The 55939-nt window shown below is 66.7% G+C and carries 50 protein-coding genes and 1 tRNA gene (1 of these 51 running past the window's edge); 23 read left to right on the top strand and 28 right to left on the bottom strand.

Annotated elements, in window-relative coordinates; translation table 11 throughout:
* The first annotated feature begins 502 nt into the window (after positions 1–502).
* The 4 genes from AC1DYU_RS19345 to AC1DYU_RS19330 are packed head-to-tail and all read left to right on the top strand — an operon-like array spanning position 503 to position 4472.
* On the top strand, positions 503–1738 hold the full coding sequence (locus AC1DYU_RS19345; RefSeq protein ID WP_158485884.1) for an aspartate aminotransferase family protein: 1236 nt from the start codon (positions 503–505) through the stop codon (positions 1736–1738).
* A 35-nt stretch (positions 1739–1773) separates the two neighbouring features.
* Positions 1774–2694 carry an ornithine carbamoyltransferase gene (gene argF / locus AC1DYU_RS19340; protein ID WP_476793038.1) on the top strand — a complete coding sequence of 307 codons (921 nt, stop codon included), beginning with the start codon at positions 1774–1776 and terminating at the stop codon, positions 2692–2694.
* Positions 2694–3722, top strand: a complete 1029-nt coding sequence (locus AC1DYU_RS19335; protein WP_476793037.1) for an Hsp33 family molecular chaperone — start codon at positions 2694–2696, stop codon at positions 3720–3722. Before argF ends, AC1DYU_RS19335 begins: the two co-directional genes overlap by 1 nt.
* A 30-nt stretch (positions 3723–3752) precedes the next feature.
* Positions 3753–4472 carry an HAD family hydrolase gene (locus AC1DYU_RS19330; protein ID WP_476793036.1) on the top strand — a complete coding sequence of 240 codons (720 nt, stop codon included), beginning with the start codon at positions 3753–3755 and terminating at the stop codon, positions 4470–4472.
* Positions 4473–4494: 22 nt separating this feature from the next.
* On the opposite strand, the gene argE is transcribed toward AC1DYU_RS19330, so the two are convergent.
* Positions 4495–5670 (bottom strand): acetylornithine deacetylase, encoded by a 1176-nt coding sequence (gene argE, locus AC1DYU_RS19325; RefSeq protein WP_476793035.1) that lies wholly within the window; start codon positions 5668–5670, stop codon positions 4495–4497.
* Positions 5667–6059 carry a Co2+/Mg2+ efflux protein ApaG gene (gene apaG / locus AC1DYU_RS19320; protein ID WP_158485880.1) on the bottom strand — a complete coding sequence of 131 codons (393 nt, stop codon included), beginning with the start codon at positions 6057–6059 and terminating at the stop codon, positions 5667–5669. Before apaG ends, argE begins: the two co-directional genes overlap by 4 nt.
* Before the next feature lie 206 nt (positions 6060–6265).
* Here apaG and AC1DYU_RS19315 point away from each other — a divergent pair, with 206 nt between their 5' ends.
* Complete coding sequence (locus tag AC1DYU_RS19315) at positions 6266–7426, top strand: 2'-deoxycytidine 5'-triphosphate deaminase (protein WP_476793073.1); 1161 nt, start codon at positions 6266–6268, stop codon at positions 7424–7426.
* Positions 7427–7545: 119 nt separating this feature from the next.
* Positions 7546–7620: transfer RNA gene (locus tag AC1DYU_RS19310), tRNA-Gly, on the top strand.
* A gap of 52 nt (positions 7621–7672) precedes the next feature.
* On the opposite strand, the gene AC1DYU_RS19305 is transcribed toward AC1DYU_RS19310, so the two are convergent.
* Both AC1DYU_RS19305 and AC1DYU_RS19300 read right to left on the bottom strand, forming a co-directional pair.
* Positions 7673–8881: a BaiN/RdsA family NAD(P)/FAD-dependent oxidoreductase gene (locus AC1DYU_RS19305; protein ID WP_476793034.1), complete on the bottom strand. Its 1209-nt coding sequence runs from the start codon at positions 8879–8881 to the stop codon at positions 7673–7675.
* A gap of 146 nt (positions 8882–9027) precedes the next feature.
* Complete coding sequence (locus tag AC1DYU_RS19300; protein WP_476793033.1) at positions 9028–9483, bottom strand: hypothetical protein; 456 nt, start codon at positions 9481–9483, stop codon at positions 9028–9030.
* 332 nt (positions 9484–9815) lie between these two features.
* Here AC1DYU_RS19300 and phnX point away from each other — a divergent pair, with 332 nt between their 5' ends.
* Positions 9816–10625, top strand: a complete 810-nt coding sequence (gene phnX, locus AC1DYU_RS19295; protein WP_476793032.1) for a phosphonoacetaldehyde hydrolase — start codon at positions 9816–9818, stop codon at positions 10623–10625.
* A gap of 15 nt (positions 10626–10640) precedes the next feature.
* Here the strand turns inward: phnX and AC1DYU_RS19290 are convergent, their stop codons facing one another.
* Positions 10641–12341 (bottom strand): AMP-binding protein, encoded by a 1701-nt coding sequence (locus AC1DYU_RS19290; RefSeq protein WP_476793031.1) that lies wholly within the window; start codon positions 12339–12341, stop codon positions 10641–10643.
* A 203-nt stretch (positions 12342–12544) separates the two neighbouring features.
* On the opposite strand from AC1DYU_RS19290, the gene AC1DYU_RS19285 reads away from it, so the two are divergent.
* The 3 genes from AC1DYU_RS19285 to AC1DYU_RS19275 all read left to right on the top strand — a co-directional run bounded on the left by AC1DYU_RS19285 (position 12545) and on the right by AC1DYU_RS19275 (position 14057).
* The gene (locus tag AC1DYU_RS19285; protein ID WP_476793030.1) at positions 12545–13048 is read left to right on the top strand and encodes a YciE/YciF ferroxidase family protein; all 504 of its coding nucleotides are present in this window, start codon (positions 12545–12547) and stop codon (positions 13046–13048) included.
* 194 nt (positions 13049–13242) lie between these two features.
* Positions 13243–13419 carry a hypothetical protein gene (locus tag AC1DYU_RS19280; RefSeq protein WP_476793029.1) on the top strand — a complete coding sequence of 59 codons (177 nt, stop codon included), beginning with the start codon at positions 13243–13245 and terminating at the stop codon, positions 13417–13419.
* A gap of 41 nt (positions 13420–13460) precedes the next feature.
* Positions 13461–14057 carry an SCO family protein gene (locus AC1DYU_RS19275; RefSeq protein ID WP_476793028.1) on the top strand — a complete coding sequence of 199 codons (597 nt, stop codon included), beginning with the start codon at positions 13461–13463 and terminating at the stop codon, positions 14055–14057.
* Here AC1DYU_RS19275 and AC1DYU_RS19270 read toward each other — a convergent pair.
* From AC1DYU_RS19270 to AC1DYU_RS19260, 3 genes are all read right to left on the bottom strand, one after another.
* A complete protein-coding gene (locus AC1DYU_RS19270; protein WP_476793027.1) occupies positions 14002–15927 on the bottom strand; it encodes a glycosyltransferase family 2 protein in 1926 nt (641 codons plus the stop codon). The genes AC1DYU_RS19275 and AC1DYU_RS19270 overlap by 56 nt on opposite strands.
* Positions 15928–16055: 128 nt before the next feature.
* Positions 16056–17273, bottom strand: a complete 1218-nt coding sequence (trpB, locus tag AC1DYU_RS19265) for a tryptophan synthase subunit beta (RefSeq protein ID WP_476793026.1) — start codon at positions 17271–17273, stop codon at positions 16056–16058.
* Complete coding sequence (locus tag AC1DYU_RS19260) at positions 17270–17959, bottom strand: phosphoribosylanthranilate isomerase (protein WP_476793025.1); 690 nt, start codon at positions 17957–17959, stop codon at positions 17270–17272. Before AC1DYU_RS19260 ends, trpB begins: the two co-directional genes overlap by 4 nt.
* A gap of 117 nt (positions 17960–18076) precedes the next feature.
* On the opposite strand from AC1DYU_RS19260, the gene AC1DYU_RS19255 reads away from it, so the two are divergent.
* From AC1DYU_RS19255 to AC1DYU_RS19235, 5 genes are all read left to right on the top strand, one after another.
* On the top strand, positions 18077–19378 hold the full coding sequence (locus tag AC1DYU_RS19255; RefSeq protein WP_476793024.1) for a TAXI family TRAP transporter solute-binding subunit: 1302 nt from the start codon (positions 18077–18079) through the stop codon (positions 19376–19378).
* A gap of 69 nt (positions 19379–19447) precedes the next feature.
* Positions 19448–20668 carry a glycosyltransferase 61 family protein gene (locus AC1DYU_RS19250; protein ID WP_476793023.1) on the top strand — a complete coding sequence of 407 codons (1221 nt, stop codon included), beginning with the start codon at positions 19448–19450 and terminating at the stop codon, positions 20666–20668.
* A 3-nt stretch (positions 20669–20671) separates the two neighbouring features.
* Complete coding sequence (locus tag AC1DYU_RS19245) at positions 20672–21865, top strand: O-antigen ligase family protein (RefSeq protein WP_476793022.1); 1194 nt, start codon at positions 20672–20674, stop codon at positions 21863–21865.
* A 167-nt stretch (positions 21866–22032) separates the two neighbouring features.
* Positions 22033–23856, top strand: coding sequence for a translational GTPase TypA (gene typA / locus AC1DYU_RS19240; RefSeq protein WP_476793021.1), 1824 nt, complete (start codon positions 22033–22035; stop codon positions 23854–23856).
* Positions 23857–24079: 223 nt separating this feature from the next.
* Positions 24080–25018 carry an aldo/keto reductase gene (locus AC1DYU_RS19235; protein ID WP_476793020.1) on the top strand — a complete coding sequence of 313 codons (939 nt, stop codon included), beginning with the start codon at positions 24080–24082 and terminating at the stop codon, positions 25016–25018.
* Positions 25019–25086: 68 nt separating this feature from the next.
* Here AC1DYU_RS19235 and AC1DYU_RS19230 read toward each other — a convergent pair whose 3' ends face one another.
* The 3 genes from AC1DYU_RS19230 to AC1DYU_RS19220 form a co-directional block, all read right to left on the bottom strand.
* On the bottom strand, positions 25087–25728 hold the full coding sequence (locus AC1DYU_RS19230) for a thioredoxin family protein (protein ID WP_476793019.1): 642 nt from the start codon (positions 25726–25728) through the stop codon (positions 25087–25089).
* 50 nt (positions 25729–25778) lie between these two features.
* The gene (locus AC1DYU_RS19225) at positions 25779–27959 is read right to left on the bottom strand and encodes a protein-disulfide reductase DsbD family protein (RefSeq protein ID WP_476793018.1); all 2181 of its coding nucleotides are present in this window, start codon (positions 27957–27959) and stop codon (positions 25779–25781) included.
* Positions 27960–28088: 129 nt separating this feature from the next.
* Positions 28089–28979: a hypothetical protein gene (locus tag AC1DYU_RS19220; RefSeq protein WP_476793017.1), complete on the bottom strand. Its 891-nt coding sequence runs from the start codon at positions 28977–28979 to the stop codon at positions 28089–28091.
* Positions 28980–29313: 334 nt separating this feature from the next.
* Between AC1DYU_RS19220 and dnaK the strand changes: the two genes are divergently transcribed.
* Together dnaK and dnaJ are read left to right on the top strand one after the other, a co-directional pair.
* Entirely contained in the window at positions 29314–31236 is a 1923-nt protein-coding gene (gene dnaK, locus AC1DYU_RS19215) for a molecular chaperone DnaK (RefSeq protein ID WP_476793016.1), read from the top strand.
* Positions 31237–31409: 173 nt separating this feature from the next.
* Entirely contained in the window at positions 31410–32540 is a 1131-nt protein-coding gene (dnaJ, locus tag AC1DYU_RS19210) for a molecular chaperone DnaJ (protein WP_476793015.1), read from the top strand.
* 154 nt (positions 32541–32694) lie between these two features.
* Here dnaJ and AC1DYU_RS19205 read toward each other — a convergent pair whose 3' ends face one another.
* Together AC1DYU_RS19205 and AC1DYU_RS19200 are read right to left on the bottom strand one after the other, a co-directional pair.
* Positions 32695–32886: a CsbD family protein gene (locus tag AC1DYU_RS19205; RefSeq protein ID WP_158485853.1), complete on the bottom strand. Its 192-nt coding sequence runs from the start codon at positions 32884–32886 to the stop codon at positions 32695–32697.
* A 95-nt stretch (positions 32887–32981) separates the two neighbouring features.
* Positions 32982–33821 (bottom strand): helix-turn-helix domain-containing protein, encoded by an 840-nt coding sequence (locus AC1DYU_RS19200; protein WP_476793014.1) that lies wholly within the window; start codon positions 33819–33821, stop codon positions 32982–32984.
* A gap of 134 nt (positions 33822–33955) precedes the next feature.
* Here AC1DYU_RS19200 and AC1DYU_RS19195 point away from each other — a divergent pair, with 134 nt between their 5' ends.
* Together AC1DYU_RS19195 and AC1DYU_RS19190 are read left to right on the top strand one after the other, a co-directional pair.
* Positions 33956–34375: a hypothetical protein gene (locus AC1DYU_RS19195; protein ID WP_476793013.1), complete on the top strand. Its 420-nt coding sequence runs from the start codon at positions 33956–33958 to the stop codon at positions 34373–34375.
* Positions 34376–34554: 179 nt separating this feature from the next.
* The gene (locus AC1DYU_RS19190) at positions 34555–36756 is read left to right on the top strand and encodes an esterase-like activity of phytase family protein (RefSeq protein WP_476793012.1); all 2202 of its coding nucleotides are present in this window, start codon (positions 34555–34557) and stop codon (positions 36754–36756) included.
* A 223-nt stretch (positions 36757–36979) separates the two neighbouring features.
* Here the strand turns inward: AC1DYU_RS19190 and AC1DYU_RS19185 are convergent, their stop codons facing one another.
* From AC1DYU_RS19185 to AC1DYU_RS19165, 5 genes are all read right to left on the bottom strand, one after another.
* Positions 36980–37780 carry a MetQ/NlpA family ABC transporter substrate-binding protein gene (locus AC1DYU_RS19185; RefSeq protein WP_476793011.1) on the bottom strand — a complete coding sequence of 267 codons (801 nt, stop codon included), beginning with the start codon at positions 37778–37780 and terminating at the stop codon, positions 36980–36982.
* Positions 37781–37957: 177 nt separating this feature from the next.
* On the bottom strand, positions 37958–38638 hold the full coding sequence (locus tag AC1DYU_RS19180; RefSeq protein WP_476793010.1) for a methionine ABC transporter permease: 681 nt from the start codon (positions 38636–38638) through the stop codon (positions 37958–37960).
* On the bottom strand, positions 38628–39737 hold the full coding sequence (locus AC1DYU_RS19175; RefSeq protein WP_476793009.1) for a methionine ABC transporter ATP-binding protein: 1110 nt from the start codon (positions 39735–39737) through the stop codon (positions 38628–38630). The genes AC1DYU_RS19180 and AC1DYU_RS19175 overlap by 11 nt, the downstream gene beginning before the upstream one ends.
* 7 nt (positions 39738–39744) lie before the next feature.
* Entirely contained in the window at positions 39745–39966 is a 222-nt protein-coding gene (locus AC1DYU_RS19170) for a hypothetical protein (protein ID WP_476793008.1), read from the bottom strand.
* Positions 39967–39976: 10 nt separating this feature from the next.
* Positions 39977–40240 (bottom strand): hypothetical protein, encoded by a 264-nt coding sequence (locus AC1DYU_RS19165; protein ID WP_476793007.1) that lies wholly within the window; start codon positions 40238–40240, stop codon positions 39977–39979.
* A gap of 457 nt (positions 40241–40697) precedes the next feature.
* On the opposite strand from AC1DYU_RS19165, the gene AC1DYU_RS19160 reads away from it, so the two are divergent.
* Positions 40698–41072, top strand: coding sequence for a hypothetical protein (locus tag AC1DYU_RS19160; RefSeq protein WP_476793006.1), 375 nt, complete (start codon positions 40698–40700; stop codon positions 41070–41072).
* A gap of 107 nt (positions 41073–41179) precedes the next feature.
* Positions 41180–41671, top strand: a complete 492-nt coding sequence (locus AC1DYU_RS19155) for a copper chaperone PCu(A)C (RefSeq protein ID WP_476793005.1) — start codon at positions 41180–41182, stop codon at positions 41669–41671.
* A 247-nt stretch (positions 41672–41918) separates the two neighbouring features.
* Here AC1DYU_RS19155 and AC1DYU_RS19150 read toward each other — a convergent pair whose 3' ends face one another.
* Together AC1DYU_RS19150 and AC1DYU_RS19145 are read right to left on the bottom strand one after the other, a co-directional pair.
* Entirely contained in the window at positions 41919–42848 is a 930-nt protein-coding gene (locus AC1DYU_RS19150; RefSeq protein WP_476793004.1) for a dihydrodipicolinate synthase family protein, read from the bottom strand.
* A gap of 38 nt (positions 42849–42886) precedes the next feature.
* Positions 42887–43573: a fumarylacetoacetate hydrolase family protein gene (locus AC1DYU_RS19145; protein ID WP_158485842.1), complete on the bottom strand. Its 687-nt coding sequence runs from the start codon at positions 43571–43573 to the stop codon at positions 42887–42889.
* Positions 43574–43793: 220 nt separating this feature from the next.
* Here AC1DYU_RS19145 and AC1DYU_RS19140 point away from each other — a divergent pair, with 220 nt between their 5' ends.
* Positions 43794–44003, top strand: coding sequence for a cold-shock protein (locus AC1DYU_RS19140; protein WP_054142513.1), 210 nt, complete (start codon positions 43794–43796; stop codon positions 44001–44003).
* A gap of 290 nt (positions 44004–44293) precedes the next feature.
* On the opposite strand, the gene fhuF is transcribed toward AC1DYU_RS19140, so the two are convergent.
* From fhuF to AC1DYU_RS19120, 4 genes are all read right to left on the bottom strand, one after another.
* Positions 44294–44875 (bottom strand): siderophore-iron reductase FhuF, encoded by a 582-nt coding sequence (gene fhuF, locus AC1DYU_RS19135; RefSeq protein WP_476793003.1) that lies wholly within the window; start codon positions 44873–44875, stop codon positions 44294–44296.
* A 167-nt stretch (positions 44876–45042) separates the two neighbouring features.
* Positions 45043–46287, bottom strand: coding sequence for an MFS transporter (locus AC1DYU_RS19130; protein WP_476793002.1), 1245 nt, complete (start codon positions 46285–46287; stop codon positions 45043–45045).
* 5 nt (positions 46288–46292) lie between these two features.
* A complete protein-coding gene (locus AC1DYU_RS19125) occupies positions 46293–48392 on the bottom strand; it encodes a TonB-dependent siderophore receptor (RefSeq protein ID WP_476793001.1) in 2100 nt (699 codons plus the stop codon).
* Between the two features lie 235 nt (positions 48393–48627).
* Complete coding sequence (locus AC1DYU_RS19120) at positions 48628–49866, bottom strand: multidrug effflux MFS transporter (protein WP_476793000.1); 1239 nt, start codon at positions 49864–49866, stop codon at positions 48628–48630.
* Between the two features lie 222 nt (positions 49867–50088).
* On the opposite strand from AC1DYU_RS19120, the gene AC1DYU_RS19115 reads away from it, so the two are divergent.
* On the top strand, positions 50089–50808 hold the full coding sequence (locus AC1DYU_RS19115) for a hypothetical protein (protein WP_476792999.1): 720 nt from the start codon (positions 50089–50091) through the stop codon (positions 50806–50808).
* A 9-nt stretch (positions 50809–50817) separates the two neighbouring features.
* On the opposite strand, the gene AC1DYU_RS19110 is transcribed toward AC1DYU_RS19115, so the two are convergent.
* From AC1DYU_RS19110 to AC1DYU_RS19095, 4 genes are all read right to left on the bottom strand, one after another.
* Positions 50818–51765 (bottom strand): lysylphosphatidylglycerol synthase domain-containing protein, encoded by a 948-nt coding sequence (locus AC1DYU_RS19110; RefSeq protein WP_476792998.1) that lies wholly within the window; start codon positions 51763–51765, stop codon positions 50818–50820.
* A 186-nt stretch (positions 51766–51951) separates the two neighbouring features.
* On the bottom strand, positions 51952–52527 hold the full coding sequence (locus AC1DYU_RS19105; protein ID WP_476792997.1) for a hypothetical protein: 576 nt from the start codon (positions 52525–52527) through the stop codon (positions 51952–51954).
* Positions 52528–52555: 28 nt separating this feature from the next.
* A complete protein-coding gene (locus AC1DYU_RS19100) occupies positions 52556–54370 on the bottom strand; it encodes an ABC transporter ATP-binding protein/permease (protein WP_476792996.1) in 1815 nt (604 codons plus the stop codon).
* Positions 54371–54482: 112 nt separating this feature from the next.
* Positions 54483–55939 carry the 3' portion of an NADP-dependent malic enzyme gene (locus AC1DYU_RS19095; protein ID WP_158484876.1) on the bottom strand. The gene runs 829 nt beyond the window's last position, so 1457 of the gene's 2286 nt are visible here — the last part of the coding sequence; its start codon lies beyond the right edge, outside the window — the gene reads right to left on this strand; it ends in the stop codon at positions 54483–54485.

Raw genomic sequence — 55939 nt, 5'->3', positions numbered from 1 at the left:
CCGTTACAGCCGAAACTGACGGTACAGGGGTCGCCGCACGAGATGTCGTATCTGACAAGGCCGACCATACAAGATGCCCGGACTCGGCGACAAGAGTCGGCGAATCGGAAATCGGTTTTTCCCCAGGCGATTCGTCGATCGCCCGTCAAGCGAATCTTTTCCGCAACACTGCCCCTGCGGCAGGGGGGCGGGCACAGAACGACCGCGCCGCGACACCGAATTGCAGGCGCCGCAGCCCGGAATTGACAGAGGCGGCGGCCTTTAGCATAGTCGTTCCGTTCTGCCGCCGCCCTCTTGGGCGGCGCTTATGTTTTACGGATCAGGGTCTTCCACGATGCGGATGACGGTGCGACGAGACGTCGGAAGCTGGCTGCGACGATAACGTCGTCGCCGGGTCGCGATCGGCTGTGCAGCTAAGAGCCTGCCATCGGCCTTCCCGGACCACCGTTTTCAGTCCAGCGCCAATCCGTAACTCACCGCCCGTCGCGAGGATCTCAATCCCATGGCCTCCGCCTCCAAGACCTCTGCCCCTGTTTCCGCTGCCCCGTCCGTCCTCCTGCCGACCTATGCCCGCGCCCCCGTGGCTTTCGAGCGCGGCGAAGGCCCCTGGGCGATCACGGCTGACGGCACCCGCTATCTCGATTTCGGCGCCGGCATCGCCGTCAATTCGCTGGGCCACGCCCATCCGCATCTGGTCGAGGCGCTGACCGCGCAGGCCGGCAAGATCTGGCACACCTCGAACCTCTACACGATGCCCGAGGGCGAGCGCCTGGCGCGCCGGCTTTGCGAGGCGACCTTCGCGGAGCGCGCCTTCTTCACCAATTCCGGCGCCGAGGCCAATGAGGCCGCCATCAAGATGGCGCGTAAATACCATGCGGCGAAGGGCCACCCAGAGCGCTTCCGCATCATCACCTTCGAGGGCGCCTTCCACGGCCGGACGCTGGCGACCATCGCCGCCGGCGGCCAGCAGAAATACATCGACGGCTTCGGCCCCAAGGTCGACGGCTTCGACCAGGTGCCCTTCGACGACGAGGCGGCGCTGAAGGCGGCGATCGGCCCCGAGACGGCAGCCCTGATGGTCGAGCCGATCCAGGGCGAGGGAGGCTTGCGCCTGGCCCCGCCGCGCTTCCTGCGGCTGCTGCGCGATCTCTGCGACGAGCACGGCCTGATGCTGATCTTCGACGAGATCCAGACCGGCGTCGGCCGCACCGGCAAGTTCTTCGCCTATGAGCTCTCGGGCGTGACGCCTGACATCATGTCGGTCGCCAAGGGGATCGGCGGCGGCTTCCCGATGGGCGTCTGCCTCGCCACCGAAGAAGCGGCTTCGGGCATGACGCTCGGCACGCATGGCACGACCTTCGGCGGCAACCCGCTCGCCATGGCGGTCGGCAATGCGGTGCTGGACGTCATCCTGGCGCCGGGCTTCATCGACCATGTCGCGCAGACCTCGCTGCGGCTGAAGCAGTCGCTGGCCGAGCTCAAGGACAAGCATCCCGAGGTGATCGCCGAGATTCGCGGCGAGGGGCTGATGCTCGGCCTCAAGCTGCACACGCTGAACACCGATTTCGTCGCCGAGGCCCGCGCTGCCGGCCTGCTCATCGTGGCTGCCGGCGACAATGTCGTGCGCCTGCTGCCGCCGCTGATCATCGGCGACGCCGAGGTGGCCGATGCCGTCTCGCGGCTCGACCGCGCCGCCGGCGCCATCGAGGCCACGCTGAAGCGGCCAGCCGCCGAATAACGCCCTTTCATTCCCGTGATACGAAGGACGCGCCCGTGACGCGCCATTTCCTCGATCTCTCCGATTTCTCCGCCACCGAGCTGCGCGCCATCCTGCGCGCCGGCGAGGAGATCAAGTCGCGCCGCCGCACCCCCGGCGCGACCGCCGACCGCCTGCTCGAAGGCAAGGTCGTCGCCATGGTTTTCGAGCAGCCCTCGCTGCGCACGCGCGTCTCCTTCGATGTCGGCATCCGCGAACTTGGCGGTTCGCCGATGATGGTCACCGGCCGCGAGATCGAGCTCGGCGAGCGCGAGACGATCGCCGACACCGCCCGCGTGCTCTCGCGCTACGTCGATGCGATCATGATCCGCATGCTCGACCATGATGCCGTGGTCGAGATGGCGAAATACGCCACCGTGCCGGTGATCAACGGCCTGACCAAGCGCCAGCATCCGTGCCAGGTCATGGCCGACGTCATGACCTTCGAGGAGCGCAAGGGCTCGATCCAGGGCAAGCGCATCGCCTGGACCGGCGACACCAACAACGTCCTGACCTCCTGGGTGCACGCCGCCGGCCGGCTCGATTTCGAATTGGCCATCGCGACGCCCGAGGAACTGGCGCCCCCGGCTGCCTTGCTCGACTGGGCCAGGAAGCAGGGCGCGAAGCTCTCCTTGACCACCCGGCCCGAAGCTGCGGTCGAAGGCGCCGATTGCGTCATCACCGATTGCTGGGTCTCGATGGGCGACGAGGAAGGCACGCGCCACAACCTGCTGCGGCCCTATCAGGTCGATGAGCGCCTGCTCGGCCGCGCCGAGAAGGACGCGATCTTCATGCACTGCCTGCCCGCGAGCCGTGGCGAGGAGGTCACCGACGCCGTCATGGACGGGCCGCAATCGGCCGTGTTCGACGAGGCCGAGAACCGCCTGCACGCGCAGAAGGGCATTTTGGCCTGGTGCTTCGGCGGGGTCGCCGCCTGATGGCCGATACCGACACCGGCGCAGGGCATGCCGCGCTTGAAGGACTCGCCGCGCTCGACGACCGCGTCGTGCCCTTCACGGTGCCCGATCTCGACGTTCGCGGCCGGGTCGTGCGGCTGGGCTCGTCGATCGACACCATCCTGGCCCGGCACAACTATCCCGAGCTCGTCTCGCGCGTGCTCGGCGAGGCGGCGGCGCTGACCGTGCTGCTCGGAACCGCGCTGAAATTCGAGGGCCGCTTCCAGCTCCAGACCAAGAGCGACGGGGCGATCTCGATGATGGTCGTCGACTTCAACGCGCCCGATAATTTTCGCGCCGTCGCGCATATCGACGAGGCGAAACTGGCGGAAGCGGTCGCTGCCGGGACTTTGAGCACCGGCGATCTGCTCGGCGAGGGCCATCTCGCCATGACCGTCGATCAGGGCTCGGCGACGACGCGCTATCAGGGCGTGGTGGCTCTGACCCGCCAGAGCCTCGAAGAGGCGGCGCACCAGTATTTCCGCCAGTCCGAGCAGATCCCGAGCCGCATCCGGCTCAGCGTCGGTTCGATCGTCGGTCCCGGCGACAGCCGGCACTGGCGCGCCGGTGGGCTTCTGGTCCAGTTCATGCCGCATTCGGTCGACCGGCTGCGCGCCGCCGACATCCATCCCGGCGACGCGCCCGAAGGCCATCAGATCCTGAGCAACGACGATCCTGACGGGATCAGCGACGATGCCTGGGCGGAAGCGCGCTCGCTGGTCGAGACGGTCGAAGATCACGAACTGCTCGACCCGCTGCTGGAAAGCGAGCGGCTGCTCTACCGCCTGTTCCACGAGCGCGGCGCGCGCGTCTTCGAGCCGACCCTGGTTCACGAAGCCTGCCGCTGCTCGCGCGAGCGCGTGCTCGGCATGCTGCGTGGCTTCTCAGGCGAGGACCGCAAGGCGATGGTCGCCGATGACGGCACGCTCGGCGTCACCTGCGAGTTCTGCTCGCGGCGCTATGTGTTTGAAGCGACCGAGGTCGAGGATGGGCCGTCGACCGGCGCGTGACCGGGGTCCGGCCCGACATCCGAGGGTCTGATGACGCGCAATCTCACCACCATCGGCTTCGATGCCGACGACACGCTCTGGCAGAACGAACAGTTCTTCCGTCTGACGGAGGAGCGTTTCGTCGCCCTGCTGGGTGCCCATGGCGAAGCGGCGGAGATTTCCGGCCGTTTGCTGGATGCCGAGCGCCGCAACCTCGCCTTCTACGGCTTCGGCATCAAGGGCTTCGTGCTCTCGATGATCGAGACCGCGATCGAGATCACCAAGGGTGAGGTCAAGGCCTCGGTGATCGGCGAGATCCTGACGGCCGGCCGCGAGATGGTCGCCCACCCGGTCGAGACCTTGCCGCATGCGCGCGAGACGCTTGCGCAGCTTGCCGGCGACTATCGGCTCGTCGTCATCACCAAGGGCGATCTCTTCGATCAGGAGCGCAAGCTGGCGCAGTCAGGCCTCGGCGACCTGTTCCACGGCGTCGAGATCGTCAGCGACAAGACGCCCGAGATGTATCGCCGCGTCTTTGCCCGCCATGGCGACGGGCCGGAACGCGCGATGATGGTCGGCAACTCGCTGAAATCGGACATCCTGCCGGCGCTGGAGGCCGGCGCCTGGGCCGTCCACATCCCGCACGAGCTGACCTGGGCGCTGGAGCACGCCGAGGAGCCGACCGGGCAGCCGCGCTACCGGCGCATTCCCTGCCTGTCGGCTCTCGACGAACTGGTCCGGCTGATCGAGGCGGAAGCGGCGGCCCCGTGAGACGGGACCGCCCGAACGGTTTTCAGACGCGGCACTCTACCATCAGCTTGCGCATGAAGGCCTCGCCGGCGGCGAACTGCTCCAGTGTGATGTATTCGTCGGGCTGGTGCGCCTGGTCGATCGAGCCCGGCCCGCAAACGATCGTCGGCAGCCCCGCCCCCTGGAAATGTCCGGCTTCCGTCGCATAGGCGACCGCGATGGTGCGGTTTCGGCCCGCGAGCCGCATCACCAGCGTCTCGGCTTCGGAGCCCGGATCGGGTGCAAGGCCCGGCACGTCGGAGCTCATCACCGTCTCGATTGTGGCTGAAGGCGCAGTCTTGCGCATCCGGGCCAGCACCTCCTGCGATAACGCCGCGAAACGCGCCGGCACGTCCTCGGGGTCCGAGCCCGGCAGGGTGCGGACCTCCCAGGAGAGATCGCAGCGATCGGCCAGGATGTTGCGGGCGATACCGCCATGGAACTTGCCGACATGGACGGTGTCGTAGGGCGGATCGAAGCGGCCGCTCTGGTCCGGGTTCGCCTCGCGCTCATCGGCGAAGCCGACCAGCCCGGCCGAAAGCCGGATGCCGCCATGCACGGCGCTCGCCCCGAGATGCGGCTTGGAGGAATGCGCGGGAACGCCGGTGATCGTCGTGAAGAAGGTGCGGATGCCCTTATGCGCATCGGCCAGTTCGAGCGAGGTCGGCTCGCCGACGATCACGGCGCGCGGCTTCGGCAGATCCTTGCCCATGCGGGCGATGCCATCGACGACGCCGAGGCAGGTGACCTCCTCGTCATAGGAGAAGAACAGGTGGATCGGCGTCTTGAGATCGGCCGCCAGGAAATCCGGCACCAAAGCCAGCGCCAGCGCGATGAAGCCCTTCATGTCGACGGCGCCGCGACCATAGGCCTTGCCGTCCTCGACATGCAGCGTGAACGGATCGCGGCTCCAGGCTTGGCCCTCGACCGGCACGACATCGGTATGGCCAGACAGCAGCACGCCGCCCTGGTCCTGCGGGCCGATCGTGGCAAACAGTGCCGCCTTGTCGCCGGTGGCGTTGGGGATGCGGATCGAGGACACGCCCCAGCCCGCCAGATAGTCCTCGACGAAGGCGATCAGCGGCAGGTTGGATTTGTGGCTCACCGTGTCGAAGGCGACGAGCTTGGCGAGCATGTCGAGCGGCGCGAGGCGCTCACCCGTCGGCGAGGAAGCAGTCAATGCAGGACCTTTTTCACATAAGGGGAATCGAGCGGGAACAGCGGCACTTCGACATCAAAGATCGTGCCGTCCTCGCCCAGCATGGCATAGAAGCCGCGCATCGAGCCGTCGGGCGTCATCAGCGGGCAGCCCGAGGTGTAGCTGTAGCTCTCGCCCGGGCGCAGCACCGGCTGCTGACCGACGACGCCGTCGCCGCGCACCTCGTGGACCTCGCCGCGCCCATCCGTGATGAACCAGTGCCGGCTCATGAGCTGCACGGTCTGCGCCGAGAGATTGAGGATCTCGATGGTATAGGCCCAGAAATAGCGACCCTGCGCATGCGAGGATTCGCCCTCCATGAAGCTCGGCACGGCGATCACGCGCACGCCATGCGTCTCCGCTTGATACATCGCCACGGCTCCCGAGCCGGCGGTCCGGCCGCGACCGCCATCATCCCTCCGTGTTTGCGGCGTCGGAGCCGGCCGGTCAACCCGCCCGGCAGGCTCGAATCGCGTGGACAAGTCGTGTTAGGGGACTCGCCTGCGACGCGACGCGCGATCAAAGAGAATGTTTGTCGTCGCCACAGATGGGCAACCGATCAATGGCCGTTCCTGACATGCTGGCGGATATCGAGAAGGGGCCGCACTCGTCGAGCCTCAGCGGGCAGTCCGGCGTGCTGCCGCGCCAGGACATCCGCAAACTCGTCCAGCGCCGGATGATCCGCTCCCATTCGGGCGAGTTCGTCGAAAGCCAGTTCCAGCCGGCCAGCATCGACCTGCGCCTCGGCCATAAGGCCTATCGCGTTCGCGCCAGCTTCCTGCCGGGCCCGAACAAGAGCGTCGAGCAGGCGCTCGCCGACCTGACGCAGGACACCATCTCGCTGGAGGGCGACGGCGCCATCCTGGAGAAGAACTGCGTCTATGTGGTCGAGCTGATCGAGACGCTCGAAGGTCTGCCGGAAACGATCTCCGCCTTCGCCAATCCAAAGAGCTCGACGGGGCGTCTCGACGTTTTCACGCGCCTGATCGCTGACAGGGCCGAGGTCTTCGATACTGTGCCGGGCGGCTATACGGGCAGGCTCTACGCCGAAATCTCGCCGTCCAGTTTCTCGATCCGCGTGCGCAAGGGCAGCCGGTTGAACCAGCTCCGGTTTCGCCGCAGAGCCTCCAGTCAAGAAGAGGGATCAATCTCTCAGATTAGCGACAAAGAACTGAGAGAATTGCACAAGAAAACACCCTTAGTTGATGGTGACCCGACTATCAGGAATGGGCTGATTTTTAGAATCAATTTGGCTGGATCGTACATTGGAGATACAGTCGGATATCAAGCTCAAAGATTCACGGATGTTGTTGACGTTGACAATGTCAACGCTTATGCGGTGGATGATTTCTGGATTCCAGTCAAATCAAATAATAACAAGCGTCTAATACTCGACCCGCATCAGTTTTATATTCTCGCTTCGAAAGAAAAATTGCACATTCCTGCGACGCATGCTGCTGAAATGGCTCCAATTGATCCAACTATGGGTGAGTTTCGAGTACACTATGCGGGCTTCTTCGACCCTGGGTTCGGTGTCGGCACTGGAGGTATGCCGGGGAGTCGCGGTGTCCTCGAAGTCCGCAGCCACGAAGTCCCCTTCCTGCTTGAGGATGGGCAGGTCGTCGGTCGGCTGGCTTTCGAGCGAATGTCCGCGAAACCGGATGCGCTATATGGTGCGATCGGAACATCAAATTACCAAGGGCAAGACCTCAAGCTCTCGAAGCACTTTAGGAGCTGAGCTTCCGGGCAGCTGCGCGCGCATCGCCTGCCACCCGGCGATTCCCGGATGACACCAGACACGCGAGCCGCTATGAACGGCCTGCTCCGGCGCAGCCTCCTACGTCGCGACGGACGCATGCGGGCGTAGTTCAGTGGTAGAACGTCAGCTTCCCAAGCTGAATGTCGTCGGTTCGATCCCGATCGCCCGCTCCAACCTTCCAACCAGCGCGAGACTTTGAGCCTGGCCGCTGCGGTCGCTCGCCGCTCAGCCGCTGCGTTCGGCGATGGCCGTGCCCGCCGCCCAGCCCGACGACCACGCCCATTGGAAGTTGTAGCCGCCGAGCCAGCCGGTGACGTCGACGACTTCACCGATGAAGTACAGGCCGTCGACCGCCGTTGCTGCCATCGTCCGCGAGTTCAGGCCGGATGTGTCGACGCCGCCCAGCGTCACCTCCGCGGTGCGGTATCCTTCCGATCCGATCGGCATCACGTCCCAGCCCTGAATGATCGCCGCGATCGCCGCGAGTCTCTTGTCGCTGGCGTCGCCGATCGGTCCCGCCCAGCCATGGGCGTCGGCAAGATAGGCTGCCAATCGCTTCGGCAGGAGATCGCCAAGCGTATTGGCGATGCTCCTGCGGCCGTTTTCCTGTCTGGACGCGCGCAACGCGGCGAACACATCCTGCTTCGGCAGAAACGCGATCCTGACCGATGCTTTTTCGCGCCAATAGGACGAGATCTGCAGCATTGCGGGGCCGGAAAGCCCGCGATGCGTGAACAGCAGCGCCTCCTCGAATGTGGCCTTGCCGCAGGAGACGCGCGCATCGGCCGCGACGCCGGCCATCTCGCGAAACCCGGCCAGCAGGTCTTCCCCGAACGTCAGCGGCACGAGCGCTGGGCGCGTCTCCGTCACCGCCAACCCGAACTGGCCGGCGATCTGGTAGCCGAGGCTGGACGCTCCCATTTTCGGGATGGATTTTCCGCCGGATGCAACGACGAAGTGCCGGCAGCGAATCGTGGCAGCCCCCTCACCACCGAGCTTGACCGCGAAGCCGTCATCGATCGTTGCGATGCTATCCAGCGTGGTGTTGAGGCGCAGTTCGCAGGCCACGCGCGCCATCTCGTCCAACAGCATCGCGATGATGTCCTTGGCGGATTCATCGCAGAAGAGCTGTCCGAGCGTTTTCTCGTGATAGGCGATGCCGTGTTTTTCGACCAAGGCCACGAAATCATGTGGCGTGTATCGGCCCAGCGCGGATTTCGCGAAATGCGGATTGTTCGACAGAAAATTCCGCGCGCTCGTTCCGATATTGGTGAAGTTGCAGCGGCCTCCGCCGGAAATGCGGATTTTCTCTCCGGGCGCTTTCGCGTGATCGACGATGAGAACACGCCCGCCGCGCGATGCGGCATGGATCGCGCACATCATTCCAGCAGCGCCGGCGCCCAGGATGACGGTGTCGAAATGCGCGATCGGCATCGAATGCTGCTAGCCCCGGAAAACGCTCGACGGGCATTGCACTGCGCGGCGAGGTTCGCAACCGGCATTGCTGGTCGCGGTGATCGCGCCAGCCTGCGCGCCGATGCCCCGAACCTCGTTGGGCACCGGGACGCGGGCCGCAGGCCTTATTTGAAGCCGATCAGGACGCCGTCCGCACCCAGCGAGAATTGCAGGCCCTGGCGTCGCGTGGCCAGGCGAATGGTGACGCCCTTGGTGTTGCGCAGCCACAGCCGTCCCCGGCCCTGGTCGCCGAGCGCCCAGCCTTCGCGGAGCTGGACATAGGCTCCGGTGAAATCCTCAACCTGCGTCAGGCCGTAGACAGTTCCGGTCGCCGTCAGGCGCGAGGCGCCGATGCCGCCGACGCCCAGTCCGCCGACGGTGATGCCATAGCTGCGGCCGCCGAATTTCAGGGTTCCGCCGCCGATTGCGCCGGAGCCGATGAAGGCGACCTGGAGCTGCTGAATCCGGACCGAGCCGGTCGGCGGCCCAAGATTGCGCTGCTGCGACGAGGCTGGTGCTGCCAGCGTCAAGAGCGCGACAAGCGAAGCCATCGCGGCCAGCGTCGATCTGAAGAATGTCATGGTCGGCTCCCTGTTTCGGTCTTGTCCGCGCCGTGTGGTCGGGCCCGTGACGCTGCGGTTCGTCGCCGCCGGCCCGTCTTCAGAACAGCTCAACCTAGTGGGTGATCGCGATATGACGCAACAGCACCTTGCGGACCGGAACGGGCCGCCCGGACATTTGCACTCCCGCGACTTCAAGCTCTCGATGAAGTCAGGGATACTCCAGGACTGACGAGAGTGGCGTGCTCCATGCATCTGAGCTGGTGCCGGACGGGCGGACCGGTTTCGTCGCCGGATCGTCACCGCCTGCCGCTATCGCAGGCGGTCGTTTCGCCAACATGTGGATTGAGACAATGTCGCTGAGCCAGATCAGGGCCGTCGTGTTCGACTGGGCCGGAACCGTCGTTGATCATGGCTCGCTGGCGCCGATGGGGGCCTTCGTCGAGGCCTTCGGGGAGTTCGGCGTCACCGTCACGATCGACGAGGCCCGCATCCCGATGGGCATGGCCAAGCGCCCCCATGTCGCGGCGCTCTTCGCCATGCCGCGCATCGCCTCCGAATGGCAGCGCGCGCGGGGCAATGCGCCCACCGACGCCGACATCGATGCGGTCTATGACGTCTTCGTGCCCAAGAACCTCGCCGTCGCGGCGGCCTTCTCGGATCTGATCCCGGGCGCCGCCGAGGCCGCCGCCCGCTTGCGCGCGGACGGCGTACGCATCGGCAGCACCACCGGCTATACCCGCGAGATCATGGCGCAGGTCACACCTCGCGCGCAGGAGCAGGGCTTCGTCGCCGATGCGATGGCCTGCACCGGCGATGCACCCGATGGCCGGCCGACACCATTCCTGATGTGGCGCGTCCTGACCGAACTGCAGGTCTATCCGGCCTGGCGCGCGGTGAAGGTCGACGACACCGAGGTCGGCATCGGCGAGGGCATCAATGGCGGCGCCTGGACCGTCGGCGTGGCGGTGACCGGAAACGTCTTCGGCCTCTCGCTGCCCGACACGCTGGCGCTCTCGGCCGAAGACTTCGCGGCCCGCCGAGAGGTTGCGACGGGCAAGCTCAAGGCGGCCGGCGCGCATTATGTCATCGATGGCGTCGCCGATCTCGCGCCGGTGCTGACCGAGATCGACAAGCGCATCGCGCGCGGCGAACGGCCTTGAACAGAGCCGGACCTGTCAGAGTAGCGCGCGCAGCTCTTCCTTCTTGACCTTGCCGGTCGCGGTCATCGGCAAGGCCTGCACGATCCGGATTTCCGGCACCTTGTAGGCCGCCATCCGCTCGCGGCACCAGGCCGCAAGCGCCGCCGCGTCCAGCCCCGACGCGTCTTCGCCCAGCGCGATGAAGGCGACCGGGACCTGTCCGCGCTCGGTATCCTCGCGACCGATCACACCCGATCCCGCGATGCCGGGATGCTGACCGAGCATCGCCTCGATCTCGGCCGGGAATACGCTCATGCCCTTGACCTTCAGCATCTCCTTGCGGCGGCCGAGGAAGTGCAGATAGCCCTGCTCGTCGATGACGCCGATATCGCCGGTATGCAGGAAGCCGCCGCGGATCGCCTCGGCGCTGGCGTCAGGCCTGTTCCAGTAGCCCTTGAACAGCGAGGGCGTGCGCACGCAGATTTCGCCGGTCTCGCCCAGTGGCAGCAGGGTGCCGCTGTCGAAATCGCAGATCTTGAAGTCGGTGCCGGGCACGGGTAGCCCGACGAAGACCGGCTGCGATAGAAGGTCGAAATCATCCTGCTGCATGCCGATGGTGAAGGTGTCCATCGTGTGGGTTTCGGTCATGCCCCAGGCGGCTTCGATCATGTCGGCGCCGGTCAAGGCGCGCCAGCGGGCGCGAAAATCCGGGTTCAGCTTCTTCACGAAGGACGAGACCCGGACCTTTCGAAGCGAGGTCAGGTCGAACGAGGCGGAGGCAGGGTGCTCCAGGAGCTCGACGGTGTTGTCGACGAGCAGATAGGCGAAGCTCGCCTTGTAGCGCGCAACCGCGGTCATGAAACCGATCGCATCCCAGCGCGCCATCAGCACGACGGTCGCGCCCGCCACCATCGGGAACAGCAATCCCGTATCCTCTCCGGCGATCCAGAAGACCGGAACGAAGTTGACCACGACGTCGTCGGGGGTCAGCGCAAAGCTCGCCGCCAGGCTGGTGCCGGCGGTGTAGAGCATGTCGCGCTGGGTATGGATGCAGCCCTTCGGCATACCGGTGGTCCCGCCGGTGTAGTTCAGCGCCGCGACGGCATCGAGATCGATCGTGACCACCGGTGCGGGCGTCGCCACCTGCGCCAGCGCCGGCAAAAGGTCGATCGCATCCTCGCAAGCGATCCTGGGCTGCAGCAGGGCTTGCGGCACTGGCATGGTCGGGAGGGCGGGCAGCATCTCGGCGAAGCTCGTCACGAAGACGGTCTCGACGGACGTCTGGTCCCGGACCTGACGCAGCAGCGGCATCAGGCTGTCCAGGCAGACGACGATCCTCGCGCCGGTATCGTTGAACTCATAGGCGAGTTCGGCCTCGCGAAAGAGCGGATTCACCGGCACATGGACGCAGCCGAGCTTCAGGATGCCGAAGAACGCCAGCATGAATTGCGGGCAGTTCGGCAGGAACACGGCAATGCGGTCGCCGGAGCGCACGCCATGCGCATGCAGCAACGCCGCAAAACGCTCGCTCAGATCGTCGAGTTCGCGATAGCTGACCTCGCGGCCGTAGAAGATGCAGGCCGGCTTGTCCGGCTGGCGCCGGGCCCATTCGCGCAGATGCTCGCTGATCGCGATCTCGCCGAGCGGATAGCGGGGCTCGCGCGGAACCCCGGCCGGCCATGCTGCGCTTTGCAACTCCCGCAGCCGGGCGAAATAGGTCGCTTCATCCATCGTCATCGCGCAACGCCCGTTGGGGTGCTGACGGCACCCTGGAGGACCGCGAAACTACCGGGTCGGCCATGGCGTGCAAGCCACGGCTTGGAATGGCCCGCCAGGGAACGCCTTCTGAAAACGTTACGAAAACAAGGCCACAAAGGAGGAGTGGAACCGCAGGCCTTGTCCCTCGTTTGGCGACCGGTACCCCAACCCGGAGAACACCCATGGCCACGACCCCCAAGCCCCTCGACGAGCTGTTCCACGACATGCTCAAGGACGTCTACTACGCCGAAAAGCAGATTCTGAAGGCGCTGCCGAAGATGGCGAAGGCGGCGAAGTCGCCCGAGCTGAAGAAGGCTTTCGAGACCCACAAGACCGAGACTGAAGGTCAGGTCGAGCGCCTGAGCGAGGTCTTCGAACTGATCGGCAAGGCACCGCGCGCCAAGACCTGCGACGCCATCCTCGGCATCCTCGAAGAGGGCAAGGCCGTAATGGAGGACTATGCCGACAGCCCGGCACTCGACGCCGGCCTGGTCGCTTCCGCCCAGGCGGTCGAGCACTACGAGATCGCGCGCTACGGCACCCTCAAGGCCTGGGCGACCCAGCTCGGCCACAAGGACGCGGTCAAGCTCCTCGACGAGACGCTGGCCGAAGAGACAAAGACCGACAAGGCGCTGACCCAGCTGGGCGGCCCGGCGAATTCTGCGGCGGTTGCCAAGGCAGCCTGATCGCAGATCCAAGGCAGGGCCCGCCGAGCGGCACTCGACGGGCCCTGCCGTTTTTTGTTGGCTTGGGTGTTCGGCATCGCCCGACGGATTTGGGCGGTTTGATACTCTTGGGGGGCGAGCATGCTGGGGTCATGCTTTGCCTGCGTCACGGATGCCGCTTCCGGCAGCGGCGCTGTCGGGCTATGCTCCCGCTCATGACACAGCTCGACGACAGCCATGAAGCCGATGCGCCCGCGCCTTCGCGCCTGGGCATCGCCATGCTGGGCGGCGGGACGGGAACCCTGCTGCTGGCCGGCCTGCTGCTCTGGTGGCGCGAGGGCGACCGTCTCTTCACCGATGGTCTGATCGCCAGCATTGTCGCCTGTTTCTGAAGACACCTACCGTTTCGTGGCCCGGTCGGGCCGCCATCAGGATGCCTCCCGTGAATCGCCGTCTTGTCCTGCCTCTCGTCGTCTTCCTCGTCGGCGCGCTCGCGCTCGCCGCCGCCGCGATCCTGACCTTCTCGCCCGGCCGGCAGGGTCAGTCCGGCACCGCGAGCGTCGGCGGGCCGTTCACGCTGACCACGCAGGAGGGCAGGCCGCTCACGGACAAGGACCTGCGCGGCGCGCCCTTCCTGGTCTTCTTCGGCTTCACCCATTGCCCCGACATCTGCCCGACCAAGCTGTTCGAGATCTCCGAGACGCTGCGGGCGGCAGGTGCGAAGGGCGAGAAGCTGCGCGCGCTTTTCGTCACCGTCGATCCCGAGCGCGATACGCCAGAGGTGATGAAGAGCTATCTCGGCTCCTTCGACCCGCGCATCCTCGGCCTGAGCGGCGACCGGCCCGCGATTGACGCCATGGTCAAGGCCTATCGCGCCTATGCCCGCAAGGTGCCGCTCAAGGATAACGACTACACCATGGACCACACCGCCCTGGTCTATCTGATGGGCAAGGACGGCAGCTTCATCGGCGCCTTCAACATCGAGCAGCCTCCGGCGCAGGCGGCGCAGGAATGGCTGCGCCACCTGTAAAGGGCTCGGCGAGCGGCGCGCGCTGGCGGGCCAGCCCATGCGTCGTCTTGTTCCAGCTGAAGCGCTGCGCGCGATATTCGTGCAGCGCCATCCAGGCGGCGACGCAGACCAGCCCGTAATAGAGCGGCAGCAGCGGCAGATAGAGCAACAGCCTCGGCGAGCCACGCCGCAGCGCGCCGATGGCCGGCGGCAGGAACAGCGCGATTGCCCCGAAGATCCAGACCGCCACCGCCAGTCCCGAGGTCAGGCTGTGGAAGGCGTTGGTCGGCGAGAGCAGCGACCCGTCGCGCCAGGCCAGGAATGCCGCGACGGCGAAGGCCGGATAGGCCAGCGCAGTCACGACCGTGCCGAGACAAAGCGACAGGAAGGCAAAGGTGGCGAGAACGCCGGCCTCGCGCAGCAGCCGAACCGGCGCGCGCGAATGCGTCACCAGCGTCTGCATATAGCCCTTGATCCAGCGCGAGCGCTGCTTCAGCCAGGCATGCAGGGTCAGTGGCGCCTCCTCGCGCGTGTCGGAGGGCAGATCGCCCATGCGGTAGCCCGCCCGCGCCAGCCGCACGCCGAGATCGGCATCCTCCGTGACGTTCCAGGCATCCCAGCCGCCGACCGCCCTTAGCGCCCGGGTCCGGAAATGGTTCGAGGTGCCGCCCAGCATGATCGGCAGGCCCGAGCGCAGCAGGCCCGGATTGAGCACCTCGAACAGCCCGGCATATTCGAGTGCGAACAAGGCCGGCAGCCATCCTTCGTCGGCATGGTCGATGACGAGGCGCGCTTGCAGGCAGGCGAGGTCTTCCGGTGCGCGCAGGAACCGGGCGGCCGCCATGCGCAACTGCTGCGGGTCGGGAATATCCTCCGCGTCGAAGATCGTGAAGAGCGCGCCGCGCGCCTCGATCAAGGCGAGATTGAGCGCCCGCGGCTTGGTGCGCGGCAGGCCTGGCGGCACGATCGTGACGGTGACATGGCTTGGCAGGACCAGGCGTGCCAGCGCCGCTTGCATGCCTGTGTCATCGGCTTCGATCAGCAGGCGGATGTCGAGCTTGGCGGTGGGATAGTCCAGCGCCGACAGGGCGCGCAGCATCTGGCGCAGCACCGTCTCTTCCCGGTAAAGCGGCACGGCGACGGTGTAGACCGGCAGGCGGCTGTCATCGACGCGCCAGCGCTGCTGCCGCCAGAGATCGGGGGCGGGCTGCTCGATCGCCGCCGCCAGCCGTAGCAGGATCAGGCCGAGGAACACCGGTCCGAGCAGCAGCGCGACGGAAAAGAACGTCTCCAGCGGTGCGAAGACCCCGCCGGTGGCGGCGGCCGCTGCTGCGATGGCAGCCGTGATGCGCTGGCCACGGCTGGCGCCGGTGCGGGCACTGTCGCGCGCCAGGCCGGCTGCGTCGAGATTGGCGGCGCGGATTGCGAGCGCTGCGCCATTGGCGCGCCGAAGCGCCTCGCCGAAGCGTCGCGGCGTGACCACGGCGATGTCGTCGCGCTGGCGCGGCCCGGCTTCGAGCATCCGGCGCAGCGCCGGCCCCTCGGGCGCCAGGATGAAGCGAACGCGCCTCGCGGCATCGCCAGCGACAGGCGCGATGCCGCTGCGCAGGATCGCGCCGTAGTTGCCGCCTGAAACGAGATCAAAGTCGCCGGTATCAAAAGGCAGGCCAAGCTCTGCGGCGAAAGCGCGATAGAAGCCGTCCTCGTCGATCAGCCCGAGTGCCAGGAGTTCGCGCGCGGGCTCGGTGCCATAGCGACCGGCGCGTTGCGCGGCCAAAGCGAGGCCCGTGGGCGCCACGCCATGGCGCGAGAGAAAAGCGATCTCGACCGGCAGGCCGGTGAAGGCCTCGCCGCGCTCGTCAGAACGCCCGTCGTTCCCGCTGCCCCCCAATGGCCCGGTTCCGCCCCACGCAACAGCACAGCCCCGGGCCGAGAAGGCTGGGACAACTCATGGTTGCCGGTTTGCTGCGGGGAGTCGAGAGGGCGAGGCGGATTCTACGTGCTGGACGCCGTTTTCGATCACATGCCGCCGAGAATCTCGGCGACCTGGGGGATGTCCTTGTCGCCGCGACCGCAGAGATTCATCACCATCAGATGATCCTTCGGCAGCTTCGGCGCGAGTTCCATCACCTTCGCCAGCGCATGGGCCGGCTCCAGCGCCGGGATGATGCCCTCGAGCTTCGAGCAGAGCTGGAAAGCGTCGAGTGCCTCCTGGTCCGTCGCCGAGATATAGCTGACGCGGCCGGAATCATGCAGCCAGGCATGCTCGGGGCCGATGCCGGGATAGTCGAGCCCGGCCGAGATCGAATGCGCGTCCTGGATCTGCCCGTCATCATCCATCAGCAGATAGGTCCGGTTGCCATGCAGCACGCCGGGCCGTCCGCCGGTCAGCGACGCCGCATGCAGGCCCGACGACAGGCCATGGCCGGCGGCCTCGACGCCGAACATCTTCACGCTGGGGTCGTCGAGGAAGGGGTGGAACAGGCCGATCGCATTCGAGCCGCCACCGATCGCGGCGATCAGCGAATCCGGCAGGCGCCCTTCGGCCTCCTGCATCTGCTCGCGGGTTTCCCTGCCGATCACGCACTGGAAGTCGCGGACCATGGCCGGGTAGGGGTGCGGGCCGGCCGCCGTGCCGATGCAGTAGAACGTCGTCGCGACATTGGTCACCCAGTCGCGCAGCGCCTCGTTCATGGCGTCCTTGAGCGTCTTGGTGCCGGATTCGACCGGCACAACGGTGGCGCCCAGCATCTTCATGCGGAACACATTGGTCGCCTGCCGGGAGACGTCGACCGCGCCCATATAGACGATGCATTCCAGCCCGAAGCGGGCGCAGAGCGTCGCGGTGGCGACGCCGTGCTGGCCGGCGCCGGTCTCGGCGATGATGCGCTTCTTGCCCATGCGGCGTGCCAGCAGGATCTGGCCGAGCACATTGTTCACCTTATGCGCACCGGTATGGTTCAGCTCGTCGCGCTTGAAATAGATCTTCGCGCCGCCGAGATGCTCGGTCATGCGCTCGGCGAAATAGAGCGGCGAGGGCCGGCCGATATAGTGCTTGAGGAAGCTCGCCATATCCTTCTGGAAGCCGGGGTCGACCTTGGCGGCCTCATAGGCCTGCTCCAGCGACAGCACCAACGGCATCAGCGTCTCGGCGACGAAACGCCCTCCGAACAAGCCAAAACGGCCGTTCTCGTCGGGGCCGGAGCGGTAGGTGTTGGGGGTCTGGGGCGCGTTCATGTCCGGCCTGCCTCTGCTGTCGCTGCTGCCGACGCGGCCCGTGCCGCGGCGACGAAATCTTTGATCGCGCCGATATCCTTGACGCCCGGCGCGCTTTCGACCCCCGACGAGACGTCGATGCCCCAGGGCTTCGCGATGGCGACGGCCTGGCCGACATTCGCCGGATCGAGCCCGCCCGATAGCATAAAGGCCAAAGCCGGGTCGAGCGCGGCTAGCAGCCCCCAGTCGAACGGCCTGCCATGTCCGCCGGGATAGGCAGCGTCCTTCGGCGGCTTGGCATCGAGCAGGATGCGGTCGGCGATTCCCTGATAGGCCCCGATCGCGGCAAGATCATGCGCCCCGCCCACGCCAAGCGCCTTGATCACGCGCAGGCCCGTCGCGGCCTTGATGGCGCCGACCTGCTCCGGTGTCTCTCGCCCATGCAGCTGCAGCCAGTCGGGCTTGAGCGCGTCAGTGAGGTCGCGGGCCTCGCTTGCATCGCGATCGACGATGAGCGCCACGATTTCGGCGCGTCCGCGCGCGATGGCCGCCAGTTCTGTGGCCTGCACGCCCGATACAAAACGCGGGCTTCTCGGATGGAAGACGAGGCCGATCATCTCCACGCCCGCATCGAGCGCGGCGTGCAGCGTCTCCGGCGTCGACAGGCCGCAGATCTTGATCGTGAGGGGCGCGATGGCTCGGTCCATGGCGCCGCCATAGCATGAACGTGAGACGCGCCGCACTTGCGACATGATGGCAGGCGAAGCAATGCTGGGACACGCCAAGGCGATGGGCCAAAGCGACGGCAGGGCGGGCAGAGTCGATTGTTCGGCAGGGGGCGGCGCGGTTTCACGATCCTGGCGGGTCTGCTGGCGATGTTCGGCGTCACGGCGGGGGTCTTCTATGTCCTGAGTCAGCCGCGGACGCTGCGCCTCGCGGTCGGCCCGCTCGGCTCCGAGGATGCCCGCATGGCGGCCGGCTTCGTCCAGGGGCTGAATCGCGAGAAATCCCAGATCCGGCTCAGGCTGATCCTTACCGAAGGCTCGGAGGAGAGCGCGAAGAAGGTCGATGGCGGCGATGCCGAACTCGCTATCGTCCGCCCCGATATCGCCTTGCCGGCCAAAGCCGATACGGCGCTGATCACGCGTCGCTCCTTCCCTTTCGTGATCACCGACAAGGACAGCGCCATCGGCCGCATTGCCGATCTGCGGGGCCGCCGCGTCGGCGTGGTGCGCAATCCCGCGGGCAATATCGCATTGCTCAAGCTCGTCCTGGCACAATACGAGGTCGGGCAGGACGAGCTGACGATCGTCGGCCTGACGCCCGACGAGATCGTTCCGGCGGTAAAGGAGCGGCGAATCGACGCCTTCTTCTCGATCAATGCGGTGGGCGCGCGTGGCAGCAATGACGGCACAGCCCGCCTGCGCTCGGCCTGGGGCGAAGACCCCGTCCTGATCCCGATCCGGGAGGCGGATGCACTGGCGGCACGGGTTCGCGCCATCGAAACCGGCGAGATCGTCCGGGGCGCGCTCGGCGGCGATCCGCCCCGGCCGTCGGAAAACCTGCCGACGATCGCGATCACCTCGCGTCTGGTTGCCTCGCAGGAACTCGACGACGATGTCGTCGGCAGCCTCGTCAGCGCCCTGCTGGCGCTGCGGGTGACGCTTGCAGCGGAATTGCCGCAGATTCAGGGGCTGGAGGCGCCAGCCACCGACAAGGACTCGCCGTTGCCGGTGCACACCGGTGCCGCCGCCTTCATCGACGGCGAGCAGAAGACCTTCTTCGAGCGCTATGGCGACTGGTTCTATCTCGGGGTGATGGGCCTGTCATTGCTGGGCACCGGCGCGGCCGGGCTGCTCGGCCGCGAAAGCGCCGCGCGGCGCAAGCGGGCGATGATGGGACTCGACCGCCTTCTGGCCCTGCTGCCCACGATCCGCGGCACATCCGACGTCGAGACGCTCGATCTCTGCCGTGCGCAGGCCGATGCGATCCTGCTCGAGGTGCTCAGTGATTTCGGGCAGGGCGATCTTGATTCATCCGCCATAGCTGCTTACCGCTTGGTCTTCGATCAGGTCAGCCGGGCCGTCATCGAGGCGAAGATCAGGGCCACGACCGCCAGCCTCTGAAACCCTGCGGGTGCTCAAGCACCACGGCGGCTTTCGCCGGGCGAGACGAACATTCCGCGGGAGACTTGCTTGGCTCGGCACCACACCTTCCTGAATCGCCTGCTCGACCTGAAGCCGCACGCCTTCGCGCTCAGCAACGCCCTGCTCGGCTGGCATCCGGCGCTGCGCCGCGCTGCCGGCTTCTTTCCGGACTTCATCTGGCCGGCCGAGCGGGCGCGGGTGATCAGCGACCAGAGCCACAGGCACCATCTCTACGAGCCCGAGCACGCGGCCGCCCTGGCCGTCGTCTCGCAATATAATGTCGACGTGATGAATCCGCTGGAGATTGCCTGCGCGCCGGACACGACCCGCACCATGATCGCCGAGATCAGCGGCGTCGTGATACCTGGCCACACGATCACGCCCGCCGACGCCGCCACCGGCAGCCAGATTTCGCTCGGCCAGCAGGGCAAGGCGCGCTGGGCCTTCTGCTATCCCGCGCCGATCGGCCTGAACCGGATCGAGGTGAAGGAGCGCTGCATCGCGATCCCACCGGTGTTCCACTACACGCATCTGCTCACCGACGTGCTGATGCCGATCTGCGAGGCGATCCGCATCGGCGCCATCGACAAGCAGGAGGAGACGGTTGTGGTCACCGCCGGTCATCCGCCGCTGGTCACGGCCTTTCTCGACGGGCTGAAGGCGCTGGGCTATCCGATCCGCCAGCTCGTGTTGAAGCCGACGCAGCATGTCGTCACCGACCGCTATCTCTATGCGCGCAGCCATTGCCCCAATATCGAGCGCATCTACGGCGTGCCGCAGGCGATCGGCACCGCTCGCGCCATCTTCGATGCGGCCTATCGGGACGTGCCGCCGCCTCCCGCCGCCTCGCGGCTGTATCTCAGGCGTCGCGGCCACCGCCTGCGTGTCGTCGCCGGCGAGGACGAACTGGTCGCGCGTCTCGAACAGGCCGGCTTCCGGATCTTCGAGCCGGCCTGGAACAACCATGCCGAGCAGGTCGCGGCGGTCGCCGGCGCCGATGTCGTCGCTGCCGTGCATGGCGCGGCGCTGGTCAACACGATCTTCTGCAAGCCGGGCGCCGTCGTGGTCGAACTGATGGCGCAAAACGCCCGCAAGAGCGTCGTGCTGCACTGGTCGGGCGAGGGCGGGGCGGATCTGATCCCGATTCTGGGTGGCCCCGAAGGCGCCAAGCAGTCCTTCGCGATCGACCCGGAAGCGACGGCTGCGGCCATCATCGCCGCCGTCGAGGCCGCATCCAGGACGGCCGCGCCCAACAGCGTCGGCGCCTGAAGCATGGCGCTTCCCTCCACATCGGCGCCGCTGCCGCGCTTCGTCGGGCGTGACGCGATCTGCGTCGCGGGCTTCGCGCTGCTGCTGTCCTCCGCCTATTTCATCGCCAAGAACACCTCCGCCAAGCTGATGATTGCCGGGCTCGTGATGATCGTGCTGAGCGATCCAAACCTGTTGCGCGAACGCCTGCCGCGCGCCCTGAAGGTGGGGCTGGCTGCCATCGGCGGCTTCGCCGTCTGGACGGCGCTGGGCCTCCTGGTCAACCGCGCCGCAGTGGGGCCGGCGGGCGAGGCGCTGGCGAGCTTCGCGCTGCTGGCGCTTGCGCTACTTGCCGGGCGACGGCTGCTGGCCTGCTGCGGCCTGCGTTTCATCTGCGGCGCGCTGCTGGCCGCCGCGGCATTGAGTTGCGTGCTGACGCTCGCACTGCATCTTTCCGTCGGGCTGCCCTTCACCGAGCGGCTGATGCCGCTTGGCCGGGCCGGCAATCCGATTCCGGCTGCCGGTGGGCTCTGCATCGCCCTGATCGCGGCAGTAATGCTGTTGCGCGATGCGCCGCGTCCGCGATCCCGGCAACTCGTCGCCTGGGTTGTATGCGCCGTCCTGCCGATTCTGGTCGTGGTGGCGATGACCCAGAGCCGGGGACCGATCTTCGCGGCGCTGATCACCTTCGCGGCGATGCTGCTGCCATGGCGGGCGATCGGCTGGCGGCTCTTCGCGATGGCGATGCTGGCCTGGGGCGTGATCACGGCGCTGATCGTGCTCGATCCCTGGCTCAGATCGCTGATCTGCGTCGACGCGCTGAATTTCTGCCGCCCGTCGTCCCGGCTGCAGATCTGGACAACGGTGGTCGAGCTTGTCGGGCAGCGCCCGGTCTTCGGCCTGACGCCGATCTTCCGCTTCGACGATCCGATTCTGGTGCACGCCCATAACGGGCTGTTCGGCACGGCGATGTTCTTCGGCATTCCCGCGATGATTGCCGCTCTCGTGCTGGTCTTCGCCTATTGCCGGCATCTCGCGGGCATCGACAGGAGCCTGGCCTTCTTCTGCGCCAGCGCGCTGATCTTCAGCTTCGGCTATATGGGTTCGGACCTGCCCAATCCGTTTTCCTTCGTGAACATGCATTATTTCTTCCTGTGGCTGCCGATCGCCTTCGGACTGTCATGGTGTCCCGGCAAAGTTGTCGCCGCCCAAGGCTGAACGGCCTTATTCACCCTGCGGCGGGCTAAATCGCGGTGCATGGTTGCCGGAACGCCCGCCAACGTTTATGTGCAGCGCAGCGAATTCCAGTTTTCCTCGAGAACGGGCTGCGCCGGCAGGGCTTCGATCCTCGCCGGCTTGTGGCCATGAAAAAGGCCCCTGTCCGCATGTCCATGCGCAATATCGCCATCATCGCCCACGTCGACCACGGCAAAACCACGCTTGTCGACAAGCTCCTGCAGCAGTCGGGCACCTACCGCGACAACCAGCGCGTCATCGAGCGCGTGATGGACTCCAACGAGCTGGAGAAGGAACGCGGCATCACCATCCTGGCCAAGGCGACCTCGGTCGTCTGGAAGGATGTCCGCATCAACATCGTCGACACCCCAGGCCACGCCGATTTCGGCGGCGAGGTCGAGCGCATCCTGAACATGGTCGATTCGGCCATCGTGCTGGTCGATGCGGCCGAGGGCCCGATGCCGCAGACCAAGTTCGTGGTCTCCAAGGCCCTGAAGCTCGGCCTGCGCCCCATCGTGGCGATCAACAAGGTCGACAAGCCCGACGCCCGCGTCACCGAAGTCATCAATGAGGTCTTCGACCTCTTCGCCGCGCTCGACGCCAATGACGAGCAGCTCGATTTCCCGATCCTCTACGGTTCGGGCAAGCAGGGCTGGATGGCGCATTCGCCCGAAGGTCCGCAGGACCAGGGCCTTGCCCCGATGTACGACCTGATCCTCAGCCATGTGCCCGAGCCGCGCATCGAGGAAGGTCCGTTCCGCATGCTCGGCACGCTGCTGGAAGCCAACCCCTATCTCGGCCGCATCATCACCGGCCGCGTCGTCTCGGGTTCGGCCAAGCCGAACCAGCAGATCAAGGTGCTCTCGGGCGACGGCACGCTGGTCGAGAGCGGCCGCATCACCAAGATCCTCGCCTTCCGCGGCCTCGAGCGCACGCCGATCGAGGAAGCCATTCCCGGCGACATCGTCTCCATCGCCGGCCTGGTGAAGGGCTCGGTCGCCGACACCTTCTGCGACCCATCCGTCGAGACCCCGATCAAGGCCCAGCCGATCGACCCGCCGACGGTGTCGATGACCTTCATGGTCAATGATTCGCCGCTGGCCGGCACCGAGGGCGACAAGGTCACCACCCGCGTCATCCGCGACCGGCTCCTCAAGGAGGCCGAGGGCAATGTCGCGCTGAAGATCGAGGAATCGACCGACAAGGACTCATACATCGTCTCGGGTCGCGGCGAATTGCAGCTCGCCATCCTGATCGAGCAGATGCGCCGCGAGGGCTTCGAGCTCGGCGTCTCGCGTCCGCGCGTCGTGCTGCGCCGCGACGAGGGCGGCGCCCTGCTGGAGCCGATCGAAGAGGTCATCATCGACGTCGACGAGGAGCATTCCGGCGTCGTCGTGCAGAAGATGTCCGAGCGCAAGGCCGACATGCTGGAGATGCGTCCCTCCGGCGGCAACCGCCTGCGGCTGGTCTTCCACGCCCCGACGCGTGGGCTGATCGGCTATCAGGGCGAACTGCTCACCGACACCCGCGGCACCGCGATCATGAACCGGCTGTTCCATGCCTACATGCCCTATAAGGGCGAAATCGGCGGGCGCCGCAACGGCGTGCTGATCGCGATGGAAACCGGCGAGGCCGTGGCCTATGCGCTGTGGAACCTCGAGGATCGCGGCCCGATGATGATCGAGCCCGGCTGGAAGGTCTATCAGGGCATGATCGTCGGCGAGCACACCCGCGAGAACGATCTCGAAGTGAACGTGCTCAAGGGCAAGAAGCTCACCAACATCCGCACCACCTCGAAGGACGAGGCCGTGCGCCTGACCCCGCCGATCCGGATGACGCTGGAGCGTTCGCTGGCCTGGATCGACGATGACGAGCTGGTCGAGGTCACCCCGAAGTCGATCCGCCTGCGCAAGGGCGTGCTCGACCCCAACGAGCGCAAGCGCTCGTCGAAGATGAAGCAGGAAGTGGCGTAAGCCTCTCTCCCGTCATGGTCGGGCCCGACTCGATCGTCCGACACATATGCCCGGCCTCGTGCCGGGCATTTTTTTGAGATGGCCTCTTACCGGCATAGGCTTTCCGCCAGCCTGCACATTCTCGGCCTGCGCTGCGCGCAGCCCGAGAATGACGGGTCCGGCAATTGCGCCGGTTGCTCCACTCTGATCCTCTGCCGCCCTTCCCATCGAAGGATCCGTCCCCATGCTCACCCGCAATCTCGGCCGCTCGGGCCTGCGCGTTTCGCTCGTCGGCCTCGGCTGCAACAATTTCGGCGGGCGGATCGATGACGTGGCGGCCGCCAGGGTCGTCGATGCGGCGATCGAGCATGGCATCACCCTGTTCGACACGGCCGATGTCTATGGCAACCGCGGCGGCTCCGAGACGGTGCTGGGCGCGCTGCTCGGTGCGCGCCGCAAGGACATCGTGCTGGCGACCAAGTTTGGCATGGACATGAACGATGCCGGCACGATGAAGGGCGGCTCGCGCCGCTACATCATGAACGCGGTCGAAGCCTCGCTGAAGCGACTCAAGACCGACTGGATCGACCTCTACCAGATGCATCGGTTCGATCCGCTGACGCCGATCGAGGAGACGCTGCGAACGCTCGAGGACCTGATCAGCCAGGGCAAGGTGCGCTATATCGGCTGCTCCAACTTCGCGCCCTGGCAGGTCGCCGACGCGGCCTGGACGGCCCGCGATCTCAGCGTCACCGGTTTCGCTTCGGCCCAAGACGAATACAGCCTGCTCAAGCGCGGCGCCGAATCCTACCTGATCCCGGCCGCGAAGCATTACGGCATGGGACTTTTGCCGTATTTCCCGCTCGCCAACGGCCTGCTCACTGGGAAATACAAGCGCAACGCACCGATGCCCGAGGGCGCGCGCATGACCAGGGAGGCGCCCCGCGCAGCCGAGGTGCTGACCGACGCCAACTGGGAGAAGACCGAGAAGCTCACCGCCTTCTGCGAGGCACGTGGCAAGACGCTGGTCGAGCTCGCCTTCTCGTGGCTGGCCGCCCAGCCAGTCATCTCCAGCGTCATCGCCGGCGCGACCAGGCCGGAGCAGGTCGCGGCGAATGTGAAGGCCGCCGAATGGGCGCTGACGGCCGAAGACCTGGCCGAAATCGACGCGATCACGACGTAGATATCCGAACGAAGAGCCCCCCTTGCGGAGCTTCCCGGATACTCCTGCGTGGCCGAGCCGCTCGGCCGTTACGAGACCGGCGCGTATTTCACCGCGCAGCCATACGACTTCGTCGCGGCCTCGGAGACCGGCTTGCCGGCCTTCAGCTCGGCCATCGCCTGCCGGACATAGCTCTTGGCGCCGGTGAGGCTGGCAGCGCTGGAGGACGGCTTGTCGTCGATCGCACCCATATAGGCCAGCGTGCCCTTGGGATCGATGATGTACATATGCGGCGTGGTGGTCGCGCCATAGGCGCGGGCGACCTTGCTGTTGGGGTCGAGCAGCACGGCCGTCGGCGCCGCGTCGCGCTTCACGGTGAGTTCCTTGGCCTGCGGACCCTCGACATGGCCCTGCTCGCCGACCGGCGAGGACACGACCGACAGCCAGACGACGCCGTCCTTGGTCATGTCCTTCTGCAACGTCTGCATCGTGGCGCTGTTGTAGTGCTTGCGGACATAGGGGCAGTCGGCATTGGTCCATTCGAGGATCACGGTCTTGCCGGCGAATTCGGAGAGGCTGCGGGTCTTGCCGTCGGCATCCACCGCCTGGAAGACGGGTGCGGGCGCGCCGACCTTGGCTGCGGCCTCGGCGAGCGCGGCCGTGGCACCGAATGAAAGGCCGGCGAGGGCAAGGCCAGCGATGAAAGTCTGGCGGGTCAGATGGGCTTTCATGACTGTCTCCTGTCTTCGGGGTTCAAGCGGGGCTTCATGGATGAAACTTGTCAGCGGGCGGCGGTCTTCATCTCCTTGCCGGCGGCGCGCCGGGCTGCGGTGACGATCATGTCCGGCGTGAGCAGTTGCGGCAAGACCTCGGCCTGGGCGCCCTTGCTGCCGGGATAGAACAGGTAAAGTGGCACACCGGCCCGGCCCTGCTCGGCCAGCGCCTGGGCGATCTGGCTGTTGCGGTTGGTCCAGTCGGCCTTGAGATAGACGACCTTCAGCTCGGAAAAGGCGTCCTTGACCTCCTGGCGCGACAGCGCGACGCGCTCATTGGCCAGGCAGGTGATGCACCAGGCGGCGGTGAAGTTGACGAACACAGGCCGCCCTTCCGCCTGCAGTGCGGCGACGCGCTCGGGCGTCCAGGCCTGGATGTCGCCCGCGCGGGCTTCGGTTGTCGCTTCGGGCACGGCGCTCTGGACCACGAACCAGCCGGCCGCGAACAGCACGAGGACGGCCGGCGCCGAGGAGGCGATCCGGCCCCGGCCCGCATCGCGCGTGACGCCGACAAGCCAGACGACGAAGCCGGCCGCCAGCACGGCGACGAGCGCGGCCAGCACGCCGCCGGGACCGGCCTGAACCGAGGCGACCCAGATCAGCCAGATCGCCGTGGCGAACATCGGGAAGGCAAAAGCCTGCTTCAGGATCAGCATCCAGCGCCCGGGCTTCGGCAGCAGGCGCAGAAGGCCAGGCGCGAATGACAGCGCGACCACAGGCAGCGCAAAACCGAGCGCCAGCGCCATGAACACGGCAAGCCCCAGAACCGGCGGCTGCGTCACCGCATAGCCGACGGCCGCGCCCATGAAGGGCGCCGTGCAGGGCGTCGCCACGACGACGGCCAATGCCCCGGTCATGAAGGCGCCCAGCCGTCCGCCCCGGCTGGCCAAGCCTTGGCCGACGCCTGCAGCGGAGGTGCCGATCTCGAAGGCGCCGAGCAGGTTGAGGCCGATCAGCGTCATCACCACCGCCAGCGCGATGACGAGCGGCGGCGATTGCAGCTGGAAGCCCCAGCCGACGCTGGAGCCGAGCGCGGCGAAGGCCATGACCATGCCGGCCAGCGCCATGAAGGTCACGACCACGCCCGCGAGGAAAAGCAGCCCCTGTTCGCGAACCTCCGCGCGGCTGGCTCGCGCCAACTGCGCGAAGCCGAGCGCCTTGATGAAGAGCACCGGTAGCACGCAGGGCATCAGGTTGAGGATCAGCCCGCCAGCGAAAGCGAACACCAGCGCGGCCCAGAGCGTGAGATCGGCACCCTCGACCGGCAGCGGGATCCGCACCACCGCGGGACGCGACGCGTCGGACGAACCAGCAGCGCTCGTCACCAACGCGGGATCGGCCGTGGCAGCGAGGCTGAGCGAGCGGGCAAACCCGCCCTCCTTGAAGGTCAGGACGCCGGCGACCTCGCCGCCCGTGATCTTGAAAGCGCCCGAACGAGTGAGCCGCAGCACCGTTCCATCGGGGCCGAACGACGCATCCTGCCTGGCGGCATGGTCGATCAGCGTGTCGGAGAGCGGGAAGAAGCGCAGCTCACTCGGTGAGCTGGCAAGCCCGGGCAGCGCCAAAGCGAGCGCTTCGCCATCGGCCGTGAGCTTGCCTTTGAAGCTGGCCGGGACCGGAAGCGCAGCGCGCGCGGCCTCGATACGCGACTGCGCGGCGTCATCGACGACAGCGGCGGCCTCGATCGGGAGATCGAGGGTGAAGGCACCTTCTTCGGGAATGCAGATCTTCTCGCACACCAGCCAGGTGGCATTGGCCTTGAGCGTCAGGCGGTCGCCGGGCTTGGCATCCCGCGGCACCGCGATCTCGACTGGCAGCAGCAATGTGCCCTCGAAGCCGAAATTCACCAGCGGTTCGACGGGGATCGCATGCGGCGCCGGCCACTGGATCTCGCCCACGGTGGCGCCTTGCGACAGGTTCCATTCGATGCGCGTCGCCTCGCCGGAATCACCCGGATTCTGCCAATAGGTGTGCCAGCCCGGTGCGATTTTCTGGACGAGAGCGAGCTGGAAGCGCTCGCCGGGAGCGACCGCATCGCGGCTCGACAGCAACGTCGCTGTAACGCGCGGGGTGGCGACGGCAGCGGATTCGGCCGCGACGGCAAGGCCAGACGCCAAAAGACCCGACGCCAGCAGCGCGAGCGCCAGTCCGGCCTTGCGCAGGAAGCCGTTGCGTGATGCCGGAGCCATGCCTTGCGTCGTCCTTTCGAAGCCGCGTGCCCCCTTCCAGATGCCTCATCGCGACGGATGACGCCAATGACAAGGCAGTGAGGGAGAAGCATCATCTACCCGCGGATATCGGCGATCCTCGGGCAGCGCCTATTGCGTCGTCAGCGGCAATGGCCCCGAGCCAGGCTGGGGAGCTGCCGGACGCGGCCTCGGCTTGGCGGCGGGCTTCGCCGGCTCGCTGGAGATGCCGAGACGGGCACGGATCGAAGCGGCGCGGGCCTCGGTCAGGCGCGCGCCGCAGAAGCCGAACTGCCCCTCACGCTGGAAGGAGCGGCAGATCAGTTCGCGCTCGGCGGAAAAGCCGGCCTGCTCGCGCGCGATCGCGCGCTGGTCGACCGCATCCGCCTTGGCGGTCAGCGTCCGATAGCCCTCGCGCACGGCCCGCTCGGCGACGCCGCGTGCCGCCTCGATCTCCTTGGCGCGCGCCGGCAGCGTGCGGGCGTCGGGTCCCCACAGGCCGCGCGGATCGATCCGGCAGGCCGCGGCCTCGACGACGCAGGGCTGGGCAGGCTCGACCACGAGGAAGGCACCGTCCAGCACGTCGAAGACGATCGGGCAGATTGGAGCCTCCAGCCGGTAACGCGGCACCCCGGCTGGACGCCCCAGCGACGCAACCGGAAGCGGCGTCTCGCCGAAGGAGACGGCGCAGGGCTCGACGAGATTGCTCGCCTGGAAACCGTTGATGGTGAGCTTCAGCCCGAAGCCCGTCGCGGTCTTCTCGAAGACGGCCTCGCCGGGACCGCCATTGTGCCGGAGCGGACGCCCGATGATCGCATCCTCGCCCGCGACCTTGATCGCCGGCATGGAAGGCGGGCGCGGCACGGCGGGCCCGCCAGCGGAGGGCGGCGCGGCCTGCTGCGTGCCCGGCGCATTGAAGGGCTGCGCACCAGGCAGTTGCAGCGGCTGTGCGAGCACGGGCTGCGACCAGCCGGCGAGAGCCAGCACTGCAAGGCGGAAGGCAAGATGCGTCGGTCTGGTCACGAAGCGTCCAGTTTTGAACTGTAACAGCTGCTTTTGCATGAAATGGCGCGGGCTGGCGCGCAAGAGCACATCCGCAACACTCCCTCGCAATGCGCGAGCAACGACCGTGACACGGAAAACCTGAGCGGCCTGCGGTTCTTAATCGGCTCGCCTGTCTTGCAAGGGCGGGAACACCCTCACTATATACGCCGCCAAGGGGCGGTTTCACGACCGTCAAACGTGGAATGCCGGTTTCGTTCGCCGCGACAGGTGGGGGCGAACCGGTCCATGGGCCGGCAGGTGGCGCCCAGCGCCGCATTCCGGCGATCTGCTCAATTTAAAAGGGATCCCCTCCATGGGTAAAGTTATCGGTATCGACCTCGGCACGACCAATTCCTGCGTCGCGGTCATGGAAGGCTCGACGCCTAAAGTCATCGAGAATTCGGAAGGCGCGCGCACCACGCCGTCGATCGTCGCCATCACCGACGATGGCGAGCGCCTCGTCGGCCAGCCGGCCAAGCGCCAGGCCGTCACCAATCCCGAGCGCACCTTCTTCGCGATCAAGCGCCTGATCGGCCGGACCTTCGACGATCCGATGACGCAGAAGGACATGCATCTCGTCCCCTACAAGATCAAGAAGGCCTCGGCCGGCGATGCCTGGGTCGAAGCCGACGGCAAGGACTACTCGCCCTCGCAGATCTCGGCCTTCACGCTGACCAAGATGAAGGAGACCGCGGAGGCCTATCTCGGCCAGTCGGTCACCCAGGCTGTCATCACGGTCCCGGCCTATTTCAACGACGCACAGCGCCAGGCGACCAAGGATGCCGGCCGCATCGCCGGCCTCGAGGTCCTGCGCATCATCAACGAGCCGACGGCGGCCGCTCTCGCCTATGGACTCGACAAGAAGCAGGCCGGCACGATCGCGGTCTACGACCTCGGTGGCGGCACCTTCGACGTCTCGATTCTCGAGATCGGTGATGGCGTCTTCGAGGTGAAGTCGACCAATGGCGACACCTTCCTCGGCGGCGAGGATTTCGACATGCGCCTGGTCGAGTATCTCGCCGACGAGTTCAAGCGCGAGCAGGGCATCGACCTCAAGAAGGACAAGCTCGCCCTCCAGCGCCTGAAGGAAGCTGCCGAGAAGGCCAAGATCGAGCTTTCGACCACGGCCCAGACCGAGATCAACCTGCCCTACATCACGGCCGATGCCTCGGGTCCCAAGCACCTCGCCATCAAGCTCTCTCGCGCCAAGTTCGAAAGCCTGGTCGACGATCTCGTCCAGCGCACCATCGAGCCCTGCCGCAAGGCGCTCAAGGATGCCGGCCTGTCGGCAGGCCAGATCGACGAGGTCGTTCTCGTCGGCGGCATGACCCGCATGCCGAAGGTGCAGGAGGTCGTGAAGCAGTTCTTCGGCAAGGAGCCGCATAAGGGCGTCAACCCGGACGAGGTCGTCGCCATCGGCGCCGCGATCCAGGCCGGCGTACTGCAGGGCGACGTCAAGGACGTGCTGCTGCTCGACGTGACCCCGCTCTCGCTCGGCATCGAGACGCTGGGAGGCGTCTTTACGCGTCTTATTGACCGCAACACCACGATCCCGACCAAGAAGAGCCAGGTCTTCTCCACCGCCGAGGATAACCAGGGTGCGGTGACGATCCGGGTCTTCCAGGGCGAGCGCGAGATGGCCGCCGACAACAAGATGCTCGGCCAGTTCGACCTGATGGGCATCCCGCCGTCTCCGCGCGGCATGCCGCAGATCGAGGTGACCTTCGACATCGACGCCAACGGCATCGTCTCGGTGACGGCGAAGGACAAGGCCACCAACAAGGAGCAGCAGATCCGCATCCAGGCCTCGGGTGGTCTCTCTGATGCCGACATCCAGAAGATGGTCAAGGACGCGGAAGCCAACGCCGCCGAGGACAAGAAGCGCCGCGAGCTGGTCGAGGCCAGGAATCAGGGCGAAAGCCTGGTCCACTCGACCGAGAAGTCGCTGAAGGACTATGGCGACAAGGTCTCCGCCGCCGACAAGGCGGCGATCGAGACCGCTCTCGAGGCGCTGAAGGCCGCGCTGGCCGAGGACAATGCCGAGATGATCACCTCGCGCACCACGGATGTGATGCAGGCCTCGATGAAGCTCGGCGAGGCGATGTATGCCGCCAGCCAGGCCGAAGGCGCGACCGATGAGGGCGAGCCCGCCGCGGAGGCCAAGAAGGACGACGTCATCGACGCCGACTTCAAGGATGTCAGCGACGACAAGGGTGACAAGAAGAAGAGCGCCTGAGCGCGCTCTTCGTCCACGACGACGTCGTTTCGTCCAGAACGAAGAGATGGCCGGGCTTGACCCGGCCATCTCGTTACGGGAATGCGTCGTGACGAAACATTCTCGTTCTTCCGCATGAAGTGACCGGTGCCAGCCGGCCCGCATGCGACGAGGAACGAAGGGGCCGCTGTTTGATGTCCAAGCGCGACTATTACGAAATCCTCGGCGTCTCGAAGGCCGCGAGCGAGGCGGAGCTGAAAAGCGCCTTCCGCAAGCTCGCCATGGGCTGCCACCCCGACCGGCACCCCGGCGACACCGCGGCCGAGGCGAAGTTCAAGGAGCTGAACGAGGCCTATCAGGTCCTGTCGGACGGCCAGAAGCGCGGCGCCTATGACCGCTACGGCCACCAGGCCTTCGAGCAGGGCGGCGGCCAGCAGGGTCCGGAATTTTCCGACTTCATGTCGGACATCTTCGATTCCTTCTTCGGCGAGCGCGGCGGACGCGGCGGGCCACGCGCAGCGAACGGCCGCGAGCGCGGCGCCGATCTGCGCTACAATCTTGAGATTGGGTTGGAGGACGCCTTCGCGGGCAAGAACGCCTCGATCCGCGTGCCGACCTCGATCGCCTGCGAGGTCTGCTCCGGCAGCGGCGCCAAGCCCGGCTCGAAGTCGCGGCAATGCCCGACCTGCGGCGGCCATGGTCGGGTCCGCGCCAATCAGGGCTTCTTCTCGGTCGAGCGCACCTGCCCGACCTGCTCGGGCCGCGGCGAGATCATCGACGACCCCTGCAAGAACTGCCAGGGCGCCGGCCGCGTCACCCGCGAGCGCACGCTCTCAGTCAACATCCCGGCGGGCGTCGAGGACGGCACCCGCATCAGGCTTGCCGGCGAGGGCGAGGCCGGCCTGCGCGGCGGGCCAGCCGGCGATCTCTACATCTTCCTCTCGATCAAGCCGCACGCGATCTTCCAGCGCGACGGGGCCGATCTGTTCTGCCGCGTGCCGCTCGGCCTGACATCGGCTGCGCTCGGCGGCGAGATCGAGGTGCCGACGCTGACCGGCGAGCAGGCCCGGGTGAAGGTCCCCGAGGGCACGCAGACTGGCAAGCAGTTCCGGCTCAAGGGCAAGGGCATGAGCGTGCTGCGCTCGCGCGAGGTCGGCGACCTCTACATCCAGGTCGTGATCGAGACGCCGCAGAAGCTGACGCCGCGCCAGCGCGAGCTGCTGCAGGAGTTCGAGCGCGAAAGCTCGGGCGCGACGCACCCGGAGGCCGCCGGCTTTTTCGGACGCGTGAAGGATTTTCTCGGCGGCATCGGCGGCGCGGCCTGAGAGGCTCCGCCGCTGGCCGCAAAGCCTCAGCGTCATCCCGGGTCTCCGCTACGCTGCGCCCGGGACGACCGCGCGGATTGAAAGTCGGCTTGATCGCACACAAAAAAACGGGCCGCCTCTCGGCGGCCCGTTCTTGGTCAGGCTCTGATCGTGATCAGGCCTTGTCGACCACTTTCTTGATGGCTTCCTTGCCCTTGCCGAGCGCCTGCTGGGCCTCGCCCTTGCGCTCCTGAGCGAAGCCCTCGGCCTCGAGCTCGGGCTTGTTCATCGCCTTGCCGGCGGCCTGCTTGACGTTGCCGGTGGCCTCGTTGGCCATGCCCTTGACCTTGTCCATGGTGCTACCCATCATCTTGATCCTTCTCGTGAATTTCTGTGCCGCCCCTGCGGCTTGCGACGAGAAAACCAGCGGCTGGACGGAAGGTTCCAAAGAAATTTCGGCCCCTACCTCACCTGGCCTGAGATCTCTGAAGAGGCCGGCGCCATGGCATGCAGCGCCTGGGCGGTGGCCGCATCGGCCGGGAAGAACGTCTCCAGTGCCAGCTCCGACAGGGTGATATCGACCGGCGTGCCGAACACCGTCGTCGTCGAGATGAAGGACAGCGTGATATCGCCGACGCGCAGACGCAGCGGCACCACAATGGCCGGCTCGACATCGACCTGATGTGCCTGCCCTTTCCGCACTGGCGGGCTCGGGGTGCCATAGGACAGAAGCTCGGCCAGAAGCTCCGCCAGCACCGGATCGGCGGTGGCCCTGATCTGCTGGCGCAGGCGCGCGATCAGATGTGAACCCCATTCCTCCAGATTGACGATGACCGGGGCGAGGCCGGCCGGATGCAGCGACAGCCGCAGCACGTTCACCGGCGGGCGCAGCAGCTCGGCATCGGCGACGAGGCTCAAAAGCGGCGCGACGGCTGCGTTGGCCGCGAGCAGGGTCCAGTGCCGATCGACGGCCAGCGCCGGATAGGGCTCGTGGCCCTTCAGGACGAGGTCGATCGCCGACTTCGCGGCCTGGAGGCCGGGGTCCTCCAGCGCGCGCTCCAGATAGACCGGCGCATAGCCGGCCGCGAGCAGGAGCGCGTTGCGCTCGCGCAGCGGCACGCCGAGATGCTCGGCCAGCAGCAGGACCATGTCGCGGCTTGGCTGCGAGCGCCCGCTCTCGACAAAGGAGAGGTGCTTCTGCGAGATCTCGGCTTCGAGCGCGAGGTCGAGCTGGCTGAGCCGCCGCAATTGCCGCCAGTCGCGGATGAGGTGGCCGACGCTGGGCTGGTGATGCTGGTTCATGGGGTAAACCTAGTCGGCGTGCGAGGCCGTTTTCAATTACCTCCCGCTTAATCGACCGGCCGACCCGATCCCGTCAGCATGGTCTCCATCGACCACGGCCCTCGAAGCGGGCCAGAACCCGAGGAGACCAAGCCATGTCCACGATCCAGTCCTCCCGCCTCCTGCGCAATGCACTCGCCCTCGACGCCGCCGCCTGCGCCGCGACCGGGCTGCTGCTGGCCTTCGCAGCAGGCCCACTGTCTGGCCCGCTGGGCCTTCCCGCTACGTTCCTGATCGGGGCTGGCGTCGTGCTCCTGCCCTGCGCCGCCATCCTCACCTGGCTTTCCAGTTGCGCGACCCTGCCGAGGCTTACCGTCCTCGCCGTGATCGGCATCAACCTGCTCTGGGTCGCCGACAGCATCGCGATCCTGGTCGCGGGCTGGTTCTCGCCGACGGGGCTTGGCATCGGCTTCGTCCTGGCCCAGGCTGGCGCGGTGGCGGTGATCACCGAGCTTGAGGTGATCGGCCTGAAGCGTTCGGTTCGTGTCGGCGGCGCGGTGACCGCCAGCCTCTGATCGCCGTCGGATTGCAGAGCCGGAGATCCGGCCGTCGCGCTCGCGACCGCCGGCTCTTGGCTTGGGCGAAGTTGCTCAACCCAACTTGGCCAAAGCCGGCAAACTGTCACGAGACTGTCGTCGTCGCTCACTAGCCGATCAGCTTGCCAGTTTCACGTTCCAGCCGGACAGGTCGCCCCATGCGCAACCCCTTCGTTCTCGCGGCCCTCGCCTCCCTGCTGCTTGGTGGCACAGCGCTCGCCGAGCCGATGTTCAACCGCATCGCGACCTTCTCGGTGCCGCAGAACCTGCCGGCCGACCGCGACGCCTCGAAGAAGACCGTGGCCGAGATCATCGCCGCCAACGAGGCCGGGACGCTGCTGGCCTATACCGATGCCGAGCAGAAAGCGCTCGGCATCATCGACATCACCACCGCGAACGCGCCCAAGCCCGCCGGCTTCGTCCCACTCGGCGGCGAGTCCACTTCTGTCACGATCCTCGGCGACAAGGCCTTCGTGGCCGTCGTCACCTCCGGCGACAACTTCAAGGAGCCGACCGGCCACCTCGCGACCGTCGACCTGAAGACCAGGCAGGTCGTCGCGACCTGCGATCTCGGCGGCCAGCCGGATTCGGTGACGCTGACCAAGGACAAGAGCAAGATCGTCATCGCGATCGAGAACGAGCGCGACGAGAAGCTCAACAAGGGCGCGCTGCCGCAGTTGCCCGCCGGCAATGTCACGCTGATCGGCATCAAGGACGGCGGCATCGACTGCGCCTCGCGCCAGGTCGTCGACATGACCGGCATCGCCGCGGTGGAGCCGACCGATCCGGAGCCGGAATTCGTCGACGTCAACCAGGACGGGCTTGCAGTGATCACCCTCCAGGAGAACAACCACATCGCGCTCGTCGATACGAAGACGGGCAAGCTGGTTGCGCATTTTCCGGCAGGCACGGTCGATCTCAAGGGCATCGACAAGACACGCGACGGCCAGATCAAGCCGGTCGAGGAGCTCAAGGGCGTGGCACGCGAGCCCGATTCTGTGCGCTGGCTCGACAACGACCGCTTCGTGACCGCCAATGAGGGCGATTGGAAGGGCGGCTCGCGCGGCTTCACGATCTTCCGCAAGGACGGCACCGTCGAGTTCGATTCGGGCGCGACCGTCGATCGCATCGCCATGCAGCTCGGCCACTACCCCGAGCGCCGTTCGGCCGCCAAGGGCAGCGAGCCGGAGGGCATCGAGGTCGGCACTTATGGCAGCGACAAGCTGATCTTCGTCGGGCTGGAGCGCGCTTCGCTCGTGCTGGTCTACAAGGACGAGGGTCCGGGCCGACCACCGCGTTACCTCCAGGCCCTGCCGTCCGGCATCGCGCCGGAAGGTTTGCTCGCCATCCCGCAGCGCAATCTCTTCGTCTCGGCCTCAGAAGCCGATCTCGGCGAGAAGGGCGGGCCGCGTTCGGCCGTGACGATCTATGAGCGCAGCGAGGCTACCGCCACCTATCCGACGATCGTCTCGACCGAAATCGACGGCGCACCGATCGGCTGGGGCGCGCTGTCGGGCCTTGCGCCACATACAACGGTGGCGGGCCGGCTCCATGCCATCACCGACAACGCCTATTCGCCGTCGCGCATCCTTGAGATCGATGCGACACAGAAGCCGGCGCGGATCATCGGCGAGACGACGCTGAGCAAGGACGGCAAGCCCGTCTCTTACGATGTCGAAGGCATCGCCACCCGCCCTGCCGGGGGTTTCTGGTTGGCGTCGGAGGGCAATCCCGAGGCCAAGGACAAGTCGACGCAGAACATCCTGCTGCGCGTCTCGGCCAAGGGCGAAGTCGAAGAGGAAATCCTGCTGCCCGAGGAACTGGCGAAGCAGGCCAGCCGCTTCGGCTTCGAGGGGGTCGCGGTGACCGGCACGGGCGCCGACGAGACAATCTGGCTCGCCGTGCAGCGCGAGTGGAAGGACGATCCCAAGGGCAAGACCAAGATCCTGAGCTACAAGCCCGCGTCGAAGACATGGGGCGCATTGCATTACCCGCTGACGGCGGCCGCATCGGGCGCCTGGATGGGCCTCTCGGAGCTGACCTTCCTCGGCAACGACAGCTTCGCCGTGATCGAGCGCGACAACCTTTCCGGCGCCAAGGCGGTGAAGACGCTCGCGACCTTCTCCATCAAGGGTTTGACGCCCGCCGCCCTCGGCTCCGCCAATATCCCGACCGTCGAGAAGAAACCGCTGCGCGACCTGACGCCCGACCTGATGAAGCTCGGCGGCTACGGGCTCGACAAGGTCGAGGGCATGACGGTCGACAGGGACGGCAACCTCTTCGTCGTTACCGACAATGACGGCGTCGACGATTCCTCCGGCGAGACGCAGTTCTTCGCACTGGGGAAGATCGCCAACTGATATCGGCGATCTCCGCCGTCATTCCGGACAAGCCGCGCAGCGGCGCCGACCCGGAATCCATCATAGGGCACCGTCCTGCTCTAGGATGGATTCCGGGTCTCCGCTTCGCTGCGCCCGGAATGACGGCGCGGTTCTGAGAGGGCAAGAAAAAGCCCCGGACGCTGTTCGCATCCGGGGCAGTCGCCTGACCGCGAGGGCCAGGTGGGGAGGAAGAGAGACCGAACTACCAGCCGGCGAGCACGTTGCCTTTGAAGCGCTCGGCGATGAACGCCTTGACCTCGGGGGTGTGGTAGGCCTCGACGAGCGTCTTGACCCAGGGCTTGTCCTTGTCGGCGGCGCGCACCGCGATCAGGTTGACATAGGGACCCTTGGGGTCCTCGCGCAGAATCGCCGAGGTCGGCTCGATCTTGGCATCGACGGCATAGTTGGTGTTGATCGCGGCGGCGGCGACATCGGCCAGCGTGCGCGGGGTCTGAGCCGCCTCGACCTCGATCACCTTGAGCTTCTTGGGATTGCCGACGATGTGGGCCGGGCTCGGCTTGAAGCCGACGCCATCCTTCAGCTTGATCACGCCCTTGTCCTGCAGCAGCAGCAGCGCGCGCCCGCCATTGGTCGGGTCGTTCTGGATCGCGATCGACGATCCGTCCGGCACATCGGCCCAGCTCTTGTACTTCGACGAGTAGATGCCGAGCGGGAAGTTCACGGTCAGCCCGACGTTGACGAGCTTGAAGCCGCGGTCCTTCACCTGGTTGTCGAGATAGGGCTGGTTCTGGAAGGAATTGGCTTCGAGCTCGCCGGCATCGAGCGCCTGGTTGGGCACGAAATAGTCGGAGAACTCGATGATCTTGAGATCGATGCCCTTCTTGGCCAGGACCGGCTTCACCTGCTCGAGGATTTCGGCATGAGGGCCGGGCGAGACGCCGATGCGGAGGACCTGGTTGGCCTGGGCGAGCGCGGGGATGGAGAGGGTCAGCGCCAGGGCGGCGGAGGCGACAAGCGCGGCGCGGCGGGTGATGATGGACATGGGATGCATTCCTTTTCTTGGAGAAGAATTCCCAGCCCTCATCCTGAGGAGCCGCGGTACGCGGCGTCTCGAAGGATGCTCCAGATCATTTCCGGAGCCTCCTGAGCATCCTTCGAGACGCGCTCTTTCAGAGCGCTCCTCAGGATGAGGGCTGAGTGTGGGTGAACGTGATCCGGTTCAGGCGTGGCGCAGGCGCTTGTTGAGCCGGCGGGCGAGATGGTCTCCGATTGTCTGGACGGTCTGGACCAGCACGATCAGGACCGCGACGACGGCGGCCATGACCTCGGGCATGAAGCGCTGGTAGCCGTAGCGGATGCCGAGATCGCCCAGACCACCGCCGCCGACCGCACCGACCATGGCGGAGAAGCCGATCAGGCTGACGACCGCCAGCGTCAGGCCGAGCGCGATCGCCGGCAGCGCCTCGGGCACCAGCACCTTGCGGACGATCTGGAGCGGCGTCGCGCCCATCGAGCGGGCCGCCTCGACCAGGCCCTGATCGACCTCGCGGACCGCGCCCTCGATCAGCCTGGCGATGAAGGGGGTGGCCGCGACCGTCAGCGGCACGATCGCGGCGTTGGTGCCGATCGAGGTGCCCGCGATCAACCGGGTGAAGGGGATGATCGCGACGACGAGGATGATGAAGGGCGTCGAGCGCGTCGCGTTGACCAGCGTGCCGAGCACGGTGTTCGTCACAGGCGCCGCGAAGAGCTCGCCGCGCTTGCTGGTGGCGAGGAAGACGCCTAGTGGCAGGCCGAGAACGGTGCCGAGTCCCGCCGCGACCGCGACCATCTGCAGCGTGTCGAGCGTGGCCTGAGCGATCAGCGCGACGATCTGGGGGGAGATGATCTCAGGAAACATGGCCGATGATCTCCGCCTTGAGTTCGAGGCTGTTGAGCGCGCCGAGCACGGCGGCGAGTTCCGGCTCGCGCGTCGGCACCGAGACGAGCAGGCTGCCGAAGGGCCGGCCGGCGATGGCGTCGATGCGCCCGGCGAGGATGTTGACGTCGACGCCGATGGTCGAGCTCAGCCGGCTGATGACGGGGGCTGTGGCGTTCTCGCCGGTGAAGGTGATGCGGATCACCGTGTCGTCGCCGGGCTGCCCCTGCGCATGGATGCGCCCCGCGAGATAGGCCGGCAGTTCGACGCCGGTGACCGCCTCAACGAAGCGCGCCGTCGTCGGGTGCTGCGGACGGGTCAGCACCGAGAAGACGTCGCCCTCCTCGATGATCCTGCCATCCTCGATCACCGCGACACGGTCGCAGATCTCCTTGATGACCGGAATCTCGTGGGTGATCAGCAGGATGGTGATGCCGAGATCGCGATTGACCTGCTGCAGAAGGGCCAGGATCGACTTGGTGGTCTCAGGGTCCAGAGCGGAGGTCGCCTCGTCGCAGAGCAGAACCTTGGGCTCGCTCGCCAGGGCACGCGCGATGCCGACGCGCTGCTTCTGGCCGCCGGAGAGTTCGGCCGGATAGCGTTCGCGCTTGTCGGCAAGGCCGACCAGATCGAGCAGGCGCGCAACCCGCTCCTCGATCTCCGGCTTGGGCGTGCCGGCGATCTCGAGCGGCAAAGCGACATTGTCGAAGACGGTGCGCGAGGAGAGCAGGTTGAAGTGCTGGAAGATCATGCCGGTGGCGCGCCGGCGGGTCCGCCAGCCGGCCTCGGTCAGGCCGGTGACGTCCTCGCCCTCGATCAGGAGCCGACCGGAGGTGGCCCGCTCCAGCCCGTTGACGAGGCGGATCAGCGTCGACTTGCCAGCGCCGGAGCGGCCGATGACGCCGACGATCGCGCCCCTGGGCACATCGAGATCGATGCCCGACAGGGCAGCGACGGATCCTTGCGCGCCACGGCCGGCATAGGTCTTTCCGATCTGCTCGAAGCGGATGATCGGAGGGACGGGGTCCGGCACGGGGCCAGTGCCGATGCGGAAGGCGTCGGGCTTCACGGGGGCGTTCATCATGACCTCAGAAATGCGTGTGGCAGGACCAATGGGCAAGACCTGAAGTAGCAAGGCCCAATTGCTCGCGCGTCACGTCGCGAATGGATGTCCGGCACGTCTCGTCGGCCTCGGCTTCCGCCGCCGCGTCACCAGGCGATTGACGATCGACCGGCTCGGATGTCGCGGCCGGCACCGCCTCGGCGAACCAGCCCGCCAGACGACGGCGGAGATGCGACAGAAGGCTCACGGCGACCACCTTACGAGGCCAGGCGCGTCGCGCTGTGGCGACGTGGCGCGACCAGTTGGCGGGCTGCCAGTTCGGCGGCGCCCGGCGTGGCGAAGCGATGGCCCTCAAGCGCGTTGAAGGCCGAAGAGGCCGCGATGAAGGTGAAATAGCGTTCGTCCCCACGGCGGCTTACGAGACCGGCTTGGGTCTCGCCGATCTCGATGACATAGGCTTGGTGGTTTTGGGCCTGCTGCTGCGATGCGTGTTGGCTGTGGTCGTAATGGAATGTGCTCATGGCTGCGCTCCCGCCGCGTCTGCGGCGCTGTGGACATCTGATGGGACTGGGTTGGGAAGCCGCGCTTGGCGCGGCCCTCAGGGCAGGATCAGAGTCGACAACAGCAGCCGGCGCGCAGGATCAGCGTTCGGGTCTGGCCAAGGGTCGCATCGGTCATGTTCGTCTCCTATCGGCTGGAGCCCACGACCGCGTCGTGGCGCTTTAGCGTTTGGTGACGCGGCGCAAGCTGCTCGCTCAAATCCCCGCGGCCGTTCGGCAAGGCCGAATGACAGGTCGTAATCTGGCGGGATGCGTCCTGTTTGTCAACTCGATCGTTCTTTTAAAGAAACGATCGACCTTGGATGACCCAACCCGCCACCGCCGCCTCGCGAGAAGAATATTCTCCGCCAAGCCGTGCCGTTGCCTGCGGCTCCGCTGCGGCTTGACGCTGCCGGCTGCTCCGGGCCATCTGCCTCGCATGACCGCCAAGACGCATCTGCTGCGATGCTTGCGCCGCTCCATGCTCGGAGCGTGGCTCGCCGTCGCCTATGCGCTGGCTGTGCTGGCGTCCGGGCTGGCGCCCTCGCCCGCATCGGCGCATCGCCTGCTCGACGGCGCGGTGCTTTGCTCCGGGCTGACGCCGCCGGGGCAGGATACGCCCGAGCCGGCAAGCGAGCCGCAGCATTGCAAGGGCTGCCCGGTTAATCCTGTCCTGGCTGGCCCGGGACAGGCCGTAGCGATCACACTCGCAAGGGTGTCGGCTGCTGCCGTTGCGGGAACCGTCCACGCCTCGGCGGATGCACCAGTGGCGAAGCCCGGCCTGCCGCCCTCGCGCGCGCCGCCGGCGGCCTGACCTCGGCAGTTCTGAGCTTTCCCCGGCACCGGTCCGCTGATGACAGCGACCGCGCTGCCCCCTCCGTTCAAGCGCATCGATGCGCCTATCCGATCAGGACATTTCCCATGACCAAATCCATCCTCCTCACAGCCGTCGCGATTTCACTCTCGCTGGGCGGCGCCACGTTCGCCCATGACTACAAGGCCGGCGCCCTGAAGATCGGCCATCCCTGGAGCCGGGCCACGCCCGGCGGCGCCAAGGTCGGCGGCGGCTATCTCGTGATCGAGAACACTGGCTCGACCGCGGACAAGCTGATCGCCGTGTCGGCTCCGACCATCGCGGGCCGCACCGAAATGCATGAAATGGCCACGACCAACGGCGTCATGACGATGCGTCCGCTCGACAGCGGCATCGAGATCGCGCCGGGCGCCAAGGTCGAGTTCAAGCCCGGCGGCTACCACATCATGTTCATGGAGCTGAAGCAGCCGCTCAAGCAGGACGAGCGTGTCAAGGGCACGCTGACCTTCGAGAAGGCCGGCACGGTCGAGGTCGAGTTCAAGGTCGAGGCCGTGGGAGCGCGCGGCGGCGCCGATCACGGCGCACATAAGGGGCATTGAGGGCGCTTGGTCGACGCGGAGCGCGGGGAACCCCTCTCCTGTAAGGAGAGGGGCAGGGGTGAGGTGTCGGCCCCTCGACCAGTCAGCCTCCCGTCATTCTCGGGCGAAGCGATGCGTCGACCCGAGAATGCTCGGCAGGAGATGCCTGTGGCGAGCACGAGCTCACGCGGATAACGGCCGACCCCTCACCCTACCCTCTCCCTAGGGAGAGGGTTCCCCGCACCTGCTGGATTGGGGCGTATGGCCTTTAAATCTCCGCGCGCGGGTCGATCTTCGCGACGCGCGACAGCAGGTAATCGACCTCGGCCTTTGCCGCAGCGCTGATCGCCGAGCCCGGCTTGCGCTGGGCGTCGCTCGTGAGGATGCCGCGCTTCATCATGACGTATTTGCGCACGGCGAGGCCGACGCCCTGCTGCTGCTCGTAGCGCATCAGCGGCAGATGCGCGTCGAAGATGTCGTGGGCCTCGTCGCGCTTGCCGGCCTTCTGCAGGCTGACGACGTCGATCAGCAATTCCGGGAAGGCATAGCCGGTCATCGCGCCGTCGGCGCCGCGCTCCATCTCGAAATCGAGGAAGAGCCCGCCATTGCCGGTGAGGATCGAGATCGGCCGCAGCGAACCGTCGCCCTGGAACTTGCGCAGGGTCGAGATCTTCTCCAGCCCCGGCCAGTCCTCGTGCTTGAGCATCACGCAGGACGGGTTGTCGGTGACGATCTTGCGGATCACCGCAGGCGTCATGATGACCGAGAGCGTCAGCGGATAATCCTGGATGACGAAGGGAATGTCGGTCCCGATCGCCTCGACGGCCTGGGCGTAGTAGCCGGTGATCTGGTCGTCGGTGCGCAAGCTGGGCGGCGGCGCGATCATCACGGCCGCCGCGCCCAGCTCGATCGACTGGCGGGCGAGCGAGCGCATCGCGGCAAAGCCCGGCGCCGAGACGCCGACGATCACCGGCTTGCCGGGCATGCCGGCGACGGCGGTTTTGACGATGCGCAGCGATTCCTCGGGTTCGAGCTTGGGCGCCTCGCCCATGATGCCGAGCACGGTCGTGCCGTCCGAACCGATCTCGTCATAGAAGGCGAAGAGCTTCTCGGTGGAGGCCCAGTCGAGCGTGCCGTCGGCATTGAACGGCGTCGGCGCGATTGGGAAGACGCCGCTGGCGGAGGCGGTGAGGGTCATGGTCGTGGCTTTCTGCGACGTGAATGGACGGTGGCCGGTCAGACGATCCGCGTGCGCACGGTGCCGACGCCGGCGATCTCGCCTTCCAGCACATCGCCCGAGACCACGGCCGCGACGCCTTCGGGCGTGCCGGTGAAGATCAGGTCGCCCGGCGCGAGCTCGACCAGCCCCGAGAGATAGGCGATCGTTTCCTGCACATTCCAGATCTGCTTGGCGAGGTCGGAGCTCTGGCGCGGCACGCCATTGACGACGAGTTCGATCTTGCCGGCGGCGGGGTGGCCGATATGGCTGGCGGGCGCGATCTCGCCGACCGGACCGGAGAAATCGAAGCCCTTGGACATGTCCCAAGGCTTGCCACCCTTCTTGGCGGCGGCCTGGAGGTCGCGGCGGGTCATGTCTAGGCCGGCGGCATAACCATAGACATGGGCAAGCGCGTCGGCCTCGGTGATGTCCTTGCCGCCGGTTCCGATCGCCACGACCAGTTCCATCTCGTGGTGCAGGTCCTTGGTCTTGGTCGGATAGGGCATGTCGGCGCCGTTGATCAGCAGCGCATCGGCCGGTTTGGTGAAGAAGAATGGCTCCTCGCGATCGGGATCGCCGCCCATCTCGCGCGTGTGCTCGGCGTAGTTGCGGCCGACGCAGAAGACGCGGCGCACCGGGAAGAGCCCGCCACCCGCTACCGGAACGGCCGTCACGGCCGGCGGGTCGATCACGTAATTCGTCATGGCTGGGGCACTCCTGCGGCGTACTCTTCGCCTTCGTTCATGCGTGAGGGCGAGGCGGGGAGCAAGACCTCTATTCGCCAGCGGCGTTGCTCCGGCGGCATGCCGTAGCGCGTCGGAAACGATCGTTGTGCGGCGCGTCATTGCAACCTGAGCGAATTGCCTCATACACTAGGGTCGGGCCGGCATGAGCCGACCTGAACAGCGACTGAAGGAACAGCACGTGAGCACGGGTACCGTGAAGTGGTTCAACGAAACCAAGGGCTATGGATTCATCACGCCTGACCAGGGCGGCCAGGATGTGTTCGTGCATATCAGCGCGGTCGAGCGCTCGGGCATGCGCGGCCTGAACGAAGGTCAGAAGATCAGCTACGATCTCGAGGCCGATCGCAAGACCGGCAAGTCCTCGGCGGTCAATCTCAAGACGGCTTGATCTCAAACCCATGCGGGAGGCCGATCGGCGGCGACGCTTCCCGAGCCAATGCGAATCTCTATCGATCTATCCGGACTGAAGACGATTCCCGGCATGCCCGTCGCCAAGAAGGCGGCGGTCGAGGGCCAAAGAGCTTTCGGGAGCCCAAGAACTCTCCGAGAATCAGGCGCTTCCGGCCCAAGGCGATCCGTTCGCCGATACCAGACCCCTCACAGCTTCGCGTTTCATGGATTTGCGCCGCAGTCGCGGGCATCAGCCGTGGCTGGCCGCCCGATCGACGGCAGAGCCGGTCATTTGGTGGAGATGCGCGCCTGCGAGGGCAGCGGGCAGAACGAACCGCAATCGGCCATGCCCGGAAGCAGATATCTCAGGCAGCAGATCCGCCGCTGGCAGTTTTCCATGGGCGTCAGGGAGGACGGCTTCAGCGCGCCGCTCAGGAAGTTCCGGTCGCCGGCTGGCGTGAGCACGGCCGTCAGGATGCCGTTGGCTTCGGCGAGGCCGTCGCGATCGACGTCGGGATGATCGGCGCATTGCTGGACGGCCCAGGCGAAGCTGACCGCCGCATTGCTCCACAGCAGCTTTGACGACACGCCGAAATGGCTGGCAACGAAGGCGATGAGCGGCGCGAGATGAGAATCGATCAGGCCGGCGAAGCCCGCCGCCTCCCCTTCCGCAGGCGGGAGCGGGGCGTGGCTCGGGATCAGCACGCCGGCCGTGCAGCCATTGTCGTGCAGGGCGAAGCTGCCGGCGCTCAGGGACACGGGCAGATTCAGGCCGGCGAGGAGGCGAGCGACGATGGACGGGACGACCACGTTCGAGAAATGCCACTGACTCCACATCGACACGACGGCGCGCGGTTCGCCGCCCGGCATGGTGGCTGCGAACCGGCCGATCAGATCGCGCAGGGTCTCGAGGTCGAGGAGTTGCCGGCCATGCAGATGCGCTGCGCCGTCATCGACGCGGATGCTGCCGGAAAAGCGGGCCAGCGGGCCCGAGAAGCAGGCCGAGAGATCGCTCGCCGTCATCGCAGTGGCCGTCGTCACAGCGGTACGGCGCTTTCACGGCTCGCGCTGTCGCGGGCGAAGACCGGCATCAGCAGGATGGCGACGATGCCGAGCCCGGCCGAGGCCGTGAAGCAGAAGGCGTAGCCGAGCGCGTCGCCGACGGCGCCTGCGAGCCGCCAGCCGATGAGGCTGACGATCGAATCCATGCTCTGGAACAAGGTGAAGTCGACGCCGGCCTGGTCGAGCGAGGCGCGACCCATCAATTCCGAGTAGAGCGCGACGAAACCCAATGCGAGCGTGCCTGCTGACACGAGATAGATCGCCATCAGGGCCGTCGGCGCGTCGAGCTTGAAATGCGCGAACAGCGCGAAGGCGGCCATGACCGAAATCTGCACGCCGAGCGCCAGGCTCATCGTCCGAAAGACGCCGACCCGGCGAAGGACATAGCCGCCGCCCAAGGCACCGGCGAGGCCGAGCAGGGTGACGCCGACGCCGTTCAGGGTTCCGATCGCCGTGAGGCTGAGCCCCGAGTCGATCAGGAACGGCCCGACCAGCAACATCGACCATTTCTGGCCGAACACATAGACCGCAACCAGCGCAAGGCCCGACCGCATCTCCGGCCGCTTCAGGGCCTGCCCCAGGGACTGCGGCGGCCGGTCTTGCCGGGCCGCGACGGCGCCGTCGGGCGTCAGCAGAAACGGAATGGCCAACGCGGCGAGCGCGCAGGCCATGACCAGCGTCGCCGGTTGCCAGCCCCAATGGTCGATCAGCACCAGGAAGATGCCGCCGCCGATCGCCGAGCCGAGATAGGCGCCCCCGACCTGCGCGGCATTGGCCCAGCCGCGGTCCTTTTCCGCGAAGCTTTCCACGGCATGCCCGTCGCAGGCGATGTCGATGGTCGCGGAGGAGAATGACGCCACCATCATCGCGACCGTCAGCGGGCCAAGCGCCGTCGGGCCGATCAGGGCGCAGGCGACCACCGCACCAACGGCGAAGGCGCCGAACAGGCTGATCGTGCTGCGCGAACGGCGCACGCCGCCATGCGGGGAGCGGAAGCGCTCGACCGCGGGGGCCCACAGAAACTTGAACGACCAGGGCAGGACGGTCAGCAGGATGAAGGCGATGTCGTTCAGCGACGCGCCGTTCTTGCGCATCACCGCCGGCAGGCCGGTGAAGATCACGCCGCCGATGACGCTCTGGGCCACATAGAGCCCGCCAAGGCCGATCACCAGCCGGGCCACAGGCGCCGCGGTCCGGCGCCTGGCCACCGTATCGTTCACCGCACTCACCAGCGGTAACGCAGGCTCGCCAGGACCTTCCGCCCCTGGTTGAAGTAGCAGTAGCCGGCCGTGCAGACCTGATCGACCTTGTCGAGCAGGTTCTGCGCGTTCACCTGGGCGCTGAAGCCCTTGAGCTTCGGGCTGAGCTTCTCGAAATCATAGGTCAGGCGAGCATCGACGAAGGTCGTCGGGCTGTTCCGGATGACGAGGCGGTTGTAGTCGTCACCGAAATTCGCGCCGGTGTAGCGGATGCCGGCCCCGATCCCCAGCCCGCTGAACGGCCCATAGGGAACGTCATAACCGGCCCAGAGCGCGAAGGCATGCCTGGGCACGCTGTTGATCTGGTTGCCGACCGTATCGGGCGACAGCTTCAGGATCTCCGTGTCGGTATAGGCGTAGGAGGCCTGGAAGCTCAGCCCGTTGTCGAGCGAGGTCGTCGCGTCGATCTCGAAGCCGCGGGACTCGAAGTCGAGCTGCGTCTGGCGGTTGACCGCGTCCACCACGGTATAGACGATACCGTCGGTCTGCCTGAGCCAGAAGACCGACGCGTTGATGAAGGCGTTGTAGCCCGGCACGGCGTATTTCAGGCCCGCCTCCGCCTGCTCGCCCTTGGTCGGCTTGGCGACGCCGCCGTTCAGGACGGTGCCGGGGTTGGGGTTGAAGGAGGTGCCATAGCTGACATACGGCGTCAGGCCGAAGCCGGTGACATAGCTCAGCCCGGCACGGCCGGTGAAGGCGCCGTCGTTCTGCTTGGAGGGCGCGGCGCCGGGCACGGTATAAGTGCTGGACAGCCAGTCGTACCGCCCGCTGAGCAGAAGGCGCCAGGGCCCGGCCTTCATCTCGTCCTGGATATAGGCGCCGATCAGGGTCTGGCGCTGCTTGGTCGGATAGGGAAGGACGGGATCGGCGATGGCGGCGAGATTATAGCCGATCCGCGAGCCGTAGCTGGAACGGCCGATGTCGAGGCCGGTCAGGACCGTGTGGTCGACCGGGCCGGTGCGCAACAGGGTCTTGAGATAGGTGTCGGCCGAGATGGCATCGAGATCCTCCTTCACCCGGCCAGCATAGGCCGTGGTGGAGAATTTCTCGTCGGTCGAGAGCGTCGAGACCCGCAGGTTCTGGTGAATCGAGACGGTTTCGGAGAACTTGTGCTCGAATTCGTAGCCGATGCGGCCCTGCTTCTGGGTGAAGTCGTTATAGGTCGGGTTGAACAGGAGAGCCCGCCTGGCGCCGATCGTCGGGAAGATGACCGTGCCGTCCCTGAGCGTGAACGTGCCGTAATTGTTGTCGTAGGCCGTCGATCCGCCCGTCTTGGAATCCATGAACTCCCCGAGCACGGTGAGCTTGGTGCTGTCGCTCGGCTTGAAGGTCACGGCTGGCGCGATGAAGATCCGGTCGTCCGGAACGCCCGGCAAGCTCGTGTTGGAGTCCCGCAGCAGCCCGGTGATCCGGTAGAGCACCGTGCCAGCGGGGTTCGCCGGCCCGCCGATGTCGAAATTGATCTGCCGGCGGTTGAACGAGCCGCCCTGGATCTCGATCTCGCCGAACCGGGCTTCGGTCGGGCGCTTCGAGATGACATCGATGACGCCGACTGACGCGCTGGCGCCATAGAGCGAGGATGCCGGCCCCTTCAGGATCGAGATCGAATCGACCCCATAGGGCTCGAGGCGGAACAGGCCGCTGGGGCTGTTGAAGTCCCGCAGGCCGTCGCGGAAAACGCCGGTATAGGTGATGTCGACGCCACGGATGGTGAAGCTGTCGAAGCGCGGGTCGAAGCCGTATCCGCCGGTCCGGACGCCCGGCGTGTAGCCCAGCGCTTCCGTCAGCGTCTGCGGCCTGCGCTCCTCCAGCTGCTTCTGCGTGACCGTGTTGATGGTTTGCGGCGTCTCCGCCACCGGCGTCTCGGTCTTGGTGGCGGTCCTGGTCGTCTTGGGCACGAAGCCGTCATTGGCGATGATGCCTGGCGCGCCGCCCGTGGGCCGACGGGCGGCCTCTCCCTGCACGACGATCTCGTCGAGCTGCTCGACGCGCGCCGGCTGCGCTTTCGCCTGCAAGGTGGGGAGAAGAGCGGCAACGGCCGACAGCGCCACGATCGAGCGGTTCATCCAACGTCTCCGAAAGCTTATCTGCCCGGAGCCGTAGCCCAATGCTAAACAACAGATCAACACAGATTTGACTTAGGTCTGTAAATTGATCGCGCCATACTTGATTAGAGAAATTAAAATATAGCGTAATGACGGTAGGTTACTTTCGCATAAGAGCTTGAATCTGTTTTCCATCTCTCCTTGAATTGATCTCGTTCCAAGCCGAAACCCGACGCAAACCGCGCCTTCGCTCCGGTCAGCGTCGCCCGGCGGCCGGGCGGAACAGCCGCCCCTTCTCCGCCACCAGCACGATCCCCAGCGCCGCCAGCCCGCAGAGCGCGAAGCCGAGCGTGATCGGCACGATCGTGCCGTCGAAATGCTGCCCGATGAAAAAGCCGAGCAGGGCACCGCCGATCGTAGTGACGAAGCCCTGCACCGAGGATGCGGTGCCGGCGACATGGCCGAGCGGGTCCATCGCCATGGCGCCGAAATTGGGCGCGACGAGCCCGAAGCAGAACATCGCCCCGGCCTGGAAGGCGGCGAAGCTCCAGAGTGATTCGTGCCCCGACAGCGCCAGGAGCGCGTGGGTTCCGGTCAGGGCGATATAGGCCAGCAGCGCACCATGCGAGACGCGGCGCATGCCGAGGCGGCCGACGATGCGCGCATTGAGCAGCGAGGCCGCCGCCATGCCCAGCGCGATCAGGGCGAAGATGGTGGTGAACCATTCCGGCGCATGGAAGACGTCGACGAAGACCTGCTGGGCCGAGTTGATGAAGCCGAAGAGCCCGCCGAGCACGAAGGCCATCGCCAGCATGTAGCCGACGGCGAGCCGCGTCGTCAGCGTGACGCGGAAGGCGGCAACGACGCTGGCGAGCTCGATCGGCTTGCGGTCTTCCGGGGCCTGCGTCTCGCGCAGGCGCAGCACCACCCAGAGCATCACCGACGCGCCGAAGATCGTCAGCACGCCAAAGATCCAGCGCCACGGTGCCACGAGCAGGATCGCCTGGCCGATGGACGGCGCCAGGATCGGCACCGCCAGGAAGACGATCATGGCCAGCGACATGACGCGGGCCATGTCGCGGCCGGAATAGCAGTCGCGCACGATCGAGACGACGAGCACGCGGGTCGCCGCCGCCCCCACGCCCTGAACGACGCGCGCCGCCATCAGCGTCTCGAAGGAGCCGGCGAAGGCGGCGGCGATGCTGGCCGCGACATAGACGACGAGCCCGAACACCAGCACGGGCCGGCGGCCGAAGCGGTCCGACAACGTGCCGTAGACGATCTGCGTGGCACCGAAGCCGAGCAGATAGGAGGTGATGATCCATTGCCGCTGGTTCGCCTTGGCGATGCCGAGCGCCTCGGACATCGCCGGCAGCGCCGGCAGCATCGAATCGATCGCGAGCGCGTTCGTCGCCATCAGCGCGGCCATCAGCGCGACGAAGGAACGGAAGCTCATGCCGTGGCGAGGCCCGGCAGGTTGGGAAGCGTCGGTCATGGCAGCCTGTCTACGGGCGCGCCCTTCGCCTGGCGGCGGACGCGGATGGTCGTAAGCCCCTGATCTGCCGCTCTAGGCCCTCGTGAAATGCGTGACAACCCGATCTTGCCGGGGCGCGCCATGCGTCTGGCGGGCAACCGCGTCGCGCAACCTGTGGTTCGCCGACTTCGTCTGGCGCGGACGACCTGCTATCGTCCCGGGCGAGAACGGGGCGGGGGTCCGATGGTCGAAACAGGCGCGATGCGGCAGGTCGCGATGGCGCAGGGCCTGATGACGATCGAGGGCGTTCCGGAGCGATTCGTGCAGGGTCTCGGCCGGCATCTCCGTCTTGCCGCGGACGAACTGCGTCTCGTCGGCGGCTTTGCCAACCGCGACGGCCGGCTCGATGACGCCACGCGCATCCTCGCCCGGGCGACCCTGGCGGATGACAGCCTGCACCGGGCCGGATTCCCCGACGAAGCCGGCCAGATCACCCTGACGATCCGCCCCCTGGCCCCGGGCGAGGACGGACGCATCCTGCTGATGCTCGGTTTTCGCGACGGGGAAGACGATGCCGGCGGGTTCTTCGCTGACATCTTCGCGCCGCCGGCCGTGTTCGATGCGCTCCGACGCGACATGCTGTCGGGGGCCGCGCAGGGGCTCTCGCTCTCGGCGACGACGAGCCTGTGGGTGCGCGAAAGCGAGCGCGAAGCTGCGCCGGGCCTGCCCGTCGCCTGGCATCTCGGGCTGGAGGCCGATGGACGCAGCAGCGCTCCGGCGCGCGGGCTGGTCGAGACCCTGGACTGGAGCGGCGCGCCGCCCCAAGTCGCGGCCGCGGCCCAGTCGACCGACGACGATGAGCCGTTGGAAGCGACCGCCGATCAGCTGGCGCGGATCAACTGGAGCCTCAAGCAGATCGCACTGGTGCTTGTCTTCCTGCTGATCGTGGTCGCGCTGAAATAGGCGGCGCCTTCAGATCTCGTGCCGCCTGATCCGCCGAACCATTTCGTTCAGTGCCAGCAGCACCAGCGCGAGGATGAAGGGCAGAATGTAGTAGACGATCCGGAAGATCAGCAGCGAGCCGAGCACATGCTCGAAGGGCAGGCGGCTCAGCGCCACCAGCATCGTCGCCTCGAAGACGCCGAGCCCGCCGGGCGCATGGCTGGCAATGCCGACGAGGCAGGCGAAGACATAGACGGCAAGGAAGCTCGGATAGTCGATGCCATGCCCGCCCGGCAGCAGCACGAACAGCACCGCCGCCGCCGCGCAGACCTCGGCCGCGCCGAGGAACATCTGGCCCAGCGTGATGCCGAGACCCGGTAGCGGCAGGTTCCAGCCGCGCACGCGGATGGTGCGCTCGCCGGTGGCGATCCATGCGAGGTAGCCGAGCGTGCCGAGCGCAACCGCCGCGCCGACGCCCTGCACGACCAGCGGCGAGGTGCGCGCCAGCACGGCCACGGATTGCGTCGCATAGAACAGGCAGGCGCAGAGGATGGCGCCCAGGCCGAGCCAGAAGGTCAGTCCGGCGATGACGGTCAGGCTCGCGACCTCGGAGGCACGCACGCCCTTGGGCGAATAGATCCAGTAGCGCACGGTGCCGCCGGTCACGATCGGGAAGCCGAGCGTGAAGGAGACCGAATAGCTGGTGAAGGAGGCGAGCGCCGTCGTCCGGTAGGGGATCGACAGGCCGAGCCGCTTAAGCGCCAGCGCGTCATAGCCGGTGAGCAGCAGATAGCTCAGCGCGGTGAAGCCGCAGGCCAGCCCGAGCTGGCGCAGACTGGCATTGGCGAAGGCGCCGGCAAGCTCACCCGGCTCGATTTCCCGGATGATGTACCAGAGCACCACCAACGAGGCGCTGAAGATCACGATGCTGGCGAGCGGCCCGAGCCACCACCAGCGGCTGCGCCTGCGCGGAGGCATTCCTGGCTCTGGCTGGCCGAACGACATACGCACTCATGTTCGGTTTCGCGCAGGAGGCGGTTGCCAGCGGCGCCGATTGCGGGCGGGAGGGGCGGGCAAGCCCCGCCGCAGACATAGCGCCTCGGTCGCAATGCACAAGGCGGCACGACGCGACGAATATGCGCCATGCGCTGGTGGAGTGCGGGCTCAGCCCGTCTTCCTGAACACTCGCAGCGTCTTGAAGCTGGCGACCTCGTCGACCCGCGCCGTCGCGGCCCAGTCGGCGATGATCGGCTCGGCCGTCGCATAGGCGAAGGAGCCGGTATAGAACAGCAGGTAGCCGCCGATATCGGTCTGAGCCGTGAAGAGGTCGATCACCTCGCGGTCGGTCAGCGCGCCATAGGCGTCGTTCGCCTCGGTCCGGAACTCGCAGGCGTGGAACAGGGTGACGATGTCGAAGCGCGGCAGAAGCTTGGCGTTGCTGGTGTAGATGTCGCCGAAATAGGCGCTGTAGGTCTTGGTGATCGTCGGGTTGCCAGTCGCGAGCTTGACGAAGGCGTCGTATTCCTTCGGCGAGGCGGTGATGCCGAGCACGGTGCAGTCGAGCTCCGGTTCGGCACAGCGGATGCCGACATAATGGTGGCCGCCGGTGCCGAAATGGTAGACGCGCTTGCCCGAAAGGCCCTCCTCCTCCAGCCATTCGACGAAATGCACGTCGCAGGGGCATTGCTCGACGCGCAGGCCCCAGTAGACGTCCCAGATGTTCATCGTCGCGGCGGTCATGGCTGTTGGCTCCTTGAAATGGCGATGATCATTCGGCGGGCCCGATTTGGACAGGTAGCGCTGCGGGCAGGGCGGACTGGTCCGAGCCGGCATGGCGCGGCGCCATGCGCACGACACCGCCGGCGCGCTTCAGCAGCAGGCGATGGGTTGCGGCCTCCGCGAAACCGGCGCCCTGGCCGAAGGCGACGATGATCGCATCTGGCCGTGCGGCGCGCAGTTCGGCCAGGAGTTCGAGGGCGGCATCGGTGTCGAAGGCGCTCGTCGCCTCGTCGAGCAACACGACATCCGGCTTTTCGAGTTCGGCACGGGCCAGAGCGAGGCGCTGGCGGTCGCCGGTCGCCAGCTCCTTGTCCCAGTCGCGGCTCTCGTCGAGCAGCGGCGCCAGACCCGAAAGGCCGTAGCGACGCAGAGCGCCCTCGATCTGCTCCTGCGGCACCGCCCTGCCCGTGTCGAGAAGCGCACGCAGGCTGCCTTCGGACAGATGCAGCTTCTGCGGCACCGCCGTCACGAAGGCGCCGGGCGGCAGCCGGATCGCGCCCCGGCCCCAGGGCCACAGCCCCGCCACCGCCTGGATCAGCGCGGCCTTGCCGAGGCCGAGTTCGCCGGAGACGTGCAGCGTCGCCCCCGGCGGCAGGGAATAGGTGATATCCGCGACCAGCGTGCGCCCATCGCGGTCGATCAGGGTGATGTCGTCGAGATGGAGCAGGCCGTCGCGGCTTGGCGAGACCGTCAGATGCTCTCCCGGAGGTTCGCCATCGACGCGTTCAAGCGCATCGGCAAGCTCGTTGACGCGCCGCGCCGCCGCCAGCCATTCGGCGATGCGCATGAAGTTGTCGAGCACCCAGTTGAAGGCGTTCTGCACGGCGACGAAAGCCGCCGCGACCTGGACGACGCCGCCGAGCGACATCTCGCCGGAGAGATATTTCGGCGCGGCCAGCAAGAGCGGCACCACCGGCACCAGTGCACCCGAGCCATTGGTGATCCAGGTGAGGCGGCCGCGCTGGCGGATCATCGCGAGCCAGCGCCCGACCAGGCTGTCATAGGTTTGCGCCACGGCGCGGCGCTCGCCGGCCTCGGTGCGGGCGAGCGCGATCGTCTCGCCATGATCGCGGATACGCATCAGCGAGAAGCGCAGGCGCGCCTCGCCCTCATTGCGGGCGGCGATGAGGCTCGGCAGGCGCCTGCCGACGAAGGTGACGAGCAGTGAGACGAGCACCGCATAGACGATCGCGGCCAGCACGAGATAGGCGGGAATGACGAAGGCGCCGCCGCCGGTCCCCAGGGTCAGGCCGCCGCCGATCGCCCACAGGATCTCGATGAAGGTGATGATGGTGATGACCGCCGAGAGCAGGCCGATGGCGAAATCGACCACCGGCTCGGTCGCCCAGCGGACATCGTCGGCGATGCGGTATTCGGGGTTGGCGGGCTCGTAGCCGGAGAGGCTGAGCCGGAAGAAGCGGCGCTGACCGACCCAAGCGTCGGCCAGCCTGGCCGTGACCCATTGGCGCCAATGCACCTGAAATGTCTCGCGCGAGACCAGGATGACGACGCCGAGCCCCGCCGCGACCAGCACCAGCACCGGGAAGACCGCCATCGCGATCAGCGCGCTGTCGCTGTCTTTCTTCTCCAGCGCGTCGAAGAACCAGCCATTCCAGCGGTTGATGGTGACGTTGGCGAAGACCGAGAGGATGATCGCCGTCGCCAGCGCCAGCGACCAGAACCAGGCACGGCCGGCACCCGGGCAGCGCCAGAAACCGCCGGTCAGCCTCGCGAATCGCAACGCGACCTGCCGGTCTCCCGGGACAGCCATCATCACGCCCGGCGTCTCGCTGTGCGCCTTCACAACCTTCGTTCATCCCCCGCAGGCCGGTTTTCCGGCTTTGGCGGCAGGCTGAACGGTTCAGAATGAACTCAAAATGAACGGGAAGGCGGCCTTGCCGGTTGGTCCGGCCGCTTCACCCGCCGATATTGAAGGCCGCCAGCGCCGCCATGTTGACGATGTCGGAATCCTTGGCGCCGAGCGGGACGATCTGAACCGGCTTGTCGAGGCCGACGATCAGCGGGCCGATCACGGTCGCGCCGCCAAGTTCCTGCAGCATCTTGGTCGAGATTGAGGCCGAGTGGAACGCCGGCATCACCAGCACATTGGCCGGGCCGCTCAGGCGGCAGAACGGATACTGCGCCATCAGATCGCGGTTGAGCGCGACATCGGCGGCCATCTCCCCGTCATACTCGAAATCGACCCGCTGGCCGTCGAGCAGCTTGACCGCCTCGCGCACCTTCTCGGAGCGCTCGCCGGCCGGGTGGCCGAAGGTCGAGAACGCCAGCATCGCGACCTTGGGCTCATAGCCGAGCCGGCGCGCCACGCCGGCGGCTTCGATCGCGATCTCGGAGAGTTGCTGCGCCGTCGGCATCTCGGTGATCGCGGTGTCGGCGACGAGCACGGTGCGCTCGCGCGACAGCACGATCGAGACGCCGATCAGCCGGTGGCCGGGGCGGTCGTCGATGACGCGGCGGACCTCCTCCAGCGCGATCGAGTAGTTGCGGGTGACGCCGGTGACGAGCGCGTCGGCATCGCCGAGCGCGACCATGGCAGCCGCGAAGTGGTTGCGGTCCTGGTTGATCAGGCGCTGGCAGTCGCGGAAGAGATAGCCGTGCCGCTGCAGCCGCTCGTAGAGGTACTGCGCATAGGCCGAGTTGCGCTTGGAGAGGCGCGCATTCTGGACCTGGATGCCTTTGGCCTCGAGGTCGACGCCGAGCGCGTTGGCCGTCTCGTGGACGCGCTCGTCGCGCCCGACGAGGATGGCATGGCCGAGCCCCTGATTGACGAAGGACACCGCTGCACGGATGACCTGCTCCTCCTCGCCCTCGGCGAAGACGACGCGTTTGGGATAGCGCCGGACGCGCTCGAAGATGCGGTTGAGCGTGCCCGCGATCGGGTCGCGCCGCGCCGAAAGCTGAGCCTTGTAGGCGGCCGTATCGACGATCGGCTTGCCTGCCACCCCGGTCTCCATGGCGGCCTTGGCGACGGCCATCGGCACGACATGGATCAGCCGCGGATCGAAAGGCACCGGGATGATGTATTCGCGGCCATAGCGCGGGCGCGAGCCCTGATAGGCGGCGGCGACCTCGTCGGGCACGTCCTCGCGGGCCAGCATGGCCAGCGCCTCGGCGGCGGCGATCTTCATCTCCATGTTGATCGTGGTGGCGCGGACATCGAGCGCTCCCCGGAAGATGAAGGGGAAGCCCAGCACGTTGTTGACCTGGTTGGGATAATCGGAGCGGCCCGTCGCCATGATGGCGTCGTCGCGCACGGCCGCGACCTCCTCGGGCGTGATCTCGGGATCGGGATTGGCCATCGCGAAGATGATCGGGTTCGGCGCCATCGCGGCGACCATCTCGGGCGTCACGG

The organism is Allobosea sp. P2_B12 (assembly GCF_056404835.1).
This window is presented reverse-complemented; position numbering and strand designations above follow the sequence as displayed.

Excerpts from the sequence above, each read along its gene's own strand:
- trpB (WP_476793026.1), bottom strand. The coding sequence starts at position 17,273 with ATGAACGCGCCCCAGACCCCCAACACCTACCGCTCCGGCCCCGACGAG.
- AC1DYU_RS19160 (WP_476793006.1), top strand. The coding sequence starts at position 40,698 with ATGACCGCCAAGACGCATCTGCTGCGATGCTTGCGCCGCTCCATGCTC.
- AC1DYU_RS19315 (WP_476793073.1), top strand. The coding sequence starts at position 6,266 with ATGCTGGCGGATATCGAGAAGGGGCCGCACTCGTCGAGCCTCAGCGGG.
- AC1DYU_RS19190 (WP_476793012.1), top strand. The coding sequence starts at position 34,555 with ATGCGCAACCCCTTCGTTCTCGCGGCCCTCGCCTCCCTGCTGCTTGGT.
- AC1DYU_RS19165 (WP_476793007.1), bottom strand. The coding sequence starts at position 40,240 with ATGAGCACATTCCATTACGACCACAGCCAACACGCATCGCAGCAGCAG.
- AC1DYU_RS19290 (WP_476793031.1), bottom strand. The coding sequence starts at position 12,341 with ATGACGATGGATGAAGCGACCTATTTCGCCCGGCTGCGGGAGTTGCAA.
- AC1DYU_RS19175 (WP_476793009.1), bottom strand. The coding sequence starts at position 39,737 with ATGAACGCCCCCGTGAAGCCCGACGCCTTCCGCATCGGCACTGGCCCC.
- AC1DYU_RS19305 (WP_476793034.1), bottom strand. The coding sequence starts at position 8,881 with ATGCCGATCGCGCATTTCGACACCGTCATCCTGGGCGCCGGCGCTGCT.
- AC1DYU_RS19245 (WP_476793022.1), top strand. The coding sequence starts at position 20,672 with ATGGCGCTTCCCTCCACATCGGCGCCGCTGCCGCGCTTCGTCGGGCGT.
- AC1DYU_RS19275 (WP_476793028.1), top strand. The coding sequence starts at position 13,461 with ATGCCTCCCGTGAATCGCCGTCTTGTCCTGCCTCTCGTCGTCTTCCTC.
- AC1DYU_RS19330 (WP_476793036.1), top strand. The coding sequence starts at position 3,753 with ATGACGCGCAATCTCACCACCATCGGCTTCGATGCCGACGACACGCTC.
- dnaK (WP_476793016.1), top strand. The coding sequence starts at position 29,314 with ATGGGTAAAGTTATCGGTATCGACCTCGGCACGACCAATTCCTGCGTC.
- AC1DYU_RS19225 (WP_476793018.1), bottom strand. The coding sequence starts at position 27,959 with ATGGCTCCGGCATCACGCAACGGCTTCCTGCGCAAGGCCGGACTGGCG.
- AC1DYU_RS19110 (WP_476792998.1), bottom strand. The coding sequence starts at position 51,765 with ATGCCTCCGCGCAGGCGCAGCCGCTGGTGGTGGCTCGGGCCGCTCGCC.
- AC1DYU_RS19260 (WP_476793025.1), bottom strand. The coding sequence starts at position 17,959 with ATGGACCGAGCCATCGCGCCCCTCACGATCAAGATCTGCGGCCTGTCG.
- AC1DYU_RS19105 (WP_476792997.1), bottom strand. The coding sequence starts at position 52,527 with ATGACCGCCGCGACGATGAACATCTGGGACGTCTACTGGGGCCTGCGC.
- AC1DYU_RS19155 (WP_476793005.1), top strand. The coding sequence starts at position 41,180 with ATGACCAAATCCATCCTCCTCACAGCCGTCGCGATTTCACTCTCGCTG.
- AC1DYU_RS19235 (WP_476793020.1), top strand. The coding sequence starts at position 24,080 with ATGCTCACCCGCAATCTCGGCCGCTCGGGCCTGCGCGTTTCGCTCGTC.
- apaG (WP_158485880.1), bottom strand. The coding sequence starts at position 6,059 with ATGTATCAAGCGGAGACGCATGGCGTGCGCGTGATCGCCGTGCCGAGC.
- AC1DYU_RS19285 (WP_476793030.1), top strand. The coding sequence starts at position 12,545 with ATGGCCACGACCCCCAAGCCCCTCGACGAGCTGTTCCACGACATGCTC.
- AC1DYU_RS19185 (WP_476793011.1), bottom strand. The coding sequence starts at position 37,780 with ATGTCCATCATCACCCGCCGCGCCGCGCTTGTCGCCTCCGCCGCCCTG.
- AC1DYU_RS19150 (WP_476793004.1), bottom strand. The coding sequence starts at position 42,848 with ATGACCCTCACCGCCTCCGCCAGCGGCGTCTTCCCAATCGCGCCGACG.
- AC1DYU_RS19200 (WP_476793014.1), bottom strand. The coding sequence starts at position 33,821 with ATGAACCAGCATCACCAGCCCAGCGTCGGCCACCTCATCCGCGACTGG.
- AC1DYU_RS19180 (WP_476793010.1), bottom strand. The coding sequence starts at position 38,638 with ATGTTTCCTGAGATCATCTCCCCCCAGATCGTCGCGCTGATCGCTCAG.
- AC1DYU_RS19205 (WP_158485853.1), bottom strand. The coding sequence starts at position 32,886 with ATGGGTAGCACCATGGACAAGGTCAAGGGCATGGCCAACGAGGCCACC.
- typA (WP_476793021.1), top strand. The coding sequence starts at position 22,033 with ATGTCCATGCGCAATATCGCCATCATCGCCCACGTCGACCACGGCAAA.
- phnX (WP_476793032.1), top strand. The coding sequence starts at position 9,816 with ATGTCGCTGAGCCAGATCAGGGCCGTCGTGTTCGACTGGGCCGGAACC.
- AC1DYU_RS19195 (WP_476793013.1), top strand. The coding sequence starts at position 33,956 with ATGTCCACGATCCAGTCCTCCCGCCTCCTGCGCAATGCACTCGCCCTC.
- AC1DYU_RS19125 (WP_476793001.1), bottom strand. The coding sequence starts at position 48,392 with ATGAACCGCTCGATCGTGGCGCTGTCGGCCGTTGCCGCTCTTCTCCCC.
- AC1DYU_RS19230 (WP_476793019.1), bottom strand. The coding sequence starts at position 25,728 with ATGAAAGCCCATCTGACCCGCCAGACTTTCATCGCTGGCCTTGCCCTC.
- AC1DYU_RS19335 (WP_476793037.1), top strand. The coding sequence starts at position 2,694 with ATGGCCGATACCGACACCGGCGCAGGGCATGCCGCGCTTGAAGGACTC.
- fhuF (WP_476793003.1), bottom strand. The coding sequence starts at position 44,875 with ATGCCGGGCGGCGAACCGCGCGCCGTCGTGTCGATGTGGAGTCAGTGG.
- AC1DYU_RS19300 (WP_476793033.1), bottom strand. The coding sequence starts at position 9,483 with ATGACATTCTTCAGATCGACGCTGGCCGCGATGGCTTCGCTTGTCGCG.
- AC1DYU_RS19145 (WP_158485842.1), bottom strand. The coding sequence starts at position 43,573 with ATGACGAATTACGTGATCGACCCGCCGGCCGTGACGGCCGTTCCGGTA.
- AC1DYU_RS19115 (WP_476792999.1), top strand. The coding sequence starts at position 50,089 with ATGGTCGAAACAGGCGCGATGCGGCAGGTCGCGATGGCGCAGGGCCTG.
- AC1DYU_RS19345 (WP_158485884.1), top strand. The coding sequence starts at position 503 with ATGGCCTCCGCCTCCAAGACCTCTGCCCCTGTTTCCGCTGCCCCGTCC.
- AC1DYU_RS19120 (WP_476793000.1), bottom strand. The coding sequence starts at position 49,866 with ATGACCGACGCTTCCCAACCTGCCGGGCCTCGCCACGGCATGAGCTTC.
- dnaJ (WP_476793015.1), top strand. The coding sequence starts at position 31,410 with ATGTCCAAGCGCGACTATTACGAAATCCTCGGCGTCTCGAAGGCCGCG.
- AC1DYU_RS19280 (WP_476793029.1), top strand. The coding sequence starts at position 13,243 with ATGACACAGCTCGACGACAGCCATGAAGCCGATGCGCCCGCGCCTTCG.